49 protein-coding genes and 1 pseudogene (1 of these 50 running past the window's edge) are annotated in these 57,671 nt (G+C 44.8%); 12 read left to right on the plus strand and 38 right to left on the minus strand.

Annotation, left to right across the window (positions count from 1 at the left end; translation table 11 throughout):
* Positions 1-192 precede the first annotated feature (192 nt).
* The 8 genes from KE626_RS28195 to KE626_RS28230 form a co-directional block, all read right to left on the minus strand.
* Positions 193-2,241 carry a hypothetical protein gene (locus KE626_RS28195; protein WP_211976387.1) on the minus strand — a complete coding sequence of 683 codons (2,049 nt, stop codon included), beginning with the start codon at positions 2,239-2,241 and terminating at the stop codon, positions 193-195.
* A 286-nt stretch (positions 2,242-2,527) separates the two neighbouring features.
* The gene (locus tag KE626_RS28200) at positions 2,528-3,565 is read right to left on the minus strand and encodes a relaxase/mobilization nuclease domain-containing protein (RefSeq protein ID WP_211976389.1); all 1,038 of its coding nucleotides are present in this window, start codon (positions 3,563-3,565) and stop codon (positions 2,528-2,530) included.
* Positions 3,562-3,942, minus strand: coding sequence for a plasmid mobilization protein (locus KE626_RS28205; RefSeq protein ID WP_211976391.1), 381 nt, complete (start codon positions 3,940-3,942; stop codon positions 3,562-3,564). The genes KE626_RS28200 and KE626_RS28205 overlap by 4 nt, the downstream gene beginning before the upstream one ends.
* Positions 3,943-4,064: 122 nt before the next feature.
* Positions 4,065-4,961 carry a toprim domain-containing protein gene (locus tag KE626_RS28210; RefSeq protein ID WP_211976393.1) on the minus strand — a complete coding sequence of 299 codons (897 nt, stop codon included), beginning with the start codon at positions 4,959-4,961 and terminating at the stop codon, positions 4,065-4,067.
* A 275-nt stretch (positions 4,962-5,236) separates the two neighbouring features.
* Positions 5,237-5,650, minus strand: coding sequence for a hypothetical protein (locus tag KE626_RS28215; RefSeq protein WP_211976395.1), 414 nt, complete (start codon positions 5,648-5,650; stop codon positions 5,237-5,239).
* A 275-nt stretch (positions 5,651-5,925) separates the two neighbouring features.
* The gene (locus KE626_RS28220; RefSeq protein WP_211976397.1) at positions 5,926-7,017 is read right to left on the minus strand and encodes a Fic family protein; all 1,092 of its coding nucleotides are present in this window, start codon (positions 7,015-7,017) and stop codon (positions 5,926-5,928) included.
* A 372-nt stretch (positions 7,018-7,389) separates the two neighbouring features.
* Positions 7,390-8,013, minus strand: a complete 624-nt coding sequence (locus KE626_RS28225; protein WP_211976399.1) for a hypothetical protein — start codon at positions 8,011-8,013, stop codon at positions 7,390-7,392.
* A gap of 1 nt (position 8,014) precedes the next feature.
* Positions 8,015-8,497, minus strand: a complete 483-nt coding sequence (locus KE626_RS28230; RefSeq protein WP_211976401.1) for an RNA polymerase sigma factor — start codon at positions 8,495-8,497, stop codon at positions 8,015-8,017.
* A gap of 368 nt (positions 8,498-8,865) precedes the next feature.
* On the opposite strand from KE626_RS28230, the pseudogene KE626_RS28235 reads away from it, so the two are divergent.
* A pseudogene (locus KE626_RS28235) lies at positions 8,866-9,114 on the plus strand (IS256 family transposase); the annotation flags it as partial.
* Between the two features lie 230 nt (positions 9,115-9,344).
* On the opposite strand, the gene KE626_RS28240 reads toward KE626_RS28235, so the two are convergent.
* The 4 genes from KE626_RS28240 to KE626_RS28255 all read right to left on the minus strand — a co-directional run bounded on the left by KE626_RS28240 (position 9,345) and on the right by KE626_RS28255 (position 12,063).
* Positions 9,345-10,106: a hypothetical protein gene (locus KE626_RS28240; RefSeq protein ID WP_211976404.1), complete on the minus strand. Its 762-nt coding sequence runs from the start codon at positions 10,104-10,106 to the stop codon at positions 9,345-9,347.
* A gap of 304 nt (positions 10,107-10,410) precedes the next feature.
* Positions 10,411-10,737: a DMT family transporter gene (locus KE626_RS28245; RefSeq protein WP_211976406.1), complete on the minus strand. Its 327-nt coding sequence runs from the start codon at positions 10,735-10,737 to the stop codon at positions 10,411-10,413.
* Between the two features lie 75 nt (positions 10,738-10,812).
* A complete protein-coding gene (locus KE626_RS28250) occupies positions 10,813-11,376 on the minus strand; it encodes a Crp/Fnr family transcriptional regulator (RefSeq protein ID WP_211976407.1) in 564 nt (187 codons plus the stop codon).
* Positions 11,377-11,475: 99 nt separating this feature from the next.
* Positions 11,476-12,063 (minus strand): acyl carrier protein, encoded by a 588-nt coding sequence (locus KE626_RS28255; protein ID WP_211976408.1) that lies wholly within the window; start codon positions 12,061-12,063, stop codon positions 11,476-11,478.
* A 60-nt stretch (positions 12,064-12,123) separates the two neighbouring features.
* On the opposite strand from KE626_RS28255, the gene KE626_RS28260 reads away from it, so the two are divergent.
* Both KE626_RS28260 and KE626_RS28265 read left to right on the plus strand, forming a co-directional pair.
* Complete coding sequence (locus KE626_RS28260; RefSeq protein WP_211976409.1) at positions 12,124-13,089, plus strand: helix-turn-helix transcriptional regulator; 966 nt, start codon at positions 12,124-12,126, stop codon at positions 13,087-13,089.
* Positions 13,090-13,161: 72 nt separating this feature from the next.
* Positions 13,162-14,064, plus strand: a complete 903-nt coding sequence (locus KE626_RS28265) for an alpha/beta hydrolase (RefSeq protein WP_211976410.1) — start codon at positions 13,162-13,164, stop codon at positions 14,062-14,064.
* An 18-nt stretch (positions 14,065-14,082) separates the two neighbouring features.
* Here the strand turns inward: KE626_RS28265 and KE626_RS28270 are convergent, their stop codons facing one another.
* Positions 14,083-14,352: a hypothetical protein gene (locus tag KE626_RS28270; RefSeq protein ID WP_211976411.1), complete on the minus strand. Its 270-nt coding sequence runs from the start codon at positions 14,350-14,352 to the stop codon at positions 14,083-14,085.
* A gap of 144 nt (positions 14,353-14,496) precedes the next feature.
* Between KE626_RS28270 and KE626_RS28275 the strand changes: the two genes are divergently transcribed.
* Positions 14,497-15,453 carry a D-2-hydroxyacid dehydrogenase family protein gene (locus KE626_RS28275; protein WP_211976412.1) on the plus strand — a complete coding sequence of 319 codons (957 nt, stop codon included), beginning with the start codon at positions 14,497-14,499 and terminating at the stop codon, positions 15,451-15,453.
* A gap of 97 nt (positions 15,454-15,550) precedes the next feature.
* On the opposite strand, the gene KE626_RS28280 is transcribed toward KE626_RS28275, so the two are convergent.
* From KE626_RS28280 to KE626_RS28310, 7 genes are all read right to left on the minus strand, one after another.
* Positions 15,551-16,288, minus strand: a complete 738-nt coding sequence (locus KE626_RS28280) for a protein phosphatase 2C domain-containing protein (RefSeq protein WP_211976413.1) — start codon at positions 16,286-16,288, stop codon at positions 15,551-15,553.
* 229 nt (positions 16,289-16,517) lie between these two features.
* A complete protein-coding gene (locus tag KE626_RS28285; RefSeq protein ID WP_211976415.1) occupies positions 16,518-17,828 on the minus strand; it encodes a RagB/SusD family nutrient uptake outer membrane protein in 1,311 nt (436 codons plus the stop codon).
* Between the two features lie 19 nt (positions 17,829-17,847).
* Complete coding sequence (locus KE626_RS28290; RefSeq protein ID WP_211976417.1) at positions 17,848-20,994, minus strand: SusC/RagA family TonB-linked outer membrane protein; 3,147 nt, start codon at positions 20,992-20,994, stop codon at positions 17,848-17,850.
* 205 nt (positions 20,995-21,199) lie between these two features.
* Positions 21,200-23,686, minus strand: a complete 2,487-nt coding sequence (locus tag KE626_RS28295) for a bifunctional glycoside hydrolase family 9 protein/polysaccharide deacetylase (RefSeq protein ID WP_211976418.1) — start codon at positions 23,684-23,686, stop codon at positions 21,200-21,202.
* A gap of 68 nt (positions 23,687-23,754) precedes the next feature.
* Positions 23,755-24,183, minus strand: a complete 429-nt coding sequence (locus KE626_RS28300; protein ID WP_211976419.1) for a DoxX family protein — start codon at positions 24,181-24,183, stop codon at positions 23,755-23,757.
* Positions 24,184-24,252: 69 nt separating this feature from the next.
* The gene (locus KE626_RS28305) at positions 24,253-26,637 is read right to left on the minus strand and encodes an ABC transporter permease (protein WP_211976420.1); all 2,385 of its coding nucleotides are present in this window, start codon (positions 26,635-26,637) and stop codon (positions 24,253-24,255) included.
* A gap of 149 nt (positions 26,638-26,786) precedes the next feature.
* Positions 26,787-27,155 carry a VOC family protein gene (locus KE626_RS28310; protein WP_211976422.1) on the minus strand — a complete coding sequence of 123 codons (369 nt, stop codon included), beginning with the start codon at positions 27,153-27,155 and terminating at the stop codon, positions 26,787-26,789.
* Positions 27,156-27,213: 58 nt separating this feature from the next.
* Between KE626_RS28310 and KE626_RS28315 the strand changes: the two genes are divergently transcribed.
* A complete protein-coding gene (locus tag KE626_RS28315) occupies positions 27,214-27,600 on the plus strand; it encodes an SRPBCC domain-containing protein (RefSeq protein ID WP_211976424.1) in 387 nt (128 codons plus the stop codon).
* Positions 27,601-27,711: 111 nt separating this feature from the next.
* Here KE626_RS28315 and KE626_RS28320 read toward each other — a convergent pair whose 3' ends face one another.
* Together KE626_RS28320 and KE626_RS28325 are read right to left on the minus strand one after the other, a co-directional pair.
* A complete protein-coding gene (locus KE626_RS28320) occupies positions 27,712-28,350 on the minus strand; it encodes an SMI1/KNR4 family protein (RefSeq protein WP_211976426.1) in 639 nt (212 codons plus the stop codon).
* Between the two features lie 39 nt (positions 28,351-28,389).
* Positions 28,390-29,217, minus strand: a complete 828-nt coding sequence (locus KE626_RS28325; protein WP_211976428.1) for a metallophosphoesterase family protein — start codon at positions 29,215-29,217, stop codon at positions 28,390-28,392.
* Between the two features lie 214 nt (positions 29,218-29,431).
* Between KE626_RS28325 and KE626_RS28330 the strand changes: the two genes are divergently transcribed.
* A complete protein-coding gene (locus KE626_RS28330; RefSeq protein WP_211976429.1) occupies positions 29,432-30,952 on the plus strand; it encodes a malate:quinone oxidoreductase in 1,521 nt (506 codons plus the stop codon).
* Between the two features lie 254 nt (positions 30,953-31,206).
* Complete coding sequence (locus KE626_RS28335) at positions 31,207-32,577, plus strand: alpha-L-fucosidase (RefSeq protein WP_211976430.1); 1,371 nt, start codon at positions 31,207-31,209, stop codon at positions 32,575-32,577.
* A gap of 219 nt (positions 32,578-32,796) precedes the next feature.
* Here KE626_RS28335 and KE626_RS28340 read toward each other — a convergent pair whose 3' ends face one another.
* The gene (locus KE626_RS28340) at positions 32,797-33,192 is read right to left on the minus strand and encodes a DUF1634 domain-containing protein (RefSeq protein WP_211976432.1); all 396 of its coding nucleotides are present in this window, start codon (positions 33,190-33,192) and stop codon (positions 32,797-32,799) included.
* A 3-nt stretch (positions 33,193-33,195) separates the two neighbouring features.
* Positions 33,196-34,032: a sulfite exporter TauE/SafE family protein gene (locus KE626_RS28345; protein ID WP_211976433.1), complete on the minus strand. Its 837-nt coding sequence runs from the start codon at positions 34,030-34,032 to the stop codon at positions 33,196-33,198.
* Between the two features lie 142 nt (positions 34,033-34,174).
* Between KE626_RS28345 and KE626_RS28350 the strand changes: the two genes are divergently transcribed.
* On the plus strand, positions 34,175-35,008 hold the full coding sequence (locus KE626_RS28350; protein WP_211976434.1) for a CvfB family protein: 834 nt from the start codon (positions 34,175-34,177) through the stop codon (positions 35,006-35,008).
* A 74-nt stretch (positions 35,009-35,082) separates the two neighbouring features.
* Here KE626_RS28350 and KE626_RS28355 read toward each other — a convergent pair whose 3' ends face one another.
* The 6 genes from KE626_RS28355 to aspT form a co-directional block, all read right to left on the minus strand.
* On the minus strand, positions 35,083-36,531 hold the full coding sequence (locus KE626_RS28355; RefSeq protein ID WP_211976435.1) for a hybrid sensor histidine kinase/response regulator: 1,449 nt from the start codon (positions 36,529-36,531) through the stop codon (positions 35,083-35,085).
* A gap of 50 nt (positions 36,532-36,581) precedes the next feature.
* The gene (locus tag KE626_RS28360; protein WP_211976436.1) at positions 36,582-38,003 is read right to left on the minus strand and encodes a DHA2 family efflux MFS transporter permease subunit; all 1,422 of its coding nucleotides are present in this window, start codon (positions 38,001-38,003) and stop codon (positions 36,582-36,584) included.
* Positions 37,990-38,928 (minus strand): DnaJ C-terminal domain-containing protein, encoded by a 939-nt coding sequence (locus KE626_RS28365; RefSeq protein ID WP_211976438.1) that lies wholly within the window; start codon positions 38,926-38,928, stop codon positions 37,990-37,992. The genes KE626_RS28360 and KE626_RS28365 overlap by 14 nt, the downstream gene beginning before the upstream one ends.
* A 124-nt stretch (positions 38,929-39,052) precedes the next feature.
* Positions 39,053-40,054, minus strand: a complete 1,002-nt coding sequence (gene glsA / locus KE626_RS28370) for a glutaminase A (RefSeq protein WP_211976439.1) — start codon at positions 40,052-40,054, stop codon at positions 39,053-39,055.
* A gap of 23 nt (positions 40,055-40,077) precedes the next feature.
* Complete coding sequence (locus tag KE626_RS28375; protein ID WP_211976441.1) at positions 40,078-41,241, minus strand: DcaP family trimeric outer membrane transporter; 1,164 nt, start codon at positions 41,239-41,241, stop codon at positions 40,078-40,080.
* A gap of 107 nt (positions 41,242-41,348) precedes the next feature.
* The gene (gene aspT / locus KE626_RS28380) at positions 41,349-43,052 is read right to left on the minus strand and encodes an aspartate-alanine antiporter (protein WP_211976442.1); all 1,704 of its coding nucleotides are present in this window, start codon (positions 43,050-43,052) and stop codon (positions 41,349-41,351) included.
* Positions 43,053-43,243: 191 nt separating this feature from the next.
* Here aspT and gad point away from each other — a divergent pair, with 191 nt between their 5' ends.
* Positions 43,244-44,632: a glutamate decarboxylase gene (gene gad, locus KE626_RS28385; RefSeq protein WP_211976444.1), complete on the plus strand. Its 1,389-nt coding sequence runs from the start codon at positions 43,244-43,246 to the stop codon at positions 44,630-44,632.
* Here gad and KE626_RS28390 read toward each other — a convergent pair.
* The 5 genes from KE626_RS28390 to KE626_RS28410 form a co-directional block, all read right to left on the minus strand.
* Entirely contained in the window at positions 44,629-45,024 is a 396-nt protein-coding gene (locus tag KE626_RS28390; RefSeq protein ID WP_211976445.1) for a DUF6686 family protein, read from the minus strand. The genes gad and KE626_RS28390 overlap by 4 nt on opposite strands.
* Positions 45,025-45,292: 268 nt before the next feature.
* Complete coding sequence (locus KE626_RS28395) at positions 45,293-46,156, minus strand: DUF4249 domain-containing protein (protein WP_211976447.1); 864 nt, start codon at positions 46,154-46,156, stop codon at positions 45,293-45,295.
* Positions 46,157-46,160: 4 nt separating this feature from the next.
* Positions 46,161-48,803, minus strand: a complete 2,643-nt coding sequence (locus tag KE626_RS28400) for a TonB-dependent receptor (protein ID WP_211976449.1) — start codon at positions 48,801-48,803, stop codon at positions 46,161-46,163.
* Positions 48,804-48,934: 131 nt separating this feature from the next.
* A complete protein-coding gene (locus KE626_RS28405; protein ID WP_211976452.1) occupies positions 48,935-49,912 on the minus strand; it encodes a FecR family protein in 978 nt (325 codons plus the stop codon).
* 94 nt (positions 49,913-50,006) lie between these two features.
* A complete protein-coding gene (locus KE626_RS28410) occupies positions 50,007-50,537 on the minus strand; it encodes an RNA polymerase sigma-70 factor (RefSeq protein ID WP_211976453.1) in 531 nt (176 codons plus the stop codon).
* A gap of 179 nt (positions 50,538-50,716) precedes the next feature.
* On the opposite strand from KE626_RS28410, the gene KE626_RS28415 reads away from it, so the two are divergent.
* The gene (locus KE626_RS28415) at positions 50,717-51,742 is read left to right on the plus strand and encodes a quinone-dependent dihydroorotate dehydrogenase (RefSeq protein WP_211976454.1); all 1,026 of its coding nucleotides are present in this window, start codon (positions 50,717-50,719) and stop codon (positions 51,740-51,742) included.
* Positions 51,743-51,772: 30 nt separating this feature from the next.
* Positions 51,773-52,537, plus strand: a complete 765-nt coding sequence (locus KE626_RS28420; protein WP_211976455.1) for a TerC family protein — start codon at positions 51,773-51,775, stop codon at positions 52,535-52,537.
* Between the two features lie 224 nt (positions 52,538-52,761).
* Here the strand turns inward: KE626_RS28420 and KE626_RS28425 are convergent, their stop codons facing one another.
* The 3 genes from KE626_RS28425 to dnaB all read right to left on the minus strand — a co-directional run bounded on the left by KE626_RS28425 (position 52,762) and on the right by dnaB (position 56,728).
* Positions 52,762-53,469: a 16S rRNA (uracil(1498)-N(3))-methyltransferase gene (locus KE626_RS28425; protein WP_211976456.1), complete on the minus strand. Its 708-nt coding sequence runs from the start codon at positions 53,467-53,469 to the stop codon at positions 52,762-52,764.
* Positions 53,470-53,548: 79 nt separating this feature from the next.
* Positions 53,549-54,898 (minus strand): MATE family efflux transporter, encoded by a 1,350-nt coding sequence (locus KE626_RS28430; protein ID WP_249207754.1) that lies wholly within the window; start codon positions 54,896-54,898, stop codon positions 53,549-53,551.
* 255 nt (positions 54,899-55,153) lie between these two features.
* Positions 55,154-56,728, minus strand: coding sequence for a replicative DNA helicase (gene dnaB / locus KE626_RS28435; protein ID WP_211976457.1), 1,575 nt, complete (start codon positions 56,726-56,728; stop codon positions 55,154-55,156).
* Between the two features lie 522 nt (positions 56,729-57,250).
* On the opposite strand from dnaB, the gene pheT reads away from it, so the two are divergent.
* Positions 57,251-57,671, plus strand: partial view of a phenylalanine--tRNA ligase subunit beta gene (gene pheT / locus KE626_RS28440; RefSeq protein WP_211976458.1) — the start only. The gene runs 2,009 nt beyond the window's last position; only the first 421 of its 2,430 coding nucleotides appear in the window; the start codon lies at positions 57,251-57,253; its stop codon lies beyond the right edge, outside the window.

The raw sequence follows: 57,671 nt of genomic DNA on the forward strand, positions 1-57,671 counted from the left end.
AAGCGAAACAAAACACTAAGAAATATAAGATAGATTATCTTGATAGACAGGCTATTCTTGACCGGGCTAAAGAGCTAAAAACATCAAAATTTACGGAAATCCTCAAAGACTACTACCTTAAAGAAATAGCTTAACCTTTAACTACTTTATTATTTTCATATAAGGAGACAATATCCTATTTAAAGATTAAAACTAGTCATCCTCAACTTTCAATAATTCCAATTCTTTAGGGTACCTAGTCCGTTCTTCATACTTTGCAATACCGGATTCATTAAAATGTTTCTGAGCCAACCCGGCAATAATAAATCCTGGAAGCAATAAATACAGGGCTGTGGTTACGATAGTAAGCGGCCAATTTGATTTAACATAATTCAAAATTACATCCATAATCTTCGGATCATTGGGGTTTGTTAACCAGATAATAAAATAAATTAAAATAGGAATACATATTGCTAGGGCAAAGTAAATCCACTGCCGAATACGCCACCAAAGTACTCGTCTTCTTAGATATTTATCTCGTTTCTCCTGGATATGCTTATTTTGAATTATAATTTTCTCCCTCTTCAATCTTGTAACAGCCCCCGATAATTCAGAATTTGCTTCGATTGTTTCATTTAACTTAGCCCTATCCGCATCTATTGTTTTCCGTTCACGTTCTAAGTCTTCAGTTCTAAATTTAAAAGAAGCAACTAAAGTATCAATAAGCTGTTGCTGATTTGCTTCCTTCTGCTTTTGTAGCTCAACGATCCCCTGCAACTTATCAACAAACTCTTTTTCATCTTCTTCTGCGATACTATTCAACTCCTCTAACTCGGTGAATGACCTTATTGCGATACTCCTTGAGATATACACTATATCCTCATCCTTAATTTTTTCTTTTGCGTACTTACGAATATTGTCTTCCAATTCCTTAATGACTGCACCATGTGGTAAAGCATCGTTAAGTGTGGAAGAAACGAGTCTAAATAATCCAATATTAGCCATCTCACTAACCCCTAAGGCGCCTTTTATAATCGGCGATGAAAGCCACAGCATATTGAGTAGGTCTTCCGCTTTTATCATAAGCGGAAGATGACCATTTGAAAAGTTAAGAGACCTTCTTCTACTCGAATTATTTACAAACCAACAATTAACTTTAGAAAACTCGTGAATATTTTTCTTTCGCTTATCTTTTACGTAGGCTAAACATGTTGCATCATGTAGCGCTGCAAATGATGTATGTCTAACTTCCTTTAATTTTTCGTAATCATCAGAAAATTTTGCTGTATTCTCATACTTGTCAACATTAGGGATAAGTATTATGTTCTCCTTTTCCAATAAATTTGGTACTTCCTGTCTAATTCTCTCAAGATCAATTTTGGTCAAATTTCTACGATGGCAAGCATTATAGATATCTTCAGGATCTACCAACCTACTAAAAAAAGTAGAGTCAAACATATCTACTTTAACTTTTAACAACTGATCTATTTCTCTTAATGTTATTTCTAATACAGTGTATTTATACCCCAGCCGACTACCAAGTTCCAATAATTTCTTGCAATTAATTGTTGATCCTGAGGTATTTAAATCTAATAAACTTATGATAAAATTTGTATCTAACACTAATTCCACTCCCTTAGTAAGGGTTTTAGGTTCATACTCTAAATATGTAGAAAGTATTGAGCCTATATAAACAGATTGAAGCACTCTATATAAGCCTGGGACTGATCTTAAAAAATTTACAAACCTAGCCTCTACTGTATTATCAGTTGCTTCAACTTGGTATTTTTTATTAATATATTTACCTAATGAATATTTACCTTCCTCGATAAAGGTATAAATTGATGAACTAGGTTTATCTATACCCTCTTCTTTAAGGAAATCCTGATAGATTTCCTCTAAGGAAAGAATCTCGCTCTCTTTTTTGGCTTGTTCTTCGTTGTAGTCATCAAAAACATATTCTCTTATAAGAAAAGAGCCATCAAGGTGAAACTTCGCTTTTGTTTTTTCAGAGGTATTAACTTCCTTTTCAATTTTCTCCAATATTTTCCTTAATATAGGGTCGGGCATATCGAGTCCAGTATCACCACTGACAAATTCTTTAATTTCGCTTAAGTCCTCTCCCCTAAATTTTCCACTAGCACACATCCTGGCCAACCCCCTTTTTACGATAGGCACAAAAATATCCTCGAAATTGTTAGAAATTACACCAGTATTGTAAATATGTGCTAATAGACTATAGGTGACTATTTGTTTATTCATATGGGGTTGCTCAATTATTTATTTCATAAATTTAAAGGAAGGAAGAGTATCTTATCTATAGTTTCTGTCTGACACTTCATTACCTTATCCTTATTAGGAATTTAAATATTAACTATCATTTGTTGAGGGAATAATGCTTCTCTGTATCTAATAAGATATATTGATGTACATCCTCTACATTTATACTAATTACTCACACAACAGACAATGGTTTTCAAGTTAAGCAAAAAGTTAGAAAAAACGCTTCTTACAACAAACAAGTTTTATATTTTTTCAATAAGAGAAATTAGAAGTGTACCCCTTTTTTCCTAGCCTCTCTTTTTCTCCTTCTATTATATCCTTCCAAGGTTAGTTCATATGGCAGAAAACTAGTATAATGCTCGGTTTTAAGGAGCTCGTTTAACACATTAACAATTTCTTCTATTGCTAATGTGGAGGAAAAGTTTTTACTGGATTCCACTTCCATCTCAAACAGTCTCTGTGAAGCGTTAGGATCTTTCTGAATTATACTATTTCTAGCCCGCTCACATTTATTGTATCTCGTTATACTTGTATTTAACGTTTGCTTCAAGTTGAGTATTTTCTCTATCCGATATAACGGGAACCCTACTTCGCTACCTTTAATCTTCACTTTCTTACTGTCAATAAAGGCAATCCCTCGGCCTTTAAGAACAGTATAACCCAATTCTTTCATCCTTGCACCAAACTGATCAAAGCTGTTAACCTCAATCAAAGTTTGTCGTATATCCCTCTGTAGTTGGTCTTTCCTTGAATCATTCCGGGGTAATAGCCGCTCATTTGGAGATAAAAAAGGCTTTGGACTTAACACTTCTTGCAGATGATACTGCTTTTCTAATCTCCGGCAAAGAGCTGCCATCCGCTTATAACTATTACTATCGCTGGCTGCTTTTCCATCAAGGCCAACCCGATTAGCCACTAAATGTATATGCTGTTCTGTGGTATCCTTATGCAATACACAGATATATTGGTTATCGGCTACCCCGAATTCCTTCGCACATTCATGACCAATTTCCTCCAATTGATTCCGGCTAAGGGATTCACCTGGTGCCAGCCTGAGCGAAAAATGGAATACCGGCTTCTCTACCCGCCTACTTAATTTCGCCACATCTCTGAATTGTTGGGCCAACTCTTTAGGGTTGCCAAAGCACCGGTTATAGGATAAAATTTTGGCCCGGCCCTGATGCTTTAGGCCGTCTTTCTGTGAAAGATCGGCCTTTTGTTTTTCGGAAAAATCCTTTTTATCATTCAGGCAATATTGAATACAGCCCAGGAAAGAACTTCCCGTACCTACATAACCTATCATAGGAAATATGCTTTTATTTGTTCCGCCAATGCCTTTAGATCACCGGATTGTACTTTCAATTCCGATAGTTCTTTTAGGGATAATTGCTCTATTCCGTTCCTTATTCTGGCAATTTGATTGAGGTTAGCAGCAAGATGGTTTAGTGTACCGGTTAACTCTAATACCTCTTTAGGAAACACCTTTTCCCGTCTGTCAATTTTTCCAGCAACACCCATTTTCCGTAGGTATTCTGATATAGTTAGATTAGAAGCACTGGCTTTAGCTTCAATAATGGATCGTTCCCACTGATTACATTTAATAGCCAGGAATTGATCTTTTTTGATCCCTTTTGAGGGTCTGCCAACTTTCTTTTTGGTTTGTTTATTCTCCTGCGTCATAGTCAACTTCACTTTAGATTTTTGAATGCGATAGCATGAAAAAAGCTACTCACTGAATGCGGTAGCATGAGGTGAGCCAGTAGTTTTGGTTTTACCAAAACATAGCTGGCTGCCTAAGCGATTCAAAGCCTTTTACTTTTCCGGTAGCTTTCTTTTGGGGTGTGGTGATGGCTGACAAGCCAATCGTTGAAATCCTTATGTCCCTGATAAAAAATACTGCGATCTACATAGAGGCTACTATTCCAATTCAGGGCTAATTGGGTATTGGTGGTACCGGCGGCATCTCGATCCAGAAACAGTTGAATTTCCCCGTGCCGTTCCATAAGTGTGCGGCTCCTTTCAAAAAAAGAAAGTGAGTTAAGAACAAGACAATTTGACGGTAATACCGCACGATCAGAGGCTGCAACAAAAGACAGGAAACTAAAAAAGCCTTCAAATACGGAAACCTGTTCCATGCGGTTATTAATAAAGGTTACATCTTTGGGAGAGCTGCTGCCCTTAAAATGTTCGCTTCGCAGCTCATAGCCGCCGGCATCATTACGGAATCCGATTACAGTATGCTTCTTACCGTATAAGAGAAAATCCACCTCCTCACAAAAATGGCGGGCAACCTCCAGGTGTATTCGCCGTTTTTGAATATAGTCCAATAAGGCGGGGCTGGTCAACTGGCGGGTGGTTAGCAGTACAATTTTATCTTCTTTCTTTTCATTAGCAAAAGTAGTAGGCTGGTGAAAAGAAAAATCCGGGACACCACGTAAGGTCAAACGATGCAAAAGATCAGAAACGGAACAATTAAAGTATAGGATTCCAAAGTCTATAAGATTCCCTCCTTGGCCAATTCCATGGTCAAACCAGTTATTCTGCCGGCGGTTGATCTTAAAAGAAGGCGTTCGTTCTGTCCTTAGTGGGGATAAATACCAATAATCGTAATTATTAATCTTTTGGGGATGATGACCAAGGGTGGCCAGGTAATCAACCAGATCCAGCCGCTTGGCTTCTTTACATGATAACTTTACCATACTGCACAATTTTCAGGTTCACAAATGATCATATACAGAAAAGGCCCGCAGGCAGGGCTGTTTATTAAACAACCATGCTTGCGAGCCTCTTTAAATCTTCCATAAAAAAGTTCGAAAAACGTACCGAAGGGGTCACCTTAAAATAAAAGCCTTCAAGTCTTTGGATTTGAAGGCTTTTTTGTTCTCGTGTTTATCTTCCATTTTCATTCTCGACTTTTAAATGTTGATTACTAGCAACAAAACAAGTTTGAGTACATAAAAGCAATGACAACTAATTAGAGCGTATCCATATTTTTTATGAAAAAATTGCGATTCTTTTTCAACTCAATAAAACCACATTTCTTGTAGAAAGCGTTCAATTTCTTCTGGGCTTTCTGCTTTTGATTCTCCAGTAAATGCAACTCCATTTTTTCTTTTAGTTCTTTGCAATCCCCTAATACATGATCGCCTTCAAATTGTTTAGGAAAACTTTTTAAAACAATGAATCCACATTTACCTCTAAAATGCTCTATAAGTCCTTTTACTATTCTTTCCCCCATCCCATTATTTCTAAATTTTGGGAAAATGCCAAAATCATGAATGACTAAAATGTTTTGTTGAAAGGACTCCCCTATTTGGTCTATAATTTTATCATTAATTTCTCCAGTATCACAATCAATTATCGCCTCTCCTATTTCAATTGTGTTCATCGATCTATCGAAAGCATCAAAGATATTTATGCTATTATTGATTGCAAACGCCACATTGTAATAATGAAGAGCAAAATATCCAACTTTATCCTCCTTTCCTTCTCCGCCATCTTCCTTATATCAGCGTCTATCTCTTCTACACAACATGTTTCATCATCTGGATTGAAATTCAAAAGAACATTAGAACGATAATTCAGCCATAATAAATAATCCATTTCTATTCAAATTTGGAACAAATTAATAATATGTTGAAAAGCCTTCCTCTTAGTTTTGTGCTAATCCGTTGACAACAACTCCATCAATTTGTAATTAATAAAATAGGTTGTTCTCCCTATCTTTTGTGGTCTCACAATACCGGCATCTGACAATTTTTTCAGCCAACCGGAAGCTGTTTGTCGGTGAGCTATCTTTTTCGTTTCTAGCAAGTCGATTTTCAAATAAGGTAATGTAAACATCAACTCTAACAGATCACGACTAAAAGAGGAGCCTAAAACCTGTTTCATTCTTTTCTCCATTTCTCCTTTCAGTGAAAGTATGTTTCTTATTTTCTTTGTCGTTAGCTGCGCAGTTTCTATTATGGCGGTGAGCATGTACATAATCCAATCATGCCAATTCCCTTTTTCCGTTACTCCCCGAAGCAATTGATAATATTCGGCCTTGTATTTTACTATATATGAACTGAGGTATAAAACAGGTTGTGATAACAATTGCTGCTGCACAAGGTATAAACCATTTATAATACGGCCCGTCCGACCGTTACCATCTGAAAACGGGTGAATAGATTCGAATTGATAGTGTATCAAAGCCATCTTTATCAACGGGTCTAGCGGTGAAGCATCAGGATCGTTGATAAACCGTTCCAAGGCCGCCAGCTTTTCCCTTAATACGTCCTCACAACATGGCGGGGTATAGATTGTTTCGCCATTAATGGCATTTTTCAAAGCTGTACCCGGTGTACTTCTAATACCGGATCTATTTTGTTTGATGACCTGAACGATTTCAACCATCAGGTTCGTGAGTAATAGATTTTTTTGTGCCCGCATTTTTTGCAAACCATCATACAGCGCTTCCCGGTAGCTCAATACCTCTTTTGCTGCATGGGTGGCTATCCCTTCTTCCGTTGCAGCTTTATACAGTTCGTCCTGAGTGGTTACAATATTTTCAATAGCAGAACTGTCTCTACTTTCCTGGAGCGCAATTGTATTGATTAACAATTTGGGGTCTGGCAAAGAGGCGCAAAGGCCATTTAATTCACCCAAATACCGGGATGCTTTAGCAAGATGTCTTAGTATATCCTGAGACTCTATAAAATCAGCCGGGGGGAGATTTGGCAAGTCATTATAGGGTATATTTCTATTGTAAGCCATTATGTTGTTTTTTCACTTTAAATTCATCATTAACTTCCGATCTTATTGATTATTTCGACATCAACTATATTTAATGATGAAAATAATAATTTTTTTCGACATAAAAACTAAGCAATGCTGAAATACAGGCTATATAAGTGAATTAATGTCGAAAAATATTATTTCTTCATCATAAAACCTCCCGATAGTGGTAGGCTACTTCCCTCCTGGGGTCAGCTATCCAATTGCAATACCTGCAACCCTCTTTAAATCTTCCATCAAAAAGTTCGAAAAACGTAACGAAGGGGTCACCTTAAAGGACATTTCGGTTTTATGACTGGAATGTCCTTTTTTTATTTCTGACTACAGTTCTGTGTCGACACATCAAAATTGCTAACATTCCAAATTTTCCAAATTTTCCTCCAGCGATTTTAGCTTTTTAAAGAATTTAACTTTGTAATACCAATGACCACATATAAGTGATATAGCCGTTGCAAGCGCACAAGTTATAAAAATGGTTTGTATGGACGGATACCAGTATGTTATGAATAGTTTAATAACGGCATAATAGAACGCAGGATACAAAAACAGATAAATAACGTTAAACATCAAATAGAATCTTTTGAAACCCGTAATAGTCTGTTTAAGGGTCACCTTTATACTGTCACCATTGTACATAGTAAATATCTTTTCCTGCTTTTTATAAACCCATATAGTAACAATACAGTAAAGGACCATTATAATCAGGTATACTATAGTCGCCATAAAACCGGTCAGGCTGTGCAGGTAAATACCCTTAATTAGTTCAATAAGGACAACTGCGGCCAGTACACTAATAAAAAATTGGATAGTAAACTTGCCGATCTTTCTCCAATAAATACTTTTTGAATGCATTTCGCCTAATGTCTCTGTTGCGTTCATAATAATTTGCTTTAATTTTTCCGGTGAAATTTTTTGTTGTTGAAATTCTTTATCGTGGATAGTGTTCCAGTGCGTTTTAAATTCGTCTAGTTCCATATTATAAGTTGTTTACATTTATCGTCAATTTGGTACGTATTTTATTTAGCTTGAACCCAACATTTGATTCCGAAAGTCCCATCACCCCGGCAATCTCCTTATAGGAATAATCGTCCATATACAACATGATAATGGCTCGGTCCACCTCTGGTAGCTTTTTTATCGCCTCATACATTTTGAGTACCCGCTCGTTCTCTTCTTTATTGTCTATAGCAGCTATCTCAAACGCATTATTATCAAGATCAACAAATTTTTCCCGTTTAGTTTCTTTTCTACGCCGTGTTATAGCATTATTAAGGGCTATCCGGAAGATCCATGTTGAAACTTTTGAGTCGCCGTTAAACGAGCCATAAGCTCTCCAAAGCTGTAATACGATGTCCTGAAAAAGGTCCTCTTTATCCTCCCGGCTATTGCAATACATGTTGCAAACTTTTAGAATAAGGCCTTGGTTATTATTTATTAATAAAATGAACTGCTCTTTCAATTGCTGATATTTATATAATTAGTCGCATGGAATTGGAAAATCTTAGCGGATGTTAAATTAATTTTTTGCAACCAGTTATTTAGCTCCTTTAAGGACGGAAAGGGATTTTTCAATACGGGATATGCTATTGAACTTGGGTTAAACTGGAAAAGAGTATCTGTTTACAAAACGCGTATTAAGTGCAGTGGAAAGAGCTACGACGTGTTGCTCAATATGGAGGAGAAAGAGTTCACGCAGGAATTACTGATTTTAAAGGGAACAGGCTTCTGTTTAATGATTACTTCAAAAACCGCATCGTCCATTGGAGTGGCGGTATTACATAAAGTGTGTTGGTAAAAAGTTTTTTAACTTTAAACTGTCAACATAATATGGAAAAGCAAAATTTTGATCTCGAAGCCTTCAGGAAGCAAGCGGCGAGCCATTTGAAAAACGGAGATACGCTTTTGGGAAAAAACGGCGTGTTAACGCCGTTACTGAAAGAGTTCCTTAAGGGAGCCCCGGATGGCGAGTTGGAAGCGCATATTGAAGATGAAGGCGAGGCCAACCGAAAGAACGGTAAAGGCCGTAAGCAGGTAAAAAACGCCATCGGATCTGTGGATATTAACCCGCCACAGGATTGCAAAAAATTGAGGAACTGACTTTACATTTAATTCAACAGCAAAAGGAGATTGAAGCATTAAAAGATCGAATGAAAGTGCTGGATGCCAAGTAAAAAATTCCAGGCACTTGTACCAGCCTCTCCCCCGTTCTTAATTAACGAATTCCGTACAATTACCTGCTATTATTTATTCATGGAAAGCCTCTCCCCATTGGGAGAGGCTTTCCGTCATTATGCTGTTAACGCAGATTACTGGCAGAAAGGTACGCCGGGATACCCGTTAGCATTGCTGTTTACACCCATAAAGGTGTTGGTCAGGATATCGTAACGAGCATACTGAGTACCGTTAAAGATGTACAACTGCGGTGTAGGATAATGCCAGGTATCAACATAAGTTGCATTGAAGGTACTGAAAGGCACACCTGGATAACCATTGGCGATGCTGTTTACACCCATGAAAGTATTTGTCAGGATGTCGTAACGTGCATACTGCGTGCCGCTGAACAGATACAGTTGTGGCGTTGCATAATGCCAGGTATCTACATAGGCGGCGTCAATGGAGCTGAACGGAACACCAGGGTAACCATTCGCAATACTGTTAAGGCTTTGGTAGGTATTAGCCAGGATATCATATCGGGCATATTGATTACCGTTAAAAATGTACAATTGCGGCGTGGCGTAATGCCACGTATCAACATAAGCAGCATCGAAGTTACTGAAAGGCACACCAGGATAGCCATTGGCAATACCGTTAAGGCTTTTGTAGGTATTGGTGAGCACATCATAACGCGCATACTGATTGTCATGGAAAATGTATAACTGTGGCGTGGCGTAATGCCAGGTATCTACATAGGTAGCGCTATAACAGGAACCTGCTGCTTTGGCGCTGATGCCCGACTCCAACGTAGTGGGTGTTTCTGCAGATAATGAATCTTTCATGTTGCTTTTCTGGCAGGATTGGTTAACGAATGCCAGGGATCCTCCGAGGATCAATACAAACAGTTTTTTCATGCTTGAGGGATTGGGTTTAAATGAGTAAATAAAAGTTTTGCAGGATTATTAAATGCTGCTACATTAATAGGCCATATAAGGGATGTACATGGTTAACGAAATCACGATTTCAGTAAAACGAAACTATGCAAAAAACAGCGATAAGAACAAAAGATTTTTTACTGGATAAGCAGAAAATCGGGGGAAATATCAGCCTTCATATTCTCATTTAATCATTACTAGTTTGGTGAAGATCTAATACAGGTACATTATAATTTTCTGTCCCAAAAAACAAAGACAATAATATACCTGTAATTAACGAACATTAGTGTGACGCTGCTTTCAATCCAATGATAGAAGCTATCAATGTTATTATAAAAAACATCCTCCAAAAATGGGCAGGTTCATTAAAAATAAAGATTCCCATCAGGGCAGTACCTACTGCGCCGATACCTGTCCACACGGCATAGGCAGTTCCCAGGGGAAGGCTTTGCGTGGCTTTCATCAGTAAAAGCATACTGGCTACCAGTGAAAACAGGAAAGCACCGTACCACAAATACATAGCGGTGCCGGCAGACTCTTTCGCTTTTCCGAGGCTGGAGGTAAATGCTACTTCAAAAAGGCCAGCTATAATTAAAATAATCCAGTTCATGATCATCAATTTTAGGATAGCAAGTTCGCATCTTACCGGCAGCAAAAATTTTACAAATGATAAAAATTAGTTTGTCTATTTCAATCCGGACCTGATCCGGCTCAAGCTAACCTGCGTCATACCGAGGTAGGACGCAATATGACCAAGTTGTACCCGTTGCAGTAATTCAGGATCGGTTGCCATCAATTCCTTATACCGCTCCATGGCTGTTCTGCATTGCCTGAAAATAAGCCGTTCTTCTACTTTTATCAGCTCTTGTTCTGCAAATTTCCGTCCCCAATTTGCGATATGGATATCGTCATCGAACAACTTCCGGAGGTGCTCCGTGTTTAGTTCACGCATAACACATGATTCCAGCAGTTCTATGGTTTCATATCCTTTTTTGTTTTGAACATAATTCTTCATGGAAACGACGGCGTCGCCTTCCTTACCGAACCAGAATGTTATCTCTTCATCGCCAGGATTGGCATATGCCCGCACCATACCTTTCTCTATGAAGTACATTTTTGACTCTATCCTGTTTACCTTAAATAAAACATGTGCTTTAGGATAATTTACTTCGTAGATGTTTTCTTTTAGTAAGGCTTTCGATTTTTCCGGGAGCGGGTATATGTTGTCAATTATATCGTTTATGTGCATAAGGCATTCACATTGAGTAAGTGAATATACATATTATGAGGCCAAATCCGGCGTAAATCAGCACATTGAAAAGCAAAACCGGATTCATGGCTTTGCCGGTTAGTCTATGCCAAAATCACCTGTAAAAGACTTCTCCGGTGTTATTTCATAGTAATCAACACCTAATTTATCAGCTGTAATGCCCATAACAACAATTAAAATCTCATATTTTGTTTTGATACCAGTTTCGTCTATCAGCTCCTGAAAATTCGCGGCACATACCACCGCAATAAACTGTTCCACTGTAATAGCTTCCCAATCATAATCCGGTGCACGGTCGAAGATATTTTTCAGCATCCCGGCAAATTTATTACTGCGACTCCGCTGAGTATGTGGTACCGGCACCTCAAGCTGCAAACTATCTTTAAAAGACGCCCATTTCCCCTGATCATCCGGTGAAATATGGGTGGAGATCCTGTCAGCTAATTTTATCTCATCATCTGCCAAATACAACTGATGAATACTATCTGCTATCTGCTGAAAAATCAGGTCCCGAAGCTCGCTGCTATCATCCGGGACATCCAAATGTCCTGCCACCACATCTGCCATGTTTTGAACCGTCAAAATACCCTCCGCTTCCGCATCAGGAATCTGAATGCGGAAATAGTTTTCAACCGCTACCAATAACGCTACGCTGTCTAATCCCATGGCCAGCTAAATTTATATGCTATCATAAAGATAAGTCATTGTTAAAACGGCCAACTTTCCATGATATTTTATCCCAATCATTTACTACCTTCCCTTTCCAATATACATGATATGTATTTCACCACTCTTCCAGACCATGCTAAACCCGGATTTGATGAAGCATTACATTTCAGTCATTTCAAAAAGCATAATATTATTTTTAATGCGACCAGCAGTTTTAGTCATTGCAACAACCACGTTGGTTGCCTTTCATTCAAAACGGTATTGAGTGGTGAAGAATGGTATGGTATCGATAACCACCGGCTGGCGATCAGACCGGGGAAGTTTCTTATTTTAAACGATGATCAGCGCTATTCGTGCAGTATTGACCACGGAGAAAAAGTAAGAAACCTCTCCTTCTTTTTTAAAAAAGAATTCGCTGCCGATGTGTTCAGAGATACGCTTTTTAACAGTACAGCCCTGCTGGATAATCCTTTTAACGGCGGCGAAAAAGCACCCGAATTTTTCCAGACGCTTTATACTATAACACCCGCATTACAACAGCAGATAACAACCCTTATCCACATGCTGGATATCCGCGGATACGATCCTGTGATGATGGACGGACAACTGGTTTTCCTGTTACGCTATTTAATCCACACACAACAATCAACCACCCGGCTAACCGACCATGTAAACGCCGTTAAAGCAAGTACGAGGAAAGAAATATACAAACGACTCTGTATTGTTAAAGACATTCTGCAGTCTTCTTACATGGAGAGCCCGGATTTAGATATGTTGAGCCGTCTTTCCTGCCTATCTGTTCCCCAACTGGTCAGACAATTCAAATCAGTTTTTCATGCCACGCCTCATCAATATCTCATGCAGGTCAAACTGGAGCATGCTGCGTCAATACTGAAGCAAACGAACAAGCCCATCCACGAAATAACCTGGCGATGCGGATTTGAAAACGTAAGCGCATTTTGCCGCGCTTTCAAATCGGCCTATGGTATGCAGCCGCTTAACTTCAGAAAAAGCGTCCAATAAATTTGAGCATTTCTGCACATATTCCTTCCTCCTGAAGACATAATTTTGGCCTGCCATCATTAATTCACACATATGAAAGGAGTATTATTAGCGGCTATTTTGGCCTGCTGTGTTCATTTCTGCTACGGCCAGCAACAACCTATACCGCTATACGAAGGAGAGGTCCCCAATTCAAAAAAAGCACCCGCTAATTATATAGAAAACACAGATAGCGATGGCGTCATCAGCAAGGTAACCCATCCCACCATCACCGCATATTTACCGCCAAAGGGAATGGCTACCGGAACAGCAGTCATCATCTTTCCCGGCGGCGGTTATAAAGTGGTAGCTTCAGGCACTGAAATCGCCGATATAGCCAAAGCGTTCAATAAGATCGGTGTAGCTGCTTTTGAACTAAAATATCGCTTGCCCAGCGACGATATCATGGCAGATAAAACTATAGGGCCATTGCAGGACGCACAAAAAGCGCTGGCAATCGTCCGCAAAAGAGCCGCAGCATGGGGCATTAATCCTGCCAAAGTTGGATTCATGGGTATCTCAGCAGGCGGACATATCGCATCTACAGCCGGCACTCATTACCAGGCGCCGGTAATCGATAACAAAGAAAAGATCAATCTGCGCCCTGACTTCATGATACTGCTATACCCCGTTATTGTTTTTGACTCACTCATTCCAAGTGGAACGAGAGAAAGGTTGATTGGCCGGTCACCTTCTGCAGCCACACTGGATTTCTTTAGCAATGAAAAACATGTTACTGCCAATACCCCTCCTACGTTTCTCATACATGCGGCAGATGACACCGTAGTACCTGTAAAAAACAGCCTGTTATTTTTCAATGCACTGGCAAACGCAAAAGTAAAAGCGGGCATGCATATTTTCCAGGCAGGTGGTCATGGATTTGATTTAAACAATCCAACCAGCAAAGATAAATGGTTCGACCAATGCAGGAACTGGCTGGAGGAAAATGGTTTTTGAAGATGCCGACAGCTGTGGCTATACTTCCCTGATCTCCTCCTTATAAGCTAACCATTCTTTCATCACGGCCATCTGCAACAGTTGAGTGAACTGTTTGCAACACGATTGATTTACCTCACAGAACAAAGTGAGTTCATCTTCCAGGTGATCCACTCCCATTGTAACCTGCTGGCTCGCTTTGGAATGTTTTTCACATATCACATCCGACAATTCTTCTTTCAGCCGCTTTGCAAATGCTTCTGCCTGAGAAGTAAAGGGACCACCAGGTCTTACAATAAATGTTACCATATGAAAGATATTTATTTAACCCAAGGATACTACGCCCCGATCAGCTGCAAGTTACTTATTAAGTGTTTTCCTATGCGTTTTCAACAAAATCAATTATAAGAAGTAATTTACAAAGCACGAGAGCACCATGTAAATTTTTTCAAGATGAAAATAGCGATACTGGACGACTATCAACATGCCATCAGGCGTCTTGACTGCTTCAAATTACTGGAAGGACAAGATGTTCAGATACTTCATACAACAGAAAAGGATCCGGCATTGCTGGCAGAAAAAATAAAAGATGCCGACATCCTTGTGCTGACAAGAGAAAGAACCAAAATAAACGAGGCCCTTTTATCGCAATTACCCCAGCTGAAAATTATCAGTCAAACCGGTAAAATTTCAGCGCACCTCGACCTGGCCGCCTGTACCAAACATCATGTGGCTGTTGCAGAAGGCATAGGTTCCCCGGTAGCACCGGCAGAACTCACCTGGGCACTCCTCATAAATGCCCTCCGTCAAATTCCTGCTGCTATTGAAGGCATGAAAAAAGGACAATGGCAGATCAACATCGGCAATACTGTTCATGGAAAAACAATCGGTATCTGGGGTTATGGAAAGATAGGTACTATGATAGCTGGTTATGCCAAAGCATTTGGCGCCAAAGTACTCGTTTGGGGAAGTGAAGCTTCTATGGACAGGGCAGTAAAAGATGGCTTCCGGAAAGCTGCCACCAGAAAAGATTTTTTCCGCGATGCCGACGTCATTTCCCTCCATCTTCGTTTAAACGCAGCGACCACCGGCATTGTAAAAGAAGCCGATTTAAATTTAATGAAACCCACGGCAGTATTGATTAACACCTCCCGCGCGGAGTTGATTGAAACTGGCGCACTATTAAGATCCCTGAAAAATGGCCGCCCCGGATTTGCCGGCATCGACGTATATGAAGATGAACCTGTTTACGACACTGCATTTGAGCTGATGAATATGCCCAATGTTGTTTGCACACCACATTTAGGATATGTGGAGAAAGAAAGCTATGAATTGTATTTCGGTAAAGCCTTTGAAAACGTAATGAACTATGTAAATGGTACTCCCACAAATATTGTGAATCCTTTCTAGGCATTATTCCTGGGGACGGATACATCCAATTGGCAAACAATACAGCACCGCCGCCTTCTTTCCTTGATGCATGGCGGGTTTCCAGGCGGGCGTAGCATTATTTCACGAGTCTTATCACCGCCAAATCATCAGTATGATTTAACCCATATTTATGTTCAATTGTCTTCAACTTCATATTCAGCATCTCTTCATTTCCAATACCTGTACTATCATGTAACAAAAAATGTACAGGATCTATTGTTTCAGAGTTTTCAGGAGCAGCCACCCTGGTAAAGGATTCAATACCATCCGTTGCGATACTGATATCGTTCAGGCTGTCAATTGAAATCTTTTGTTGCTGTAACAGGTACCAGGTATCAAAATCCTCTGTTAAATGAAATCCGAGGTAATCTGGTTTGTTATCCTGGTCGAATGAAATGATAGTGCCATTAATACTAACAACGCCATCACCTACTATTAATACCAATCCTTTATCTTCTTTCATATCCGTCAGCAATATGATCAATGTAGTCAACAATTCTTCGCGCTCCAGTTGAAGTTGGTTTTTAACGGCTCTTATCTCTTTAAATAATTCATGAAGGATCGACTTAAGAAGATCGTCCAACGATAATCCAGCACTATCCCGGGCATAAAATTCTTTATAACTGATCGCTTTGCAAATCTTTCTGAGCAACTTACCAACAATGGTGGCAATAAGATAACTGTCTTTCCCCATCGTGCAGCCATCCATTACGGCGCAAATAATTTTGTTGTTGAAAGAGGTATCGAAAAAAAGGTAATCCTCACAATGGTTGATGTGATAGGCACCCATTTGTAATGTGGTATATATCTTCATAAGTTACTATCAAGACTACGACTTTATTTTCTATCACCATTGGACAGAATGCACAAAATCAGGGTAATTTCTCCATCACTTGTCACAGAATTAGGGTAAAATAAGCCGGTTCTTGTCACAAAATTAGGGTAAAATAATCACGAATAAATATAACAAGCTAATAATCACTACAATACACATAAAAATGGTTGCCACGTTTCCGCGACAACCACTCTCTTCAAAAAGCTCATTAAAATGCCGGATCCGCAGGCGTATTCGGATTATCATTTCTCTCCACGAAAGGATATGGGAAATAGTTCCTTTTACGTTCCGCAACCGGGCGCTCAAACCGGCGGCTGTCCTCCAGTTCCTGTGCCCCCATAAACAGCTCTATCCTGCGATGCTGATAAATCAGCTTCAACAGCTCTGTTTCGGTGGCAGCCACTACCGGCGGCAGCGCAGCACCAATTCCGAAAGCATCATCCGATGGTTTCTTTGTCACTACTTTGTTCAGTTCAATCAAACCATTCGGTACATTATGCTGACGGGCATAGCATTCGGCTTTGATCAGCATTATTTCCCCGGGTAAATAAATGGGTACGGAAGATACATTGCTTCTGAAAAAACCATTGATATTGAAACGCGGTTTATTGGAAGGCGGTCTCACAATATAAAAAGGTACCCGCTGATCCACCAGGCTTGGCTGCAAGCCCACCGGGAGACCCATAGAAGAGTCCACCACATTATAAATGTTATTGGTAGCTGTTACCAATGTAAAGATAGGGTTAGTCACCTGCGGATTAAAAGAAAGGGTGGATCTTACCTTCAGGTCTACCTTATTGGCCGCCGCCAGCGCGGTGGCATAATCTCCTGCATACAGGGCATACCTTGCTTTCAGCGCATACAATGTATTGATGATGTTTACACTGTCCGGCGCATATACATCGAAGCTGGCAGATATAGGCGTTGCGGTTACGGCAGTGATGGCGTTATCTAGCGTAGCCACTGCGAGCGTATATCCCTGCTTGCCGGGAATAAATTTCACATCTGTATTAATATTATCCGGCCTGCCACTTCCATCCGGTACCTGCTCCCAGAAATTTGCCTGTATACCTACGGCCAGCGCTTTGAAGATAGCGGCATAACAGATAATACCACTTGCAAAATCTTTCTCAGTAACAATTACATTGGTAGTGCGCAAAATGCTATCTGCTTCATAACGGATCTTGTTGGTAACATTCCAGATACCGGTAACGATCGAATTGGTATTCAAGATGCTGTTACCACCGGTACCTATCTGTGCTTCATCCGTATTACCCGGGTTGGTAACAAATGTTTCACCGGTGAGTAAACTGCCGGCTGCTACGGTAGTGTATAGCAATCCCACCCTATCCTTTACGTACCAGGCTTGCAGGCCTACGGCATCGTTGGCAAGCGTAATGGGGGTGCTGTATGCCTCTTTCGACGATGGTCCTGACGGATCCCGGTAATCCTTTTTACAGGCGGCGAGTGCCAGGAAAAATGCAGCGTATAACAGGCTGTATTGAATATATCGTTTCATAATGTCTTTTTTAATGGGTTTAGAATTTTGCACGCAATGACAGGTTATAACTTCTCGGAATAGGTACGGCGCCAAAGTCAATCCCTCTCAATACGGTACTTTGTCCTGCAGCATTTAACTCCGGATCATATCCTTTATAGTTATCCCATGAAATAAGATTTCTGCCGCCCAGGCTAACGGATAAATCGCTGAACCCCTTCAGTTTCCCGAAGTCATAGCTGAGCGATACTTCCCGCAGTTTTACAAAAGATCCATCATCAATTCTCCACTCCTGTATGTTGTAGTTACCTGCAATAAACCCACGTGGTAATATTCCCTTGTCTTCCATTTCTGCTATTTTCCCGTTATCCACACCCTGACGGGTACGAAAGTCGGCATTAAATACGTCTACTCCCTGTACCGCATCCAGCTGTATATGTAACCCCAGCTTTTTATACTGAAGATCGGTGGTGAAGGTGGCGGTATACTTCGGGTTGGGGTCACCGATTTTTTTATTGAGCGCCGCTATTTTGGCAGGCGGCAAACCAGTGGCCGGATCGCGTGCAACCGTATACGTTAGCGGAGAGGTTTGCGTACCACCTTCTGTTACCGGGATACCAGCCGGATTTTTCAACATGTTGCCATTCTCATCACGGGCAAAGAAAGTACCATAGAAGAAGCCGATCGGCTCTCCATTGGCAATGCCTATGGGCGCGCCCCCAACGGTATTATACAAGATCAGCGACTGGCCAATGTCTACCGCCTGGTTCTTGTTCCGGTTATAGATTGCCGTGAGACTCCAGGTAAAATCTTTTGTTTTTACCGGCGTGGCACTCAACATCACTTCCACACCTTTATTTTGTAAGGTACCAATGTTATTAAGGTAGAAAGAATAACCATTGGTGGGTGCAATAGCACGGCTGATCAACAGGTCTTCCACGCGTTTGTGATAATAGTTAACGGACAGGGATATACGACTATCCAGGAATGCCATATCCGTTCCTATTTCCAGTTCTTTTTGCTTTTCAGGTTTTACGTCCGGGTTGGTGTAGGTGGAGGGCGACTGGAACGCAGAAGCGCCTATGAATGCAGAAGCGATATAGGTATTATAGCGACCATAGGCCGGTATGCCCGTAAGGTTGCCGGATTCTCCATAGGCAGCGCGTATTTTCAGCAGATCCCACCACCTGGCTATGGACGAATTGGTCCAGTAGTCGGCCCCCGACAATACATAGCTACCGCTTACTTTGGCATACAGCTGGTTTCTTTCATCCACTCCAAATACAGAAGAACCATCCATACGAAGCGCACCGGTCAGAAACAGCTGATTGCGGTATTTGAAATTCTGTTGGATATACTCTCCGGAAATAGATACTTCTGTTCGCTGATCTGCACCGGGAATAATAGTGGTAGCCCTGTCGGATGTTTGCACAAAAGGCGGCAAACCTCTTCCCTGTTCCAGGGTATAATGCATGCGCTGGTATTGCACAGAGTAACCCACCTGTGTAACGGAACTCAGCTTATCATTGATATCCCAGTTGTAGGTGGCATTCAGATCATGGTTGATCATGAAAGAATTATTATTACCTGCGCTTGCGTAACCATTCTGGGCGGGGTCCAGTGAAGGCCCGCCGCCGTAAAAGCCGGGGCTTACAAAATAGGCGAAGGCAGGCATAAACGTAGTACCTTCCTGGTTATAATTATCTATTCCCAGGCGATAGTCTATGGTTAAATTTTTAATTGGGCGCAGCTTAATACCCGTACCGGCAATGATCCTTCCCACATGTTGCTGTTGCTGAAAATCTTCTATCACAGATGCCGGGTTTACACGCCCGCGTTCTCCAACTTTCAATAATTGACCAAGACTGTTACGTCGCTGTATATCGTAGTAGTTACCGATAATGGTCACCGAGTTCATGGGAGAATAAAAAGTATTACCATCCGGCTTTTCATTTGATTTGCTGTAAACATAGTTCAGGCTGGCATTAAAGCTGATCCAGCTGGTCAGCTCCTGGTCGAGGTTAATGCGGAAACTATAACGGCTGAAGTCAGTATTTTTTATAATGCCCTGGTTATAAAAATAACTGGCGGAGGCATAATATTTTGTTTTGTCTTTTCCTCCTGCAACTGAAATGTTATTATCTGTACCTACGCCTGTACGAAAAATATAATCCTGGTAATCGTAGCGTTTCACTGGTGTGGTGCTTACTACCGCAGGTGTCAGGATATTTTGGGTGGAGTCATCGGGCGATCCGCCAAACTTAACGGGAGCCTGGTTTACATCCAGTTTTTTCCGGAGCTGGTTTATTGAAAGCGAAGTGGAAAAATTAACCACCGGCGCACCCGTACTGCCTCTTTTTGTAAAGATCTGTACCACTCCGGCGTTGGCGCGGGAGCCATAAATGGCCGCCGCGGCGGCGCCATTCAGCACTTCTATTCTTTCTATATCTGCCGGGTTTATATCCGACATACGGTTTTGTCCTATAGCGCCCACAAAATTGTTTCCGGAAGAGTTGTCGGCGGTAGCGCCATTACCATAGCTCGGATCGGCATTGGTTACCCTGGTGGTAGAGTTGTCAATGATTACACCATCTATAATATACAATGGCTCTGTAGATCCTGATATAGTACTGATACCACGCAGTTTTACAGAGATACCACCTGAGGGATCACCGGAATTCTGCGTGATCTGCGCACCGGCAGTTTTTCCCTGCAATGCGGCCAATACATTACCGGTACCTCCCTTATTCAGCTCATCTGCTTTTACGGTACTGATGTAGTTACCCAGCTGCCGGCGGGTGGTACCTTCCGATGTACCGGTTACTACTATTTCATCCAGTTTGGATACTGAAGTAACCAACTGCATGTTCTGGGTGTAGGTGCCGGCGGCATCACCTACTACCAGTATATTTTCTTTAGGTGTATACCCTATCCCGGAAAATCCCAATGTGTAATTACCGGGTTGCAAACTGGCACTGATCGTATACCGGCCATCCGGATCCGTTTTGGTGCCCACTTTGGTATTTTTCACGATCACGGTAATACCGGGAAGCGGAGCATTTTGTTCATCTGTTACCCGGCCGGAAATTTTCACCTGCCCCAATGTGGCAGCGGCCAACAGATTCATAAACAGCAATAGCACAAAGGACCGGCCTTTGGCCATTTTCGTAAATAGAAACATGCGCATAAAAAAGGTTTTTTACTGAAATTTATATTGGTTGAACACAGACATTGAGTAATGCTTACAGCATTTCATGCTATTGAATTTTGGCCGATTGAGTTGTCGTACGGATTTACCGCAATAAAAAATATTTTTAATAGGAAACAGGCTATCAAATTTTAATATCGTGTATAACCTTACCGGCTATACGGCTTTATAAAAAAGCTAATTTTCACTGTAATAATTGTTTTAGTGTACTGAAATGATATCCCTTTTCTTTCAGGAGAACAACCAGTGCAGGAAGTTTGTTGTAAAATTTATCCGGGCGCCGCGGGTCCGCACCTATGTGTATCAGCAGCAGGAAGCCATTTAACCCGCCAGGATGGCTGCTTTCATATTGAATAATGCTATGATAAATTTCTTCAGAGGACCGGTATTGTTTTCCCATCTCAGGATAAGTATAATCTGCATTGGAACGGGTGCCGGGTGTAAAATTGATCACCTGTATCCCCATCGTCGACGCCCATGCAGCGATACTATCATTGTACCATTCATAGGCTGGTAAAAACCAGGGGGCATAGTTTCGTGAAACGCCGGCGCTCTCTATACTTTTGTAGTTGGCTTCCAGGTCCTCCAGGAACTGTGTTTTGGTGACCAGCAAACTGTCCCTGTTTTTCCAGTCGCAATACAACAAATGCTGATCGCCATGTGGTCCCAGGTAATGTCCGTCGGCCTTTAACTGCCTGATCAGCTTTTGTGTGGCGGGGTTCCGGTAAAACCTGCCGGTAAAGAAAAAGGATGCAGGTATTTGTTGTTGCCGCAGCGTGGCTCGTATTACAGGTCCGCCGTCGGCGAATTCATCTCCCGTAAAAACAAGTGCCAGCTCTTTACGTGCACTGTCACCCCGGATAATACCACCATGATCGTACTGCCGCTTTCCGGCTCCTTCCTGTGCTTTGGCTGCCAACAGGTATACCAGGGAGGCGGTACCATCCATGGTTGGTTCATTAGTGCTGTAATCGCCTGCATCATCATGATATACTGCCAGGTCGCTTTGAAACGCAGCATATTCATCCGGATTTGACAAACGGATGCCGATAAGATTTTTGTAGATGTTTGTGTAAACAGGCCCATCCACCAACCCACCGTCTATCGGGTAATGGCCAATGGCAGCAAAGGCGGAATGTGGATCTTCCGGTGTATCGCCGTTGACAGGCAAGCCATACACCATACTGGTTCCCCAGGGGTTGCAGCCAAATAACCAGTCTGTATTGGCCTGTTCCAGCGCGGCAAAAGCATTGTTGCCGCTTAATTGCCGGTACCAGTAACACTGTATGGCAAAAGCAGCGGTAAGATTATTACTGCACCAGATAAACGGCACGCCCCGGTAAAAAGCATTATGCTGCGCTTTATGCCATACTTTTTCGATACCTGTTTTATAATAGTTGATCAGCTGTTGCTTTTCTGCTCCGGCACTTTGCTGTGCCAATGCATAATGTCCGAGGTTGATGAAGGGATACCATTGGTAGTGATTGGCGGTGTCGGCGCCCAGCCAGGGCGTTACCGGCTCCTGCTGCGCATAGTTCCATGCTTCCTGTTGATATTTCGTTTCACCTGTGGCCTGGTATAAAACGGCGGCTGCCAGTTCCATATCATCGGTCCAGTTATCTTCTGCATAAATATAAGGCGATAGTGTGGAGGCAGTCTGACAAACACCGGGCTGCCGCAGGCCCATTTTATAGGCCGACAATGCCCTTTGTTTTAGCAACCGGGCGTAGCCCGTATCTGTTGTTTTCAATAAGGTGTATCCGAGCGCAAATGCGCTGGAAAATTTCCCCGCCGTAGAGGCGACACCGGTAGTCCTGTTCTTATACTTACCCAGCCCCTGCGGTTGCCCGGTACAGAAGTATACCGGCCGTTCAAATCCTTTACCATAAAAACTATCTTCCCCGGGTAAACGCATACCATGATGATCGCGGTCATCGGCCACCTGGTTAAACATTTCCTGCGGCGCCGGATGCATTTTCAGCAACCAGTCGAGCCCCCACCTGGCTTCATCCAGTACATCCTTTACCTGGTTGGCGCCGGGCAAACCATTTGCTGCATAATGATCTTCAAACACACCGGGAAAATCACGATAGGCTGCCAGCAGATGAAACGCTGCGTTGGCGGAGGTAGTAACGTATTGCAGGTAGTCGCTGGCATCATGCCAGCCTCCCACCACATCAATATGCGTACTATCGGGCATAGGCCCGTACATGGTATAACCGTCGTGCGTATGACAGGAGTCTTTCAGAAAAGGATTGAATCCGCTTCGTTGTTGCCGCATATAACGCAGCAGAAAGCCGGGCGTGCCGGCGTAAACGTTACCGGCTATACGAAAAACAGGGGAAACAGCCGCACCGGCTTTCAGGTAATAGCTGCCAGTATCTTTGAACGCAGTAAAATCGAGCCGGCAGGTTTGCGTAAAAGGTCCATAGGGGCCAAATGCCTTACCGGTGCTGCCGGTATACATTACCTTATCAGAGGTGGCGGATATCAGTTGAAAATGCGATGGCATTTCCTCACTCTTGCTGCCCCATACCGCTACTTTAATACCATTGGGAAGATAACCAAGCTGGTTGATGCGCACCCATGCCGGGGGCAACTGCGCATGGCTGAAAGAGGCCAGCAGCAATAAAGAAAACAGGTTACATACAAAACAGGCGTTTTTCATCATTATGCCAGATCTGGTTGAAATCGGAGATAATGAAAGTACCGCTTTTAACGCATGTCTTATAAAATAATCTACTTAATCGTTTTCGCTTGCGCTGCGTCCATACTCCAGCGATAATAAGGCATAGTAGCCAGCAGTAGTGCTGAGGTACAATCTACCCACACCGAATAGGTCAATGCCGACAATGGCCCGAAAGAATACGTCATGCTCAACGCAAATATCAGCGTAAGTAATGCCGCACTCAAGGCAACGAAGCGCGTTTTATAACCAATCAGCAGCAGCAAGGCAAAAATAATTTCCAATGCTGTAGCGGTTACGGCAAGGAAGGGGATCATCGCCGCAGGAGCGAAAGAATTTACTTTCCCGGTATAGACTAAAAAGTCCTGCCAGTTACCATGTTCCGGGCCCCAAAAGCCGAGGCGTATCGCTACCGCCGACAAAAAATTAACGGCAGTGGCTATCCGTAGAAGCAGCACTGCCAGATCCTGGTACTTTTTCATTTTACAAAAGTACCGGGATCTGGCGATGGCTGGTAGTCCAGTTTGATGTTACAAGGTAGTCCAGGCAGGTTATTCTGCCTTTAAACTTTTTACAGGATTAGCCATCGCTGCTTTTGCAGCCTGGTAGCTCACCGTAAGCAACGCTATCAACAACGCCCCGATCCCTGTTACCACAAAAATTTCCCATACAATGGTGGTATGATAGTAAAACCGCAGCAACCATTTATCCAGGAAATACCAGGCTAACGGGATAGCCAGGAAACAGGAAATACTCACCAGGATGACAAAGTCTTTGGATAACATCTGCCATAACTGGAACACCGAAGCTCCCAGTATTTTCCGGATGCCTATTTCCTTGGTCCGCTGTTCGGCTAAAAAGGAAGCCAGTCCGAATAAGCCAAGGCAACTGATCAGGATGGCCAACGCAGCGAAGAAAGTAGACAACTGCCCGATGCGTTCTTCTTCGCTGAACTTCTTCGCATATTCCTGGTCAGCAAATTTATATTCGAACGGCGCACCCGGGTTATACTTTTGCATCACCTTTTCAATACTCACCAATGCTTTACTGGTGCTTATTTCCGGGTTAATGCGAATATTAATAAAGTTCCCCGGTTCTTTCAGCAGGTAATAAATAGCCGGGCGTACCGGATCATAGGGAGAAGTCATGATCATATTCTGCACCACTCCCAGCACATGATATTCCTTCCCGTCTTTCCGGATAATTTCTCCCACCGGATGTGCCAGACCCATATATTTCGCGGCCGCCTCATTCAGGATCAGCCCCATGGAATCGCTGGCAAAGGCGGTTGAAAAATCACGCCCCGCAATAAAGCGCCAGTCCACCACCTTGCCATAACCAAACTTCCCGCCTATAGTAGAGAACCCGTCCTGTTGCTCTGGTTTACGTCCCCTCCACTCGTAGCCTCCTTCACCACTCCATATATCGGTAATAGGGCCCTGCGACTGTGATAGCTCTGTAATAGCCCCGGCACTCAGCATTTCGGTGCGAATCACATCATAGTTCTGATAGATTTCCGGCGTGGTCATTTGTATAGAGAGCAGTCCGTTACGACTGTACCCTACCGGCAGATTTTTCGCAAACTGGATCTGCCGGTAAATTACAATAGTACCAATGATCAGCACAATAGATACTGTAAACTGCACTACGATCAATACTTTACGGGGAACTACCGCAAAACGGCCGGCACGGAAAGTACCTTTCAATACTTTCAATGGCTGGAAAGATGACAGGTAAAGTGCGGGATAGCTGCCTGCCAGCACGCCTGTAAACAAAGTAAAGCCAATGCAGCAAAGCCAGAACCATCCATTGGTCCAGAGGATAGCGATATGTTTATTCGCCACCCCGTTAAACCATGGCAAGGCGATTAATACCAGCAACAAAGACAATACAAAGGAAAATAACGCCACCAGCACCGACTCACTCAAAAACTGTGAAATAAGCTGCGTACGCATAGAACCCACAGCTTTGCGGATACCTACTTCTTTGGCGCGCTTCTCTGAACGAGCCGTGCTGAGATTCATAAAATTGATGCAGGCCAACAGTAATACAAATAATCCGATCAGTCCAAACAACCGTACATAGCGAATCTGGCCACCGGTATTTACCCCGTTTTCAAAAGAGGAATACAGGTGCCATTTGCGCATCGGGTGCAGGAAAAGTTCGTTTTTTATGCCTGGTGTAGGTGGGGTGTGCCGGGCTTTAACATCCCTGATCTTCTGGCTCACTTTATCAAAATCGGTATTATCTGCTATCTGCACAAAGATCCGCATGGCATTAAATGTCCAGGTATCTTTTGCATTCTTTACCCAATCCCATTTGGTCACCAGCAGCTCCCAGGGCAATATATACTTCATGTCTGCCAGGAGGGAGTTCTCGGGTAGGTCTTCGTATATACCGGTTACCTTTACAACCAGGCCATTGTTGTTATCCAGCTTTATCAGCTGATCCATCGGTTCTTTATCTCCAAACAATGCTTTGGCAAAGGAAGCTGACAGCATCACCGAGGCGGGTTCTTTTAATGCGGCCCTGGTTCCTTTCAGTATTTTCAGGTCAAACAGCTCAGGACCGCCTGGCTCGATAAATATACCCAGACTGGTAATTTTCTTATCGCCAAAGCTGACTGTATGTGTTCCCTCCGTTGCCAGCACCACTTCTTTGAAATCATTGGCGTAGGTGGTTCTTAATTCCGCCGCCAGCGGTATAGGCATTGAGCTGTAGGCGCCCGCCTCCGTATTGCTGGACTCGAGTTGCCACACGGCTGCTATATGATCATAATGCTTGTTGTATTTGTCGTACGATAATTCATTCCAGATCCACAACCCTATCAGCATAGTCACCGCCATCCCTACAGATAGCCCGAAGATGTTGATAAACGAAATTCCCCTGTTCTTAAACAGGTTCCTGATCGCAATTTTCAGGTAGTTTTTTAACATGGCGATGGTATTTAGAAATTGGATATTCTAAAGACACAAGAAAGTTGCCACAGTTGCATTTATCGACAGACAAGGGTTTCCCCGCAAGGCAGGTTGCCGGGTTGTTCGTAAGCGGACAGAAAATGGCCGGAAATGAACGCTAACCGCGCTTATGCGGGTTGCTGTACTATTACGCATACATCCTCGCTGTCGCGCAATCCAAACTCCAGTGCGCCCCAGGGCTGCAACCGTACTTCGGGCAAATTAGGATGCAAGAGTTCCGGGTGTGTGGATTTCACCAATGCATAGGCCGATTCTATATCGTCGGTTTCCAGACGTATCTGTGGCCGGTCTTTGATAGCCCATTCGTGGCTTTCCACGAGGTGGATCACCAGGGTATCCCGTTTGACGATACAAAAGGGCTGTTCTCCGCTATCGTCCCGGTAAGCAACAGCAAAACCAAGTGTGTCCACAAAAAGCTGTAAACCCACCTTCATATCTGAATAAAATATATTGGGGATCAGTTTGGTAAATTGCATACGCCCGATTTTTACAGAAAAGTAAATAATAATTCATCAATTCAGTAGCTTTGAAGTCATGAAAGATTATAAAAAACATTTTATACTGGCTGCAACACCGGAAGAAGTATATGCCGCCCTCACCAACCCTGCTACTATTCAGCTGTGGACAGGCGAAGTAGCGGAAATGTCGACCGAACCAGGGTCTGAATTTGCTTTGTGGGAAGAAAGTATTGTAGGCAGAAACCTCGAATTTGAGCAGGATAAGAAGATTGTGCAGCAATGGTATTTCGGGGAAGACGAGGAAGAAAATCCTTCTATCGTTACCATCAAACTGCATGTTTCTCCCAAAGGCACAGATGTGGAGTTAAAGCATACCAATATTCCGGATGAAGCCTACGAAGATATTGTGGCTGGCTGGAATGAGCAGTACTTTGGATCACTGATAGATTTTTACCAGGAATAAAGCTGAACGCAAAAAGCATAAAGCTATTGAGGCGAATGATCAAAGCGGAAAACAATATTCGCTTTGATCATTCGCCTCAATAGCTTTATGCTTTTTGCGTTCAGCTTTATGCTACTCCCGCGTCTGGTAAGGAAAACTGCTGTCCAGCCACTCAAAATTCATTTCTTTCTCTACTATTTCGTGCAGGGCTACGTTGGTAAGCCGGCCGAAATCGTATACGGCTTCAATGATCTTCGCCTGGCGGGGTGTAAGATAAGCAGTATGGGTGCGCAGAAAATTGGCGCAATTCTCTTTCATATTCCCGTGTGCGATCAGCGACGGGTTTTTCGGATCGAGGTCTGTTACAGCTTCGAGCATTTGCAGGAAGATAAAGTCCTGCAGATTTTTAGCGAGGATACACGCTTCGTTGGCATCGTGAAACACCTGCACTACCGGCACATCATCGCCGTTCTGTAAATTGAAATAGAATGCAAACCAGTCACCGGCGCCGCTCATGGCGAAGGGTACAAATTTATGTACGGGATCGGCAAACAGCAAACCTTCGTCCATTTCTTCATCCACGGTAGTCAGCGCCATTATTTCCAGGTCGTTGGCATAGAGCAGTAAAGGCGGAGCTGTTTTGATGGCAGGATATACCTTATCCAGCCAGTCTTCCCCAAACTCTCCCCAGTCCAGCATACCATCTTTATATAATTGTTTATAGAGCGTTGGATAGGTAAATCCGTAATCTTTTTCAAGTTCCTCCAGCATAGTTTTTCTTTTAGCATCCCGAATGTAGCGGCAAAATAGCTAAACTTTCGGAAAAAGCCGTTCATTCTGCCGTGTAAGCGGGTTCATGATGAAGGATAACAGGCTGCCATCTTCCTTTAATTCCACTACCCGGAATCCATGATAGCCTACGCCCCAGCTGCCGCCGATATGACCATCGAAGAGGAATGGTATTTTGCAGTCATCCAGCATTTTAACGCTGTCCTGGTCGTGATCATGCCCGTTGAAGATAGCTCTGATATTGGGATACTGTTTGATCAGTGCATGGAATTCGGGGCAATCCAGGCCATTGTCGGTCCATTTTACAGGAGTGATATGTAAGAAAATGAAAATATTGGCGGCATCTTTATATTCGGCCAGTTTACGGGTAAACCAGGGCACATCGGGGCACAGGTACTTCCCTTTCTCATCTGCCGTATTTCCAAGCAGGATCACCTGGTTGCCGATCACGAGGTCGTGGTTCAGCGGAAAACCCCAGGCCTGTTCCCATGCGGCGGCAGTAACCATATCGTGATTACCGTGGGTAGCCAGCAGCCTTGGGTGCAGTTGTTTCAATTTGGCGGCGGCGGGCAGTAACAGGGCCGGATCGTTGTGGATCACATCGCCGTTGAGTACAAAAAACTCACAGGGATACTGCTGCTGGTACTGGCTAAAGGCAGTTTGCAGATCCTGGAAATATTGTTCGGAAGGCGTTTTGGGCTCTCCAAAATGCCAATCAGACCCAACCGCGAAGCGGAAGATGGTTTTGCTGTCGAAATGCCGGGGGCTAACGGCAGATACAATTTTGCCGCAGGCAGATATGATCACGGCGGCGGATACCCCTTTAAAAAATGCACGTCTGTTCATCATAAAATAAAAGTAATGTTTAGGGTCAGTCGATTATTTAAAATCTTATTTGTTTAACCAAAAGATAAAATTATGGATCCTCGTCCATGGATTCAAAACTTTCAATCCGTTCAGAAAGAATTGTAATAGTATTGTTAAAGTGTGGTAAATCGACCAATTTAATCCCCCTGCATAAATGTTTTGATTGTAACTTTGCACCTCGAATAAAAATGGGGTTATGTTTAGAAGCAAGCGCACAGCTGGAACAGGTCCGGATGTGGTTTTAATCGGCGCCGGGATTATGAGCGCAACACTGGGAATGCTCCTTAAAGAGCTCGAACCTGAGTTAACCATTGCAATTTTTGAACGACTGGATGTGGCGGCAGCCGAAAGTTCCGATGCATGGAACAATGCGGGCACCGGTCACTCTGCATTTTGCGAGTTGAATTACACGCCACAAAAAGAGGATGGATCAGTAGACATTAAAAAAGCAGTGAACATTGCAGAACAGTTTGAGGTGTCCCGTCAGTTCTGGTCCTACCTGGTAGAAAATAACATCGTTTCCAATCCACACAGTTTCATACAGCGTATTCCTCACATGAGTTTTGTTTGGGGAGAAGAGAATGTGGATTATCTTAAAAAGAGATACAAGGCTTTACAGCAGTGTTATCTTTTCAAGACCATGGAATATTCGGAAGACCAGGAAAAGCTGAAAAACTGGATGCCGCTGGTGATGGAAGGCCGCGATGCTTCCCAGAAAGTGGCCGCCACCCATATGGAAATGGGCACAGACGTGAACTTCGGGGCATTAAGCCGCGCTCTATTCAACTACCTCGGGGAAATGCCCGGTGTAACCATGCACTTCAACCATGATGTACGTGACTTCAAAAAAGAAGACGACGGCACCTGGTCTATCAGGGTAAAAAACCGCGAAACCCGCGAAAAACAAACCATCAACACCAGGTTTGTATTTATTGGCGCCGGCGGCGGTTCCCTGCCATTGCTGGAAAAGTCAGACATTCCGGAAGGAAAAGGTTTTGGCGGTTTCCCGGTAAGCGGTCAATGGCTCCGCTGCAACAATCCTGAAATAATTGAAAAACACCGTGCAAAGGTATATGGCAAAGCCTCTGTAGGCGCGCCTCCTATGTCGGTGCCACACCTCGACACCCGCATGATCGATGGCCAGAAAGCCTTGCTCTTTGGACCTTATGCAGGTTTCTCCACGAAATTCCTGAAAAATGGTTCCTTTATGGATCTGCCTTTATCTATCAAGGTGAATAACATACGCCCCATGGTGTCTGCCGGTCTTGATAATATCCCGCTGACCAAATACCTGATTGCACAGGTAAGACAGAAACCGGAAGACAGGCTGGAAGCGCTCCGTGAGTACTTCCCGGATGCCAGGATGGAAGACTGGGAGCTGGAAATTGCCGGACAGCGTGTGCAGGTGATCAAAAAAGATCCCGTACATGGCGGTATCCTGGAATTTGGTACAGAAGTGGTAAGCGCAGCCGATGGCTCTATTGCAGCCCTGCTGGGAGCATCTCCGGGCGCATCTACCGCAGTATCTATTATGCTGAACCTGCTGAAGCGTTGTTTTAAAGAAGAGGTAGAAACAGAAGCATGGCAGGTCAAACTGAAAAAAATGATCCCTTCATACGGACAGTCACTCCTGAGCAATCCGGCTCTCTGCGATGAGCTGCGTGCATGGACTACCAATGTGCTGGAACTGGGTGAAATGGAAACAGCCGTGCTGTAATGATGAGTGAATTATCCGGGAGCTAAGAAAATGATTAGTATGTATAACAATGTTTTTTATGAAGCTGTTTTGTGTTGATAACGGATACAGAACAGCTTCATAAAAAAACATTAGCTTCAGGTAAAATCAGCTCATTTCTGTTCATTTTTTTTATAGACATTAGTATGTTTTTAGGAAGATAAGAGCGCAGTGCGCTCATTTTTTACCGGTGTCATGCAATCGTTTGCATAACATACAACATCCACATTATGTTTATGAAAAAAGGCCTTCTTTCCCTGGTGGCGCTGCTGATTCCGGCATCCATCCTGTTAGCACAAACCTCACTCACACATGATCAGCGCATGCAATGGTGGCGGGACGCCCGTTTGGGGATGTTTATCCACTGGGGCGACTATGCACAACTTGCCGGCAACTACAAAGGACAACAGGTAGGCCGCGGTGGAGAATGGATCATGAATCGCGGCAAAATACCGGTCCTGGAATACCAGCAATACGCGAAACAATTCAACCCGGTTAAATACGATGCAGACGCCTGGGTAAAAACAGCCAAAGACGCGGGCATGAAATATATCGTTATCACCGCCAAGCATCACGATGGATTCGCCATGTTTAAATCCGGCGCCAGCAAATGGAATATTGTAGACGCTACCCCCTATGGCAAAGATGTACTCAAACCATTGGCCGCCGCCTGTAAAAAGTATGGTATCAAACTGGGGTTCTACTATTCACAGGCCCAGGACTGGAATAACCCGGGTGGCGCCGCCGCCCGCAAAGTAGCATCAGAAGGCTGGCCCAACCCCGACTCCGCCAAAATCGATGCCTACACCCTGGCCAATACCGGCCACTGGGATCCACTGCAAACCAGTGCTACCATGTCGGACTATATCGATAAAGTAGCCGTACCACAGGTAAAGGAACTGCTCACCAACTATGGCGAAGTAGCCGTGCTCTGGTGGGATACCCCTACCAACATGACAGATGAATATGCTAAAAAACTGCAGGACGCATTATCACTGCAACCCAATATTATCACCAACGACCGCCTGAAACGCCCTAATTTTCCCGGTGACTACAAAACACCGGAACAAAAAATACCCGGACAATCAGAGCTGGATGGGCGCGACTGGGAAACCTGTATGACCATGAACGGTACCTGGGGCTACAAAAGTTATGATAACAAGTGGAAAAGCACGGAAACGCTTATACGTAACCTGGCGGATATCGCCTCTAAAAATGGTAACTACCTCCTCAATGTAGGCCCGGATGCCAGTGGCCAGTTCCCGGAAGGAAGTCTTACCGCCCTTAAAGGCATCGGCCAGTGGATGAAAGTAAACGGAGCTTCCATTTATGCCACCCAGGGCAGCCCGCTTCCCGCTTTGGACTGGGGCCGCTGCACCCAAAAGAAAAAAGGTAATACCACCATACTATACCTGCATGTATTTAACTGGCCCGCAAACGGCCAGCTGCATGTACCCGGTGTAAAAGGAAAAGTAAACAGCGCCAAACTGCTGGCCAACGGCCAAAAGCTCACCACCACCACCGCTGCTGATGAAGTGGTGATCACCGTGCCCGCAACGGCGCCGGATGGAATAGACAGTGTAATTGAAGTAGCGGTTAGCTTTTAGCTAAATGCAGCGGATTTTTTCTTGCCCAGGATTAACTGTGATTTTGATGATTTCAGGATTTCATTTTTAAGGGATTTAAAAAGATTAGCGAAGATAGAAGCAGGTATACCCTTCTGTCTTCGCTAATCTTTTTAAAATCAACAAAGGAAAATCCCAAAATCATCAAAATCACAGTTAATCCTGGGCAAGAAAAAATCCGCTGTATTTATTGGCTACTAGCTAACCCGCCAGTCCTCCTAACATGCTGTACACAATAACACCCAGCACCATCAGCGTAATAACAACATACAGGTAATCTTTCTCGATCAGGAAGGCAATCACGGAAAAGGCTATACGAATGATAGGCGTGGCGATCAATAATACAATTCCCAACTGGATAATATTCATGCCTTTATTTTCCAGCACGCCCTGCCAGATACCGGGCAGGTTGGTTAATCCTTCACGAACCCCGGTGAAATCGCCATAGGAGGGATGTTCGTGCCCATGACGAACCAGGTAAATAATACCGCCCACGAATACGATGATACTGGAAACAATAACGCCAACGCGTAATTGTTTACCGATCAGCTGTTGTATATCCTTATCCTGGAAATATTTTGATAGTAACTGTTTCATCGCTTACAATTTTCCGGTAATACCATTATAGATCATCTGCAGTGCGAGGAAGCCAATTACCACGCTAAAGACTATACGCAGCCATTTTACATTAGCGCGTGTCAGCAATTTTGAGCCGGCAAAAGCGCCGGCCAGCACGCCCAATACCACCGGCATACACAGACCGGGAGCAATGTAGCCCCGCTGCAGGTATACCACTGCGCTGGCAGCAGCAGTTACGCCAATCATAAAATTGCTGGTAGTAGTGGATACTTTAAAAGGAATCCGCATGATGTTATCCATTGCCAGCACTTTTAAAGCGCCGGAGCCAATACCCAGCAAACCGGACATCACACCGGCAAAGGTCATCATGAAATAACCACCCGGCACATGGCGTACATCATAGTTCACAACACCGCCTGCAGTAGGGTAACTGTTATTCAGCCGCAGCTGGGAAGCCAGCCTGCTTTTTTCTTCTCCCTCAGGTATTTCCATTTTCTTACGGAAAGACATCAGGGAAGAGAAAATAAGCACCAGCCCGAAAATAATGGCTACCACATTAGTAGGCATGTACACCGCAATCAGCGCTCCCACCACGGCCCCCGTGGTAGTGGCTATTTCCAGGAACATCCCCAGCCGGATATTGGTAATCCCTTCTTTTACATAGGCGGATGCCGACCCGGATGAGGTGGCAATAGACGCCACCAACGCGGTACCAATGGCATAACGGATGTCGACATGAAACACAAGGGTCAGGAGAGGGATGATCACAACGCCGCCGCCTAAACCGGTCAACGATCCCAGCAGTCCAGCCGTAAAGGCCCCGCACAGGAGGATCAGGGTAAATGATAAAATCGTCATAAGATGGTTTGGTTGGTTTAGATCAGTCGTTTCCGGATACAGGATCCGCTCAACAGCCGATGTTTGCAAAAGTAAGCAGAATATGATTCTCGCAATCCGGCAATCTATAAGTAACTTGCACCCTGACAATTAATTGAATTTTATGATAAAGGTGGGTGAATACAACCTGTTAAGGGTAAAAAAAGAGGCTGATTTTGGCGTATACCTGGAAGGGATAGATCAGGAAATCCTGCTCCCCACAAGGTTTGTACCCGAAGGTACACAGATTGGCGACGAGCTGGAAGTATTCCTGTATCATGATTCTGAAAACCGCCTGATCGCCACCACCCAGCGCCCATTTGGCGTGGTAGGGGATGTGGTACTGCTGAAAACCGTTAGCGTCACCAAACAGGGCGCGTTCCTGGACTGGGGACTCATGAAAGACCTGTTTGTTGCCACCTCCCAGCAGCTCACCCGCATGGCGCCCGGACAGGAGTACCTGGTGAAAATATATATCGATGAACAAACCGGCCGCCTGGCCGCTACTGAAAAGATCGACAGGTTCCTCAGCAACGAAAATCTCACCGTAAAGGAAAAGGACCTTGTAGACCTCGTAATATACCGCCGCACTGATATCGGGTATGTAGTTATTATCAACAACCAGCATACCGGCATCCTGCATCACGGCGAAATTTTCCGCTCCATAGAAATTGGCGACAAGCTGAAAGGATTTGTCCGTCAAATCAAAGATGATAAAATAGACGTGATCATCGGTAAACCCGGCTTCGAAAGAGTGGAAGATGAGGCCGAAAAAATACTGCGCCTCCTGCAGGAAAACAATGGCTACCTACCGTACCACGATAAGTCTGCCCCCGAAGAAATACAGGAATTCTTTGGTATGAGTAAAAAGACTTTTAAAATGACCATCGGCAGCCTCTATAAACAACGCAAAATTATCTTTACCCAAACAGGTATAAAAGCAGCGGAAGAGGAATAGCGAACCAGCTATTAGCCTTTAGCTATTAGCTGTTAGCAAAATGCGGTGGAGATTATCAGGTGATTTTGGGAAAGCTAATTTTCAATTTGTATGGGAAAGCCGATCAGGAAACTGGAGCCCTCCCCCAATGTGCTTTCCACGGCAATGCTGCCATGGTGCTGCAAAATGATATTCTGTGTGGCCGTAAGTCCCAATCCTGTACCCTTCGTTTTATTGGTAAAAAACGGTTCGAATAACTTTGCCAGGTTTTGCCCGGAAATACCGCTACCGTTGTCGGATATACGGACAAAAACCCGGTCAGTTTCCTGCCAGGAATGTATACTCAGTTGTCCTTCGCCGGCTTTCATGGCTTCAATGCCGTTGATAATGATATTCAGAAAGGCAATAAGGATCTTGTCTTCATCAGCCAGGATCTTACAATCCGGCTCACACAGCTCTTTTAGTACGACAATATTGTTCAGCTGCAAACGATCGGCCGCCAGGTGCAGGGCCTTTTCTATCAATGCATTCAGCCCCAAAGGCAGCATATTCAGCTCCGACATGCGGGTAGACTGCAGCAACTCCGTGACCAGGTGGTTAATACGATGACAATTCCGTTCCATGATATCGAGATACAACTGGGCATCTTCAGCTTCCGCTACCGGCTCTATTTTGAGTTGGGAAACAGCCAGTAAAATATTGGTAAGCGGGTTACGCACTTCATGCGCGATCAAACGGGCTATACGACCGGTGATAGCGAATTTTTCCTGTTGTTGTTTCTCCCGTTCCTTCCTTTTACGGGCAGTAATATCCTGGATGATACATAAGTACAGTTGTTTTTTCTCATCCAGCAGGGAAGCATTCATCATAACGTCAAGTTGCTGGCCTGATTTACTGCGGAAAATATATTCCCTTTGTACCACGCCTTCTTCCGTACAAAGCTGATCCAGGAAGTCCCTGATCACTTCCTCTTCGGCGAACAGGTTCTGGAGGTGGCTATTATACAGCTCTTCTTCTGCGTATTTCAATACCTGCAGTGCGGCCGGGTTGGCAGCCACTATCTTATGCTCACAATCTGCCAGCAGAATAAGATCGTTGGATTTTTCGAAGATGCTGAAATACCGTTTTTCGCTTTTTTCAATCGCCAGGATATGGTTGAACTTATCCAGCGTATAGCGAATGGCCCGCTCCAGCAGGTAAGCGTTAATTTCGCTTTTTACGAGATAGTCAGCCGCACCCGCCTGCATGGCTTCTTTATCGATATGATAATCACCCTTTCCGGTAAACAATATAACGGGGGCTTTATATCCCAGGTTGCGGAAATGATGCAACACATCGATCCCCGTATGGGCTCCCAGGCGGTAGTCGACCAGGTAAAGATCGTGCGCCCGTGTTTCTATTGCCAGCAATCCTTCTTTATACGACGATACCCACTGCAAAACATATTGATCTGGTGAAATGTCCTGTAGTAATGAGTTTACAAGGAAAAAATCATCTTCATCATCATCAATCATCAGGATATGCTTCTTACTACTTGTTGTCATAAATACAGAAAAAGTTCACAAATATTAACCAATAATCATGCAGTAAAAAGTCAGGTATCTATGTGGGCTTCGATGTCTTTTAATACCACATTTCTCCGGGGCAGGAACCAGGCTGGTATGAGGGTAACCAGCAAGATGATGAGTGAAATATGAAAGCCTTCCCGCAGCGCCATATGATGGGCGGGAATATTGGCCATGCCACTGAGTACATGTTTGTTATAGGCTGCCTGCGTTACAATAGCCAATACGGCAATACCAATAGCGCCTCCCACCTGCTGCATTAAGGTACTGATGGAAGAAGCCATGGTTACCTCGCTGGGCCTTACAGCGCTGAGCGTGGCCGCATTCAGCGGCGCCAGTAACAGGCCCATACCCAGCCCCCGCACGGTCATCACAATAATAACCCCCGTAATACTGCTGCCTCGGTCCAGCCGGGCAAACAGGTACATGGATACCGCCAGCAACGCAATACCCAGCATGGAAATTTCCCTGGAACCATGCTTATCCGACCAGCGGCCGGCAAAAGGCATCAGCGCTGCCATAAAAATGGAATTGGGCAATATGAGCAAACCGGAAATTCCTTCGGAAAAACCCATCTGCTCCTGCAGCAGGAAAGGCATCAGGAAAAGACCACCAAACAAGGCTGCCGAGCGGGAAATAGTGACGAGGATACAACTCACAAACGAATAATTGGTAAACAGCCCCAGGTCCATGATAGGATCCTTTTTGTGTTTGTCTATCCATATAAAAAAAATAAGCGCTGCCACTGCCACACCCAGTGTAGCCAGTATTTCAGGCGATGTGATACCAATCACTTCCGCCCGCGCAATGCCATATTGTAAACATACCAGGAAAATAGTGAGCGCCACAAAACCGGTAAGATCAAATGGCAGCTTTAATTTAGGCTGTTTCCGCAGTACACCCAGGTACTGGAAAGCCAGCACCACAGTTATTATACCAATGGGGAGATTGATATAAAAAATGGAAGGCCAGCCGAATTTCTCTGTGAGAATTCCTCCCAGCGTAGGTCCCAGGGCCGGGCCTACCAGGTTGCCCAGTCCCCACCAGCCCAACACCGCGCCACGCACCCTCGCCGGAAATACGTAGGAAATAATAGCCATCGAAGTAGGCGCCATAGCACCGCCACCCAATGCCTGTATTACGCGCGCCACCAGCAGGGAATCCAGGTTAGTGGATAAGGCGCACAACAATGAACCTATAGTGAAAAGGGAAATCGCCCCGATATAAAGATTAAAAAAACCGATCCTGTTCTTCAGCCAGTTGGTTAACGGCATCAACACAGAAAAACTAAGCATGTATACTGTTATCACCCACTCTATTTCGTCGAGCGTACAGTTAAACTGCTTGCTCATAACGGGCAGGGATATGTTAACAATACTGGAATCTATTCCGGCCATGGTAGTGCCCATAATCACCACTATCAATATGCCGGTGCGGTTAATATCTCTCATTTAATTGTGCCAGTTGCTGAAACAATTCTTTTTCCTTTTCTGAAAGATCTTTTGGAATATGTATCATTGCTTTGATGTACAGATCTCCTGCCGTGCCGCTGTTATTATAGGCCGGCATACCTTTACCTTTTAAACGGAAAGCCTTACCGCTGTCGGTCCCTGCCGGTATATTCATATTCAGGGTAGCACCCGGCGTTACTATATTTACCTTCCCGCCCAACACAGCAGTGTACAAAGGCAGCGCCAGTTCCATGTATATATCCAGTCCCTTTAATTCATATTGCGGATGCGGAGCCAGCTGAATGGTAATGAGCATATCGCCGTTTTCACCGCCTCTGCGCCCGGGATTTCCTTTCCCTTTCAACCTGATTACCTGTCCTTCATACAAACCGGGTTTCAGCTTTATATTGAGCTTGCTGCCGTTGACTTCCACCTGCCGGGTAGCACCTGCATAGGCATCTTCCAATGATACCTGCATGCTGGCCTGCACATCCTGCCCCTTACCCGGAGCTTGTTGCTGCCGGCGGCCACTACCGGAAAAACGGCTGCCAAAAAGCTGTTCAAAAAAATCGGAGAAGCCTTCTCCGCCAAACATATCTTCCGCACTGCCACCGCCATAGGAGTAGGTACGGCCCCGGCCTCTGCCACCTCCAAACTGCGACCAGTCAAAATCTTCCGGCCGGCCTCCATGTTGTTCGTAATGTTTATAATTTTCCCCGAACTGATCATATTTTTTACGCTTCTCTGCATCACTCAGCACTTCATAGGCTTCATTGATCTCTTTGAATTTATCTTCAGCGACTTTGTCGCCAGGGTTTTTATCCGGATGATACTTCACTGCCAGCTTACGGTAGGCTTTCTTAATCTGTTCAGCTGTTGCCGTTTTTTCTACGCCCAATACCTTATAATAATCCTTTACATCCATAGCTCTAAAACATGTTAGGGTGATAACTTGTTTTATGAAATTACGAATTAACCATGAAATATAATTGGTGAACAGCCACCGCCCACCGCCGGTACCGTTCACCAAATTTGCCGTATCCCGGGGATCATTTACCCAGATAGATATTCGATTCCAGCTTGTCGCTGATATATTGAATCGCCTGCTGTGCCCGCACACTATTGCCCGCCTTATCCAATGGCGGCGCAAAAACTGCGATGGCATATTTTCCGGGCACTACGGAAATAATACCGCCGCCAACACCGCTTTTACTCGGCAGCCCTACTTTAAACATCCATTCGCCGGTAGTTTCATACAAACCGGTAGTCCCCATAATCGCCAGCACTTTGGGCACGTATGCCTCGCGGATCAGCCTTTCCTTTGTAACAGGATTCACGCCGCCATTTGCCAGGGTGGCGGCCATAATACCCAGATCGCGCGTATTTACACCATAGGAACATTGCTTTGTATAAAAATCGCAGGCGTATAGCGGATCATCATACATATAGCCATACGACTTCAACAGCATGGCAATTGCCTGGTTATGCTGATTGGTAGCTGCTTCCGATTTATACAATTCATCCAGTACCGCGAGGTTGCGGCCCGCAAATCTGTTAAAATACGCCGTCACCTTTTCCCATGCATCCGCGTGCCCGAGATGGCTGGTCAGCAAACTGGCGGTTGCCATCGCACCCGCATTCACCAATGGATTAGACGGTTTTTTCCCATCAAGCTCAATAGCCGGCACAGAGTTAAACGGCAGCCCGGTCTGATTTGCGCCTATCTTATTGAGAATAGTCGTATCCCCCAGTAATTCCATCGCCATACAAAGCGAAAAAACTTTCTCTATAGATTCTATCCCAAATTCAAATTTCGTTTCCCCTACCTGGTATACCTGCCCCTCTTTGGTTACGATAACAATTCCATACATATCAGCATTTACGTTAGCCAGGAAAGGAATATAGTCTGCATTTTTCCCACCCTTTTCATTTTTATACAATTGATATGCTTCGTTTATCACAGCATTATAATCAACCGTTTTTGCACGTTTCTGCGCGTATACATTTGTTACGCTCAGTGTCAGCAGCAGCAGTGTAATTACAATTTTCATAATATTAAATTTTAGGCAGATGATCAGAATTTGAAGAATGCACTGAACTGTGCGCGAACATCGTCACCGGAGGTATTGTCCCTGTTTTCGCGTTTCCCATACAATACTTCTCCCGCGATCTTGAAGAACGTAGTAAAATAATAAGTGGTGTTAAAAGAAGCATAATGGGTGGCTTTCAGTGTGGCATCCGGCATCGTCAGATCCGGCGTATTCAATTTCAGATAGCCGTAACCGATAGTCGATCCCAGGCTTTTGGTCCAGAAGTGATCGAAGTAGAGCCAGGTGGCCAGCATATTGATCTGCCGGATCTTTTTATCATTTGCGGCAGCGAAGCCGTCATAACCCTGACCACTGATATCCTCGCTGTACTTCGCATAGCCGCTGCCGTAGGCAAACTGGAATTTCACGTCGTCGTTGTTGCCGATGTTAATATTCCCCGACAGGTTAAAAGCGCTGCCGATACTGGTTTTGGTATCCTTGTCGCTATTCTTGTAATCAATAGGATGCATTAAACCGGATAAACGGATATGGCTTTCATTTTTCCGGCCAAAGTTTTTCTGAAAAGCTGCTGTTACATCGGGATAAATGGTTTTGTTGCTCCAGCCATTGGGTATGGATATATCTCCGCCAGGTTGTTCTACCGACATCGAAAATTTCATTGTATTGCTAATGGGTTGTGTAAAGCGCAACTGTACCTGTCGCGTCCACACATAGGAATTAGGCCCCCAATAGTCCATAATATTGGGCCAGTTATCATCATCCATAAAGTTACTCCAGTACTGTCCAAAGGTCCATTTTCCGTGTTGAATATAGGCATGCCTTAACCGCGGCGCACCGGAAAGACTTCCCCACAAATCAAACTCCAGCACCGCCTTTAATGCACGCCCTTTAGCGTCCGGCACGCCAAAGGCAGTGAACGCAAAACGTGATTGCCGCACTGTAAAAGCGGTATTGCCTTCACCAACACCCGGCACAGTGATCGTAGAAGGCTGCATAGCGTGTATATTGCCTGTCTCCATAAAATCGTGTATAAAATCGGCCTGCACATAGCCACTGAACTGCAACCGGATCCCTTTTACATCAGTAAAAAGAAACCCCTGCATTTTTCCGCCTTCAATCATATTACGGGTCAATCCTTTACCGTTCTCACTGGTATCTTTTTGTGCCAGTGCCGGTAAATATATCATTGCAGAAAGTATAACGCCAACGAGTAAACGTAAATTAAAACAACGGCCGCGGGTAGATTTTACTATCACGATATATCTGATTTATAATAAAGAGTTATTCACAAGGATTATGTCATCAGCAATACAATCACCACACCCCAGATGATCAGCAGCGTATTTCCTACTGCATACGTAATAGTATAACCCAAAGAAGGAAGATTGCTTTGCACTTCTTCCTGTATGGCCGAAAGCGCAGCGGTAGTGGTTCTCGCGCCGGCGGTGCAACCCAGGATTAATGCCGGGTGGAATTTAAAAATATACCTGGCCATCAGCACTCCAGCCAGCAATGGAATGGCAGTAGCTGCAATTCCTACTGCAAACAGTCCCCATCCCACTTCTTTAAAACCCGCTACAAAGCTGGGCCCTGCAGTAATGCCCACTACTGCGATGAAGGTATTTAATCCAACATTATTCATTACCCATAGCGCCGGTTCCGGAATCCGTCCGAAAGCGGGATGCCTGGAACGCAACCAGCCAAATACCAGCCCCATGATCAGCGCACCACCGCTGGTGCTCAGGCTGAGTGGCACACCGCCTACACGGATACTCATGGCCCCTACTAATCCGCCGAGTACAATACCCAGTCCTACAAAGATCATATCGGTTTTATCAGTTGGAATATCTGCATAGCCTATATGTGCTATCGCTCTTTCCATATCTCTTTTATAACCTACCAGCTCAATATTGTCGCCTCTCTCCAATACCGCTTCCGGGTATACGGGCATACTGATACCAGCACGCCGGATACTCTGTACCGGCACGCCATGCATGTATTCCATGGCGCGTAATTCTTTCACTGTTTTACCAATAGTTTCTTTGTTGATCACAAATACCATGACATTTTCCACGGGAAAATTCAGCAGGTCAGTGTCAATAATTTCAGCACCAATACCTGCTTCTTCGCCCAGTATAAACTCCCGGCGACCACTGAGTACAATCTCATCGCCCGGTTTAATCACGTATTCCGGCGTGGCATCTGTTAGTTTTTTATCTGCCTGTCGGATACGTTCTACAAATAACCGGTGATCGCGGCCATCCAGCTCAGCTTCCAGTTGTTGTACACTTTTTCCTGCCGCGATAGATGTATCATTAATGCTGTAAGCCCGGAAAGTAACTGCAATAAATGCAGCACGCATACCGGGATCCCTGCTGGGATCGCCTGCGCCCATTGTTTTTTCCAGTTCTTTGCATGCGGCACGCACCTTATCAATACCACCCAGCATCATGGGCGCAATACTGGACAGCAGCCATGCGGAGCCGGCAGTACCAAAAATATAGGTCACCGCATAACATACCGGCATAGAATTAATCAGCAGCTGTTTCTGATCAGGAGAAAGTTTTACCTGGTTAATGGTATCGGCAGCCACCCCCATTACGGCAGATATGGTTTGCGACCCGGCGATTAAACCAGCCGCCTGTCCTACGTTATAGCCCATCATCAACGACAACAGCCACGGCGCCACCAGGCACACCACACACATCAGCGCAGCAAACAACACCTGTGGCAATCCGTCTTTTTTGAGTCCCCGGAAAAACTGCGGCCCTACACTATATCCTACTGCAAACAGGAACATCAGGAAAAAAACTGACTTCACATTGGCAGACACCTGTATGTCCATCTGCCCTACAAGTACCCCCATCAGCAATACACCAGTTACGGATCCTAACGAAAATTTACCTACCCGTAGGCTGCCTATAAAAAATCCTGCAGCCAATGTAAGAAAGACGGCCAGTTCAGGATATTCCTGGAATGTGTGATGTAACCAATTCATTAATGCATGGATTATAGGAAGAAGAAAATGGTCATATTTCGGTCGTAATAGGTAACACAGGTCATTCCTGATTTGTTCAGTTCCGTTAAATTTTATTAACACCGCTGTGATTTTTCAAAAGTGTTTGAACAAGTGCGCTACCCGGTTGTTAAGCTTCAAAAGAATTTTCTAACAATAAAGCCCACATTGTTATGCCATTATTTATCAAAAAGAAGGAGAATGAAAATTCCCGTTTAGGATTGTATGCGTCTGCAGACAGTAAGGAGAGTATTCCTAAATATAAAATGCCTGGTGAGGCGCAGGATATGCGTACCGTATATCACCTGGTACATGATGAATTAATGCTGGATGGCAATTCCAGGATGAATCTTGCTACTTTTTGCCAGACATGGCTGGATGAGTATGTGCACAAATTAATGAATGAATGTCTGGATAAAAATATGATCGACAAAGATGAATATCCGCAAACGGCTGAAATTGAAAACAGGTGTGTACATATTTTAGCTGATTTGTTCAATGCCCCGGAAAGTGCTACCACAATGGGTTGCAGCACCACCGGATCGAGTGAGGCCGCCATGTTGGGCGGGCTCGCACTTAAATGGCAATGGCGGAAGCGCAGGCAAAAAGAAGGCAAGTCAACCGATAAACCGAATCTTATTTGCGGCGCGGTGCAGGTATGCTGGCATAAATTTGCCAGGTACTTTGATGTAGAGCTCCGTGAAGTAGGCATGGAACATGGCCGTTACAACCTAACTCCGGAAAAGGTACTGGAGCTGGCTGATGAAAATACTATTGGCGTAGTACCTACTTTCGGTGTTACGTTCACACTCATGTATGAACCAGTGGCAGAAATTGCAAAGGTCCTCGATAAGCTGCAAAAAGAAAAAGGCTGGAATATTCCCATTCATGTGGATGCCGCCAGTGGTGGATTCATTGCACCATTTGTCAGCCCCGACCTGGTATGGGACTTTAGGATTCCGCGTGTAAAATCCATCAATGTATCCGGCCACAAATACGGACTGAGCCCATTGGGTGTGGGTTGGGTAGTATGGCGGGAAAAAGAAGATTTACCGGAAGACCTGATCTTCAGAGTAGATTACCTGGGTGGCGATATGCCTACGTTTGCGTTGAACTTTTCCAGGCCTGGCGGGCAAATAGTAGCACAGTATTATAATCTCCTGCGGCATGGCAGGGAGGGCTACAGGAAGTTACAACAGGCTTGTCTCGATCACGCGGCCTATATCGCCGAAGCAATTGAAAAGCTGGGGCATTTTGATATTCTTTATAACGGCAAGGGTGGGTTGCCCGGCGCCTGCTGGACATTGAAAACAGGTGACCATGGCTTTACGCTGTATGATATCTCCGATAAGATCCGTTCACGTGGGTGGCAGATCGCCTCTTATCCACTCACCGGCGATGCCAGTGATATTGTGGTACAGCGGGTGCTGGTCCGCCATGGATTTAGCCGCGATATGGCCGATATGCTGATAGCAGATTACGCGCGTTGTGTAAAATACTTTGAAGACAACCCGGTAAGAACACCACTGACACAAAAAGAAAGCGGTGGTTTTCATCACTAGTCGGCAGAAGAAGCAGATGTTTCCAGTATATCATAAACATCCAGCAGCGCCTGTACTTCCGCCGTCATATTTGCCAGTGCAATTATTTCAGCGGGCGTTACCAGCATCATCACATGATCGGCCGGTAAGGGCAAACAAATCATTTTTTCATTTTCCGTTGAGGAATAGTGGTCATCCGCCAGCCGGGTGACCATTTTTTTAAAACATTCAAACTCTGTACTATCAAGGTTAACAACCGTAGTGCCAAAAGCAAGCTGAATTCCTTTACAATGCGGGCAACGGATAACATATCCCGCAGCGCCGTGATATAATGTCTGGTAATTACACATGGGTCTATGGATTTGTGCCTCCAGCGGCCGTAAACCGGCCGCTGTCAGGACTTTATTCATCATTCTTTACAATCTGAAAATGGTGTTACAAACAACGGATGTATTTTATGTTTCGCTAAATACTCCGGGGTATTGATTACTGCACGAAAATAAAGAAGGAATTACAGGTGGAATGATCGGATCAGGAAAACGAGTTACGCAAAGAGGAAAAAAGACGCTGATTAATATGACTAACGCGGTTAATATGATGAGCGGAGATAAAATTGAAGTGCCCGCCTGGTTTGATCAGGCGGGCACTGCTGTGTTTGAATGCTTTCGATCAATGGTTGTATTATTCTACTTTGAACACCAGTTTCCTGGTATTGATGCCGCCAACAATACCATAGCCATTTTGCACGTTTGTAAATACCCTGACCGGAGAGCCTATGATAATATTACCACCATCGCCCTTTTGCGGTATTACCGTGCTAAAATATTTCCAGGTGTTATAAGTAAGCGTGCTTACTTCTACGGTTACCCGACTATAGCTGTTGATGGGATCGGCTGTTTGCAATACAAAATTTACCTCTTTACCATCGAAGCGCTCATCAGTCATTACAAGACTGTTATAGTTGCTTTTGGTAAAGAAGTCCACCAGGTTGTTATTAAAGGCCGGGTCAAGCCGGAAAGGCCGGAATCCCCCATATTCCCCGCTGGTATCAGACACATAGATCCTGATCCGGTAATAATCGCCCGTACCGGGGCAGTCTTTCAGCGTAAACTGTACACGGTTAGTATTCCTTTGTGCAGCGGCATTTTTTATCACCGGTGGAAAAGGCAGTGTATCCGTTGCCGTTACCGATTGCAATCCAGGGGCAGCTACTGCTACCGCATACTGCTTTCCCCGTACTGCCTTTTTTTGCGACACATACCAGAAGAGTCCTTTGATCTCCTGCACTTGCATGGGAGCCACCGGCAGGCCATCTTCCGTAAGCGTCACCGTTGCGCCGGGAATATCCTTATAGCCACTGTCATCAAATACATCGGATGGTACACTGCGGGTAACCCGCACGTATACCACACTATCCGGCTGTATCAGCGTATTCACCACTATTTTATCGCCTTCATAAGGCAACTGTATCTCTACCTGCTTGGAACAGGAAGTTAATAACGTTACTAACCCTATCGCGCCTACGAAAAAATATTTCATATTCATCTCCTTAAAATTTAATAGCATATGTAACACTGGGTAATATGGGCAATATAGTTGCCTGTATAAGGTATCTTTTATGCGTGTCAGGATCGTCGTTGATCGTATAAACAAATGGATTTTTCCGATTGTATACGTTGAATATGCTGACATTCCAGCTTCTGCTCCAGCGTTTCTTTTGCTTGGTATGGGTAATCCCGATATCCAGCCGGTGTACATCTGCGGAACGGTAATTATTCCAGTTCTCATACCGGTCAATGGAAGTATGACCAACACTGGGATCCCATGGTGATGGGTTATCAATACCTGCGTAAGAGGATACCGGCAGCGTGATAGGCGTACCGGAATTATAATGCCAGGAAGCTGATAACTCCCAGTGTTTCCCGAGCCGCTGCATCAGCACCAGTTCCAGTTCGTGCCGCTGATCGTATTTGTAAGGGTAGATCTTATCATTGTTGATGCCGGGAAAACGCCGTGTAGACCAGGACAAGGTATACCCAATCCACCCGGTGGTACTGCCTTTTTTCTTCTGCAGCATTACTTCCGACCCGTAGCTCCACCCTTTACCAACGGCTACATTTTCGTCCCAGCGCGCCGGCAGCGGGGTTAGAATAGTATTATTCTCCTTATTTTCAATCATATTATGCATCGACTTGTAATAACCTTCCAGCGTAAATTCATACTTCCCGTTAGCAGAAGTTTTAGCCACACCTGCTGCCACCTGTTTTGAAAACATAGGAGCTACCCGCTGTGTGGACGGCACCCATATATCGGTAGGCAACGTGGTGCCATTGCTCGACAGCAGGTGAATATACTGGTTCATATGCGTGTAGGAAGCCTTTACCGCCCAGTTGCGTGGCAATACATAACGTAACCCCAGCCGCGGCTGCAGTGAATAGTAAAAGCGGCCTTCCACCAGGAACGCGGATGCGTGCACACCAATATTGGTAAACAGGTTTGATCCCAGCTGCCAGTCATCTTCGGCATACATCGACAATTCAGCGCCGGTAATACGCATAGACGATGGCAGTGTATCCAGTGGCTTTACAGGGCTGCCCTTGTCCTGGAACGAAGAATTACCGGGTTTGAAATAATGCATGGTAGTAATAGCGCCAAACCTGACGGCATGTTGGGGATTGGGGCGGTAATCGAAATCTATTCTTCCGCCGCTGTTCTCCATCCTGGAACTATACTTTCCATACACGTTAGATAATTCGCCGGTGCCAGGCAACTGGTACCGGTGCTCGTATTGTGTAAAAAAAGAATATTGGGAATAGTTCAATGTAATATTGGAAAACAGGCGCGGCCCGTAAATATGATTCCAGCGCAGCGCTGCAATGGTGTTGCCCCAACCCATCTGGAATTTAGTGCTTTGCAGGTTAAATCCTGCCGGGTTGCCGGCTCCTGTGCTATCGATAGTTGTTTGCTTCACCAGCAGGTTATCTTCTCCCTTATAAAAACTAAGAAACAGCCGGTCCTTTGGTGAAAAAATATGATTCACTTTTGCATTGATATCATAAAAGAAGGCTTTAAAATCACCGCCGGTTCCCAGGGTATTATCTGACTTGAGCGCTGCATTCAGTAGCAGGTCAGGATAAGAGCGCCGGGCCGATACAATGAAAGATGTTTTATCTTTTATAATAGGCCCTTCTATATTGAATTTAGCCGCTATAAGCCCTATCGATACATCTCCGTGATATGCTTTCATATCGCCTTCTTTCATTGCAATATCCACTACAGAAGATAGCCTCCCGCCAAAACGCGCGGGGAAGGCGCCTTTATACAGGTCGGTGGTTTTTACCACGTTGGCATTCAGCAACGAATACACGCCGAAAAAATGGGAGAAATTAAATACAGGTGTACCGTCCATCAGCACCAGGTTCTGATCCGGGCTGCCGCCTCTTACATAAAGTCCGCCGGCGCCATCCATCCCCCCGCTTACACCGGGCAAAGACTGCAGGGTACGCATCACATCCACTTCCCCCAACAGTTGAGGCATGGCCTGTAGCTCAGTGGAAGATAGTGTTATCTTACTCATCTGTGTTTGTTCCTGCAGTTTGGTTTTCTCCTTCCCGCTGATCACCACTTCCCGGAGGCTGCCCAACGGCTGTAAATTAATATTCAGGAGCTGATCGCCTTTTAAAGATACCGGTTGTAAATAGGGCCTGTAGCCAATATAGGAAATCACCAGGCTATTGGAATCCCTCACGGTGGTTAAGCTGAAAAAGCCGTATTGATTAGTAGTGGTACCCTGTTTTAACCCGGGCGCATATACGGTGGCCCCAATAAGCGTTTCCCCGCTTACCGCATCCTTAATATAGCCGCTGATGGTGTGGGTGTTACGCCGGGCATGCGATAACACCAACTGGTCGCCTACACGGGTAAACCTGATATCATCCGGGGCAAACAGATCTTCCAGTAGTTTTTTTAGTCGCTGGTTATGGGCTGTTAACGTAACTTTCCGGGATAAGCTGACAAGTTCCCTGCTATATGAAAAATGAATACCATATTCCTTTTCCAGTAATGCACATACCGCCTCTATTGGCTGGTCCTTTACTATTACCGTTACTCTTGTTTGCCAATCCCACCCAAAAACACTCAGGGGGAAACATAATATAAATATTCCCGTCAGCAGTTTTCCGGCTAACGACATAGATTACGAGATTGAGAGGTGACAGTGGAGCTGTTAGCCATTAGCTTTCAGCTTTTAGCAAATTGCAGCGAAGATCATAAAGGGTGGTCTTCGCTGCAATTTGCTAAAAGCTGAAAGCTAATGGCTAACGGCTATTTCAATTTATATTGCCGATTGTTTATTTTTTCATACCCCGCATTCAACATCAGCGACAGGGTTTTAATCACATCATCTGCGGATTCGCCGGTAAAGTCAGCGCGAACGGGCAGTTTAAGCAGATCTGTATCAGCTACTTCCACCTTGATATCGTACACTTCAGTAATAGTATGCAATACTTCTTCCAGAGGTGTGTCTGTAAAGGACAATGATCTTGTTCCCATATCAGTAACATGGGAGGCTATACGAAATACAGGACGGTTATTGTCTTTTTGCAACAGCATCCCATCGGTCAGCACCACGCTATCTTTTTTATCATGATCTATCACCATTACCTTACCACTGCTTACATGCACTTTAAGCATGTCGGAGCCGGGCTGATAATTGATCATAAACCGGGTGCCCAGTACTTTTACATCGGTACGGCCCAGGGTAATCACAAAAGGATTATCGGCGCTGCCGCTTACATCAAATGAAGCGGTACCGGTAAGACTCACCTTCCTGTTACGGTTATTAAAGCCCCTGGCTACTTCCAGCCTGGCGGCCGCCAATAATTTCACACTGCTGCCATCCTGCAGAGTTGCCTTTACAGGGCCTGCATATATTTGCTGTGGCTGATTACCAACCAGGAACCACCATCCGGCTCCAAATGCCACCAACAGTACGGCGGCAATTTTCAGCCAGAGGAAACGGTTTTTGGGTCTGATAGCTATCAATACCGGTTTCTCTTCTATTTTCCCGCTGAGCTGCGACCAGGCAAAATCGGTATCTGCGGCTACGGCTTGCTCACTGGCTGCGGCGGTATCCAGTACTTTGGCCAGTGAACTGAGCAGGGCGGTGTTACCGGGGTCGATATCTTTCCAATCCTCTACCCATGCACGCTCCTCTGCATCTGCTTCATTCAGCAGATACTTGCAGAGCAAGGTGTACAGTGCCTCATCGGGCATTGCCTCGTTGGGTAAAGATGGTGTCATTAGTTGTTGTAAGTTTTACAGTCGCCCTCCGGGCATTTTATATCAATAAGACGCATGGAAAACACGGATGCCCCCATACGCCCTGAAACTTTTTTCAAAACAAAAATCCCGTCAGCAGCGGCAGGTATTCCTTCAACTCCTGGTGCAGGATCTTTAACGCCTTTCCCATTTGATTTTCAACCGTTTTCACGGAAATATTCATGGCGCTGGCTATCTCTGCATATTTCATGTTCTGCTGGCGGCTGAGCACAAATACCTCCCGGCAGCGTTCCGGTAGGCGATCCAGGGCCTGCCGGTATAGCCGTTCCAGTTCCTTTACCTCTTCCCCCGCGCCTGTTGTTGTTTCCTTTACCTTCCCATAACCAGTCTCCTTTTCCGAACGCACAACATCCTTCCGCCATTGACTAATGGCCGTATTACGGATAGCGGAAAACAAATATGCTTTTACAGGGCCCGCAATAGTGATCGTTTCCCGTTTCTCCCACAAACGCAGGAATACCTGTTGCACAATCTCCTCCGCTACATGGGGATCTCCCGTGTAGTGGGTAGCAAAGGCCAGGCAGTGAGCATGGTTTTCCCTGAATAATGCTTCAAATGTTTGAAGTTCCAGCATGATGAGCAGCAAATATAGGCAGGTTTTATTTGATTTCTAAGATTCACACCCGATGTAAAAATCTTTGCGTACAAATACTCAAAAATGCCCGCTGCAGCCATTTTATAAAAATTTAATAGGGGGTAAACCGTACTTCCTGCGTCTGGAGAAACACAAAAATCACATAAAAGCTAGTTATCTTTGTCCCCGCAATGTACAACCTGATCAAAAAATTCCTTTTCCGCTATCCGCCGGAAAATATTCACCACAGCGTAATGCGTGGTATGAAGACAATATATTCCCTGCCACTGGGCAAATCCGTTCTGAATGCCTTCTGCGGCGTAAAAACCAGGGGACTGGAACGCGAACTTTTCGGACTGAAATTTTCCAACCCGGTAGGACTGGCAGCCGGCTTTGACAAAGACGCCAAATACATCGACGAACTGGCCTGCCTGGGTTTCGGCTTTGTAGAAATAGGCACGGTAACCCCGCTGCCCCAGCCAGGAAACGAGCAACCACGTTTGTTCCGTTTACCGGAAGACAAGGCCCTCATTAACCGCATGGGCTTTAACAACGAAGGAGCGCCAGCCGCTGCCAGGCGGTTACAACGCAAAAAATCCAATATTATCGTAGGAGGCAACATCGGGAAAAACAAAATCACCCCGAATGAAGAGGCGGTAAGCGATTATGAGAAATGTTTTCATGCGCTGTATGATGTAGTAGACTATTTCGTGGTAAATGTAAGCTCTCCCAATACGCCTAACCTGCGCGCCTTACAGGAAAAAGAGCCTTTAAAACAACTGCTGCACCACCTGCAGGTATTAAATACACAGAAACCCAGGCTTAAACCCATCCTGCTTAAAATAGCGCCTGACCTGACCACCGAGCAACTGGATGATATCATTGAAATTATAAAAGAAACCCAACTGGCCGGTATCGTGGCTACCAATACCACTATCAGCCGGGCAGGATTAAAAACGCCTGCGGCAGAAGTAAATGATATCGGCGCGGGCGGTCTTAGCGGGCTCCCGGTAAAACGAAAAGCCACAGAAGTGATCCGTTACATTCATACCAACAGCCAGGGCACCATCCCCATCATAGCGGTAGGCGGTATTTTCACTGCGGAAGACGCACAGGAAAAACTGGATGCCGGCGCTTCCCTGGTACAGGTGTATACGGGCTTCATTTATGAAGGGCCGGCCATTGTAAAAAAGATCTGTGCCGGACTGCGTCAGTAACATCGCATCATCTCTATCTATTCAACCTATATGGAACAGCTTCTCACAGCAGAATCGCTCATCAGTTTACTGACATTGGTGCTCATGGAAATCGTACTGGGCATAGACAATGTCATCTTTGTTTCTATTGTATTGAACAGGCTAACCCCTGAAAAAAGACCCGCAGCCCGCCGTGTATGGATGTTTGCCGGTATGGCCATCCGTATCGTGCTGCTGCTTTGCATCGGCTACATCGTAAAAGCAGTACATCCCCTGTTCAGCATCGGCGGTCATGGCTTCAGTCTGCGCGACCTTATCATGCTGGGCGGCGGTATCTTCCTGCTGATTAAAACCACGCTCGAAATCCACCACAAGCTGGAAGGAGACGAAGATACAGCGGACCTCAGCAAGCCGGGTAAGCCTGCCGCCTCCTTTATGAATATCGTTGGACAAATTATCCTGATCGATACCGTCTTCTCTTTCGATAGTATCATTACCGCCGTAGGACTGGCAAAACAAGTGCCCATCATGATTGTTGCCGTTATCATAGCCATGATCGTTATGTTCCTTTTTGCCCCCCGGATCAGCGACTTTATCCATAAACATCCCACGCTTAAAATGCTGGCCCTTTCCTTCCTGGTGATGGTAGGCGCTATCCTCATCATTGAAGGATGGGATGCAGAGCAGGCACACAACATGCACCTGAAAAACTATGTATACTTTGCTATGGCGTTTTCCTTTGGAGTAGAAATGCTGAATATGCGGGTTAGGAAACCGGCTAAAGGAAAACCGGTAGAACTGAAGGAACCGCACTAGTTTTTAGCAATGCAGCGGATTTTTTCTTGCCCAGGATTAGCCGTGATTTTGATGATTCCAAGGATTTTTTCTTGTGATTATAATTTGATTTTAAAAGATTTGGGAAGATCTAAGCGAATTTATCCGCTTAGATCTTCCCAAATCTTTTAAAATCAAAAAAGAAAAAATCCTTGGAATCATCAAAATCACGGCTAATCCTGGGCAAGAAAAAATCCGCTGCATCGCTAAAAGCTAGTCGCAATTATCGCTACCGCCACCATACCGGCTGTTTCTGTACGCAGCCGGGTATTTCCCAGTGACACTGGTACAAAACCCTCCTCCAGCGCCCCTTTTATTTCATCGGGAGTAAAATCCCCTTCTGGTCCTATCAGTATCAGTGTATCTTTTCCGGGTTGCAGCACGTCACGCAACGCCTGTTTTTGTTCGGGTAAACAGTGTGCGATCAGCCGTTGCGGATCATGATGATGCTTAATTACTTTATCAAAGGCCTGCGGCTCCTGCAGGTCGGGCAAATAAAATTGCTGCGACTGCAGCATAGCCGACACCAGGATGTTCTGCAAGCGTTCTGCTTTTATCTTTTCTTTCTCGGTACGCTGGGTCACAAGCGGGATAATGGTTTGAATGCCTATTTCTGTAGCCTTTTCAAGAAACCATTCAATACGGGCAGCATTTTTGGTAAAAGAGATGGCTACACGAAGCGCCCGTGCAGGCGGTGGCACCGTTTCTCTGTCCAGTATGCGTACCACGCATTTTTTACGGTTATCGTCCGTGATGTCAGCAGTAAACTTATGTCCACGGCCATCTGCCAGTAGTACTTTATCTCCCTTTTCATGACGGAGTACCTGTATACAGTACTTAGAGGTATCCTCATTCATGGTATAGGCAGTGGCTTCGGGCAATATATCGGGCGCATAAAAAACTGGCAAATCCATACTCTGATGATTATAATGATGATGATTCCTGATGCACGAAGATAAGCAGCGCATTCATCAGGTGAATAACGGGAGGTGCCTACTGACCCGATAATTTTTTTGTTTTGATGTGAAACCGTATAAACAGCAACACGGAGGCCACCAGTAATCCCAGCAACAGTGCCCACCACACGCCTTCAACGCCGTAGCCGAGTTTGATACCCAACAGGTAGCCCAAAGGTATACCAAGTACCCAGTAGGCCAGCAGTGTAATAACGGTAGGCACACGCACATCGCCCAGGCCACGCAGGATACCCAATCCAACCACCTGCATACCATCAAATAACTGGAAGAAAGCCGCGATGATCAGCAATCCTGAGGCAATGTGAATCACCTGCGGATCCTGGATATAAAAAGAAGGGAGCAGGCGGTTGCCTAAGGTGAATAACAATGCAGCCCCGCCCATCAGCAACAATACCATGTGGTAACTGGCGATGGCCGATAAACGTAGCGCGCCAAAGTCCTTTTTACCAAAATTATTACCGCTTTTAATACCGGCGGCAGCGGAAATACCACTGGCCATCATATAGGTCATGGCTGCCAGGCTCAATGCAATCTGGTGGGCAGCCAGCTCCGCGGCCCCCATCCAGCCTACCATTACAGCCGCCCCGCTGAATGCGCTCACTTCAAAAAGATATTGCATCGCAACCGGGGTACCAATCCCCAGTATTTTTTTGATGGCAGCAGCTTGCAGATTTTTAAATCCGAACGACTGCAGAAAAGGTTTAAAACGTGGCGCCCTCAACACATACAGGGTCATGGTGATACCCATAATTAACCTGTCAGTAAATGTGGCAATTCCCACACCTATTACTCCCAGCCGGGGCATCCCAAACAAGCCATACACCAGTGTAATCCCGATAATAATATTGATCACGTTTCCGATGATACTGATGTTCATTGCCTGACGCGTAAAGCCGAGTCCTTCAGCAAACTGTTTAAAGGAAAGGAACAACATCAGCGGTATAAAGGAAAATCCGAGATAGCGCAGGAAAGGTCTTGCCTGTTCGGCGACATCGGCCTCCTGGTGGAGAAAAGATAAATGGTTGGCGCCGATATAAATAACGGCCGACAATAAGATCCCCACCACCATATTGATGATCAGGCTATGGCTCAGCAAAAAACCGATAGCGCTTTTATTGCCACGCCCGTTCTCCTGGGCAATCAGCGGCGTAAGGCCATAAGACATGCCTATACCCGCCACCATAAAAACGGAAAACAAACCATTCCCCAACGACACCGCTGCCAGCGGCACCTTACCGGTATGCCCGATGATAATACTGTCTGATAACGCCACCAAAGTATGGCCTAGCTGTGAGATGACTACGGGGTAGGCTAAACTGAAATTATCTTTATAATGGGCTTTATATTTTCTGTACAGGTAGTTCATGTCAGCTGTTAGCTGTTAGCTTTTAGCTGTTAGCCGTTAGACGAATGCAGCGAAGATCATGTGATGACCTTCGCTGCATGAGTATTATAGCTAAAGCTAATGCGTTATTGTTATTACTAAAAACTTGATTTCCGTTGCAACCTTATATGCGTAACCGCTCCTCCTGTTTGGCAGAGGTCCCTGCGAACAAAAACTGATATCTTCCAAACTCAATCTCCGCTGCATTACTAACAGCTAAAAGCTAATGCCTAACTGCTAGAACGGTGCATCCTCAAAACCTTCATCGAAGTTCATATCGTTCATTTTGGATCCCTTCTGTATATACAGTTTTGCTTCGTCGTTGCCACCGCCGCCACCTTGCGGTGAGCGACTGATACCTGCAAAAGGACTACCGCCGCCACCGGGATTGTCAATGCTGCCATCATCTTCAAAACGCTGAAACTCCAGTACTGCCCTGAGTCTGATGGTATCCAGCTGACCATTACGGTGTTTGGCTATACGAACGTGGGTTTCACCTTTATTGGATTCGCCCATTTCATTGGTGTTGATCTCATAGTATTCAGGACGATAGAGGAACATTACCATATCGGCATCCTGCTCGATGGCGCCGGACTCACGGAGATCGCTCAACTGCGGCATTTTGTTACCATCTTTACGTTTTTCCACATCACGACTCAACTGCGACAACGCAATCACCGGTACCTGTAACTCTTTTGCGAGTCCTTTCAGGTCACGGGAAATTTTACTGATCTCCTGTTCACGGTTGGAACCTTTACCATCGCCGCCGCCGCTCATCAGCTGCAGATAGTCGATGATGATAACGCCTACGCCGTGGTTGTGTACCAGCCTGCGGCATTTAGCACGCAACTCAAAAATGTTGAGGGCCGGGGTATCATCGATGAAGATGGGTGCTTTTGCCAGGCGTTCGATACCGTGGGTCATCAGCTTCTTCATTTCATACTCTTCCAGTTTACCACGGGAAATCTTTTCCAGCTTTATTTCTGACTCGGCCGAAAGAATACGTTGTACAATCTGGCCGGACGACATTTCCAATGAAAATACCGCTGCTCCTTTCGGAAAGCGGGGGTGGAGGGCCGCATTACGCGCCAGGTTCAGCGCAAAAGCGGTTTTACCCACAGAAGGACGGGCTGCTATGATGATCAGATCGGTAGACTGCCAGCCATAAGTAACCTTGTCCAGTGAAGGGAAGCCGGATGGCACCCCGGTAATATCATCCCCCTTGTTACGCAGGTCCTCGATACGCTTCATGGTATTTACCAGTACACGATCGATGGAGTCGTAGTTTTTACGAAGGTGATTGTTGGTAACTTCAAAGAGTTTAGACTCAGCGCTATCCAGCAGGTCAAATACATCGGCCGTGTCTTCATAAGACTCCGTCAGTATTTCACCGGAAATGCGAATCAGTTCACGCTGAATAAATTTCTGGAGGATAATACGGGCATGCGCTTCAATATTTGCAGAAGACACCACCATATTCGTCAGCTTCATAACGGTAAAAGGGCCGCCTATCTGCTCCAGCGAACCCATTAGCTTGAGCTCTTCTGTTACGGTGAGAATATCTACCGGCATTGACTTTCCGGCCAGGCGGGTCATGGCGCTAAAAATAATCTGGTGTGCTTCTACGTAAAAACACTCCCCTTTTAATATCTCGATGACGGAGTCAAAAGCTCCCTTTTCCAGCATTACGGCTCCCAAAACAGCTTCTTCCAATTCTTTAGCCTGTGGTGGTATCTTGCCATACACCAAGGATGACACATCAATGGACGGCTTTCTGCGCACATTGCGGTCCTTCTTAAGATTGAGATCCATTTATGGTTAGTGTATTAAAAAAAGTTAATAAAAGGTTACTGTCAATGGGCCTTTCCAGTTGTTTTTACAATCGATGTCTGCATTTTCCTGCATTCTTCAGGGTGATAGCTACTTTAAGAAATTGTAAACTTTTGCAAGCCGTACAAACTAAGGTAAAGGCATTTTTTTGATTAACACCCCTCCCTTCGTATTAAATTTATTAAGCCTCATACACAGGTTATCCACAAGCATTTTGTCAGTTATCCACTGACAAAGATATGGTTATCCACCAAAACAACAGAAATACCCATGCGAAGGTCCGATTATTCACACACATTGTGTAAAAAGATTTTCCACATGCTGCAAAAACACCGCACCATGGCCGGATCAGCAATAAAAGCAGGAGAAAACAGCAAGCGGAAAGCAGTAAGCAGCTGTCTCCCGCCAACGCTTTCGCCCTTCCCACGTGCTTTTTGCTTTATGCTTTCCGCTTTAGCCGCTTTATTCCTAACTTTACGCCACTTATATAAACCGAGCAGATAAATGACGATTTCATACAACTGGCTATGTGATTATTTACCGGTGAAGCCTGCACCGGAGGAACTGTCTACCATTTTAACCAGGATTGGCCTGGAGGTGGAAAGCCTGGAAAAATTTGAAGCTGTAAAAGGAAGTCTGGCTGGATTGGTGATCGGAGAAGTACTGACGGCAGAAAAACACCCTAATGCAGACAAGCTGCGACTCACCACTGTTAACACGGGCAACGGCGAGCCTTTGCACATTGTATGCGGTGCACCTAACGTAGCAGTAGGGCAGAAAGTAGTGGTAGCCCCCATCGGCGCCACCATTTATCCGCTGGGTGGAGAACCGCTGACCATGAAAAAAGCAAAGATCCGCGGTGAAGAAAGCCAGGGGATGATTTGCGCTGAAGACGAAATAGGACTTGGCAACAGTCACGACGGGA

The organism is Chitinophaga hostae (assembly GCF_018224885.1).
GTDB lineage: Bacteria > Bacteroidota > Bacteroidia > Chitinophagales > Chitinophagaceae > Chitinophaga > Chitinophaga hostae.

Bases quoted from the DNA above. Each gene is read 5' to 3' on its own strand.
- KE626_RS28340 (WP_211976432.1), bottom strand. From the start codon at position 33,192: ATGAAACAGTTACTATCAAAATATTTCCAGGATAAGGATATACAACAG.
- KE626_RS28290 (WP_211976417.1), bottom strand. From the start codon at position 20,994: ATGCGCATGTTTCTATTTACGAAAATGGCCAAAGGCCGGTCCTTTGTG.
- gad (WP_211976444.1), top strand. From the start codon at position 43,244: ATGCCATTATTTATCAAAAAGAAGGAGAATGAAAATTCCCGTTTAGGA.
- KE626_RS28225 (WP_211976399.1), bottom strand. From the start codon at position 8,013: ATGGAACTAGACGAATTTAAAACGCACTGGAACACTATCCACGATAAA.
- KE626_RS28345 (WP_211976433.1), bottom strand. From the start codon at position 34,032: ATGACGATTTTATCATTTACCCTGATCCTCCTGTGCGGGGCCTTTACG.
- KE626_RS28425 (WP_211976456.1), bottom strand. From the start codon at position 53,469: ATGGATTTGCCAGTTTTTTATGCGCCCGATATATTGCCCGAAGCCACT.
- KE626_RS28400 (WP_211976449.1), bottom strand. From the start codon at position 48,803: ATGTCGTTAGCCGGAAAACTGCTGACGGGAATATTTATATTATGTTTC.
- KE626_RS28295 (WP_211976418.1), bottom strand. From the start codon at position 23,686: ATGATGAAAAACGCCTGTTTTGTATGTAACCTGTTTTCTTTATTGCTG.
- KE626_RS28210 (WP_211976393.1), bottom strand. From the start codon at position 4,961: ATGGTAAAGTTATCATGTAAAGAAGCCAAGCGGCTGGATCTGGTTGAT.
- glsA (WP_211976439.1), bottom strand. From the start codon at position 40,054: ATGAAAATTGTAATTACACTGCTGCTGCTGACACTGAGCGTAACAAAT.
- KE626_RS28330 (WP_211976429.1), top strand. From the start codon at position 29,432: ATGTTTAGAAGCAAGCGCACAGCTGGAACAGGTCCGGATGTGGTTTTA.
- dnaB (WP_211976457.1), bottom strand. From the start codon at position 56,728: ATGGATCTCAATCTTAAGAAGGACCGCAATGTGCGCAGAAAGCCGTCC.
- KE626_RS28315 (WP_211976424.1), top strand. From the start codon at position 27,214: ATGAAAGATTATAAAAAACATTTTATACTGGCTGCAACACCGGAAGAA.
- KE626_RS28335 (WP_211976430.1), top strand. From the start codon at position 31,207: ATGAAAAAAGGCCTTCTTTCCCTGGTGGCGCTGCTGATTCCGGCATCC.
- KE626_RS28265 (WP_211976410.1), top strand. From the start codon at position 13,162: ATGAAAGGAGTATTATTAGCGGCTATTTTGGCCTGCTGTGTTCATTTC.
- KE626_RS28270 (WP_211976411.1), bottom strand. From the start codon at position 14,352: ATGGTAACATTTATTGTAAGACCTGGTGGTCCCTTTACTTCTCAGGCA.
- KE626_RS28415 (WP_211976454.1), top strand. From the start codon at position 50,717: ATGTACAACCTGATCAAAAAATTCCTTTTCCGCTATCCGCCGGAAAAT.
- KE626_RS28310 (WP_211976422.1), bottom strand. From the start codon at position 27,155: ATGCAATTTACCAAACTGATCCCCAATATATTTTATTCAGATATGAAG.
- KE626_RS28430 (WP_249207754.1), bottom strand. From the start codon at position 54,898: ATGAACTACCTGTACAGAAAATATAAAGCCCATTATAAAGATAATTTC.
- KE626_RS28220 (WP_211976397.1), bottom strand. From the start codon at position 7,017: ATGGCTTACAATAGAAATATACCCTATAATGACTTGCCAAATCTCCCC.
- KE626_RS28260 (WP_211976409.1), top strand. From the start codon at position 12,124: ATGATATTTTATCCCAATCATTTACTACCTTCCCTTTCCAATATACAT.
- KE626_RS28390 (WP_211976445.1), bottom strand. From the start codon at position 45,024: ATGATGAATAAAGTCCTGACAGCGGCCGGTTTACGGCCGCTGGAGGCA.
- KE626_RS28255 (WP_211976408.1), bottom strand. From the start codon at position 12,063: ATGGGATTAGACAGCGTAGCGTTATTGGTAGCGGTTGAAAACTATTTC.
- KE626_RS28360 (WP_211976436.1), bottom strand. From the start codon at position 38,003: ATGAGAGATATTAACCGCACCGGCATATTGATAGTGGTGATTATGGGC.
- KE626_RS28320 (WP_211976426.1), bottom strand. From the start codon at position 28,350: ATGCTGGAGGAACTTGAAAAAGATTACGGATTTACCTATCCAACGCTC.
- KE626_RS28215 (WP_211976395.1), bottom strand. From the start codon at position 5,650: ATGAACACAATTGAAATAGGAGAGGCGATAATTGATTGTGATACTGGA.
- KE626_RS28300 (WP_211976419.1), bottom strand. From the start codon at position 24,183: ATGAAAAAGTACCAGGATCTGGCAGTGCTGCTTCTACGGATAGCCACT.
- KE626_RS28375 (WP_211976441.1), bottom strand. From the start codon at position 41,241: ATGATATATTTACCGGCACTGGCACAAAAAGATACCAGTGAGAACGGT.
- KE626_RS28405 (WP_211976452.1), bottom strand. From the start codon at position 49,912: ATGACACCATCTTTACCCAACGAGGCAATGCCCGATGAGGCACTGTAC.
- KE626_RS28365 (WP_211976438.1), bottom strand. From the start codon at position 38,928: ATGGATGTAAAGGATTATTATAAGGTATTGGGCGTAGAAAAAACGGCA.
- KE626_RS28350 (WP_211976434.1), top strand. From the start codon at position 34,175: ATGATAAAGGTGGGTGAATACAACCTGTTAAGGGTAAAAAAAGAGGCT.
- aspT (WP_211976442.1), bottom strand. From the start codon at position 43,052: ATGAATTGGTTACATCACACATTCCAGGAATATCCTGAACTGGCCGTC.
- KE626_RS28200 (WP_211976389.1), bottom strand. From the start codon at position 3,565: ATGATAGGTTATGTAGGTACGGGAAGTTCTTTCCTGGGCTGTATTCAA.
- KE626_RS28240 (WP_211976404.1), bottom strand. From the start codon at position 10,106: ATGAAAAAACTGTTTGTATTGATCCTCGGAGGATCCCTGGCATTCGTT.
- KE626_RS28420 (WP_211976455.1), top strand. From the start codon at position 51,773: ATGGAACAGCTTCTCACAGCAGAATCGCTCATCAGTTTACTGACATTG.
- KE626_RS28245 (WP_211976406.1), bottom strand. From the start codon at position 10,737: ATGAACTGGATTATTTTAATTATAGCTGGCCTTTTTGAAGTAGCATTT.
- KE626_RS28275 (WP_211976412.1), top strand. From the start codon at position 14,497: ATGAAAATAGCGATACTGGACGACTATCAACATGCCATCAGGCGTCTT.
- KE626_RS28395 (WP_211976447.1), bottom strand. From the start codon at position 46,156: ATGAATATGAAATATTTTTTCGTAGGCGCGATAGGGTTAGTAACGTTA.
- KE626_RS28325 (WP_211976428.1), bottom strand. From the start codon at position 29,217: ATGATGAACAGACGTGCATTTTTTAAAGGGGTATCCGCCGCCGTGATC.
- KE626_RS28280 (WP_211976413.1), bottom strand. From the start codon at position 16,288: ATGAAGATATATACCACATTACAAATGGGTGCCTATCACATCAACCAT.
- KE626_RS28250 (WP_211976407.1), bottom strand. From the start codon at position 11,376: ATGCACATAAACGATATAATTGACAACATATACCCGCTCCCGGAAAAA.
- KE626_RS28305 (WP_211976420.1), bottom strand. From the start codon at position 26,637: ATGTTAAAAAACTACCTGAAAATTGCGATCAGGAACCTGTTTAAGAAC.
- KE626_RS28355 (WP_211976435.1), bottom strand. From the start codon at position 36,531: ATGACAACAAGTAGTAAGAAGCATATCCTGATGATTGATGATGATGAA.
- KE626_RS28285 (WP_211976415.1), bottom strand. From the start codon at position 17,828: ATGAAACGATATATTCAATACAGCCTGTTATACGCTGCATTTTTCCTG.
- KE626_RS28205 (WP_211976391.1), bottom strand. From the start codon at position 3,942: ATGACGCAGGAGAATAAACAAACCAAAAAGAAAGTTGGCAGACCCTCA.
- KE626_RS28195 (WP_211976387.1), bottom strand. From the start codon at position 2,241: ATGAATAAACAAATAGTCACCTATAGTCTATTAGCACATATTTACAAT.